Origin of the sequence: Comamonas denitrificans (assembly GCF_017368815.1) — a bacterium.
GTDB classification, from domain to species: Bacteria; Pseudomonadota; Gammaproteobacteria; order Burkholderiales; family Burkholderiaceae_C; genus Comamonas; species Comamonas denitrificans.
This window is the reverse complement of the sequence record NZ_JAFNME010000013.1, coordinates 24,092-79,250: the sequence shown is the minus strand read 5'-3', so window position 1 is coordinate 79,250 and position 55,159 is coordinate 24,092. Positions and strand designations below refer to the sequence as shown.

Below are 55,159 nucleotides of genomic sequence, written 5' to 3'. Positions count from 1 at the left end.
GGTTCAAAGGGGGCGGCAGCGGTCATAGTCAATGGGCAAGAGAGGCGTATTGTGCCGCCGCTGCCCGTGGCGGAGCAGGGTTTCCCGGCACAATTGCGGATTACGCTTTTGAATTGCCTTTTTTATTACCCAGGAGATTGTCCCCATGCAAAAACGCACCCTTCTTGCCTCGGTCGCTTTGGCCGCTTTGTTGGCCGCTTGCGGTAAAACCGAACCTGCGGCCAGCACAGCCCCGGCCGCGGCGCCCGCCCCCGCCCCGGCTGCGGTGGTGAAACTGGTGGTAGGACTGGACGATAACTTCCCGCCCATGGGTTTTCGCGACGAGAAAAACGAGCTGGTCGGCTTTGACATCGACATGGCCCGTGAGGCCGCCAAGCGCGCGGGCCTGGAAGTGGAATTCAAGCCCATCGACTGGAGCGCCAAAGAGGCCGAACTGTCGGGCAAGCGCGTTGATGCCCTGTGGAATGGTCTGACCATCACCGAAGAGCGCAAGCAAAACATTGCCTTTACCGCGCCCTACATGGAAAACCACCAAATCATCGTGGTGCCGGCCAATTCTGAAATCAAAACCAAGGCCGATCTGGCGGGCAAAGTGGTGGGCGCCCAAGAAGGCTCCAGCGCGGTGGATGCCATCAAGAAAGAAGAAGCTGTTTTCAATTCGTTCAAAGAGCTCAAAACCTTTGGCGACAACGTGGCGGCCCTGATGGACCTGACCACCGGCCGCTTGGAGGCCGTGGTGGTCGATGAAGTGGTCGGCCGCTACTACGTGGCCAAAAAGCCCGAGCTGTACGCCGTGCTGGACGAGAACTTTGGCACCGAAGAGTACGGTGTGGGCCTGCGCAAGGAAGATACTGAGCTGTTGGCCAAAATCGACGGGGCCATGAACGCCATGAAGCAAGATGGCACGGCCGCCAAAATTGCCCAGCAGTGGTTTGGCAAAGACATCATCAAGTAAGGCACGCCCCAGGGTTTTCCCCGCCGCGTTGTAGAATCTGCGGCTACGCCCCTACAGCCGGCAAGGCTTGGCCTTGTCGGCTTTTTCTTTGCCCGCGCCGATCATTCTGGGGCGAGCCAAGACCTTTATGGAATATGTAATTTCTTTGCTGGGCCCCATGTGGAGTGGGGCGCAGGTCACGCTCAAGCTGTTTGTGATCACCATGGCGCTGTCCATCCCGCTGGGGTTGGTGCTGGCCTTGGTGCGCATCTCGCGCCTGCGCAGTTTGAGCGCTGCGGTGGGGGCCTACATCTGGCTGATGCGTGGCACGCCGCTGATGCTGCAGCTGCTGTTTATCTACTTTGCCCTGCCGTTTGTGCCGGTGATTGGCGTGCGCTTGCCCGATTTTCCGTCGGCCGTGGTGGCGTTTGCGCTCAATTACGCGGCGTACTTTGCCGAGATTTTCCGCGCCGGGATCCAGTCGATTGACCGGGGGCAGTATGAGGGGGCCAAGGTGCTGGGCCTGACCTATGGCCAGACCATGCGCCGCATCATCCTGCCGCAAATGTGGACGCGCATTTTGCCGCCCGTGAGCAACGAGACGATCACCCTGGTCAAAGACACCAGCTTGATTTATGTGCTGGCCTTGAACGACCTGCTGCGCGTGGCCCGTGGCATGGTGCAGCGCGACTTTACCTTCACGCCCTTCATTGTGGCGGGCTGTTTCTACCTGGGGATGACCTTGATTCTGACCTGGGTCTTCCAATACCTGGAGCGCCGCCATGCCCGCTTTGACGCTTGACACCCCACACGCCGCCCCCGAGGTCATGATCAGCGCTCAGCAGATTCACAAAAGCTTTGGCGCGACCAATGTGCTGCGCGGCATCTCGCTGCAGCTGCAGCGCGGCGAGGTGGTGGCCATCATTGGCCCCTCTGGCTCGGGCAAAAGCACCTTTCTGCGTTGTTTGAACCATCTGGAAACAATTGATAGCGGCACCATCACGGTCGAAGGCGATGTGCTGGTACAAAACGATGCCAATGGCCGTGCAGCGTACGCAAGCGACTCTCAAATTCGGAGCATTGGCCGCAAAATGGGCATGGTGTTCCAGTCGTTCAACCTGTTTCCGCATTTGACCGTGCTGGAAAACATCATCGAAGCGCCCATGCTGGTGAAGAAAATGGCCCGCGCCGCCATCGTGCCCCAGGCTGAGCAGCTGCTGCAAAAAGTGGGCCTGTTGGACAAGCGCGATGCCTACCCCAACCGCCTCTCGGGCGGGCAAAAACAGCGCGTGGCCATTGCCCGGGCGCTGGCCATGGGGCCGGATATTTTGCTGTTTGACGAGCCGACCTCGGCCCTGGACCCCGAGCTGACCGGCGAAGTGCTGCGCACCATGCGCGAACTGGCGCAGGAGCACATGACCATGCTGGTGGTCACCCACGAAATGGGCTTTGCCCGTGATGTGGCCAACCGGGTGATCTTCATGGACAAGGGCGAAATTGTCGAAGAAGCCCCGGCGAAAGAATTTTTTAGCGCCCCTAAGCAAGAGCGCACCAAAGCCTTTTTGTGCAACACCTTGTAGAGAAGGGTGAACACAGGATGTCCGACGCATTGAATTTGGTTGAGCTGCACAACGTGACCTTTGGCTATGGCGAGCGGGTGGTGCTGCGCGACCTGTCGCTGACCGTGCCCCGGGGCAAGGTGACGGCGCTGATGGGCGCTTCAGGCGGCGGCAAAACCACCGTGCTGCGCCTGATTGGCGGGCAAAACCGGGCGCAGCAGGGCCAGGTGCTGTTCGATGGGCAGGACGTGGGCCAGATGGACACGGCCGCGCTGTACACCATGCGCCGGCGCATGGGCATGCTGTTTCAGTTTGGGGCGCTGTTTACCGACATGGATGTGTTCGACAACGTGGCGTTTCCCTTGCGCGAGCATACCGATTTGCCCGAGGCATTGATCCGCGACATCGTGCTGATGAAGCTGCACGCCGTTGGCTTGCGTGGGGCCCGCGCGCTGCAGCCCAGCGAAGTCTCGGGCGGCATGGCACGGCGCGTGGCCTTGGCGCGGGCCATTGCCCTGGACCCGGAGCTCATCATGTACGACGAGCCGTTTGCCGGGCTGGATCCGATTTCTTTGGGCACGGCGGCCCGCTTGATTCGCACCCTGAACGATGCCCTGGGGCTGACCAGCATCGTGGTGTCGCACGACCTGGAAGAAACCTTTCGCGTGGCCGACCAGGTGATTATTTTGGGTGCGGGCGGTGTCGCCGCCCAGGGCACGCCAGCCGAGGTGATGGCCAACCCCGATCCGCTGGTGCAGCAATTTGTCCATGCCCAGCCCATCGGGCCGGTACCGTTTCACTACCCCGCGCCCAGTTTGGCGCAGGATTTTGGGGGGCAGCCATGAACTTCTTGGCACGGCTGGGCCACAGCACCCGGGCGCAACTGGCCGCCCTGGGGCAGGCCACGCGTTTGTTCGGACAATTGCTGGGGCTGCTGCCCGCCACCTTGGCGCGGTTTCGGCTGGTGGGCGAGCAAATCCATTTTTTAGGCAACTACTCGTTGGCCATCATTGGTGTCTCGGGGCTGTTTGTGGGGTTTGTGCTGGGCTTGCAGGGCTACTACACCTTGCAGCGCTATGGCTCGGCCGAGGCGCTGGGCTTGCTGGTGGCGCTATCGCTGCTGCGCGAGCTGGGGCCGGTGGTCACGGCCTTGCTGTTTGCCGGCCGCGCCGGTACGGCTTTGACCGCCGAAATCGGTTTAATGAAGGCCGGTGAACAGCTGGCTGCGATGGAAATGATGGCCGTCAGCCCCGTGCGCCGCATTCTGGCCCCGCGCTTTTGGGCCGGGGTCATCACCATGCCGCTGCTGGCCGCCGTGTTCAGCGCTGTGGGCGTGATCGGCGGCTGGGTTGTGGGCGTGCTGTTGATTGGCGTGGATGGCGGCGCGTTCTGGGGGCAGATGCAAGGCGGCGTGGATTGGTGGTACGACCTGGCCAATGGGGTGCTCAAAAGCCTGGTGTTTGGCTTTGCGGTCAGTTTTATTGCGCTGTACCAAGGCTACACCGCCAAGCCCACGCCCGAGGGCGTGTCCCGCGCGACGACGCGCACCGTGGTGGTGGCCTCGCTGGCAGTGTTGGGGCTGGACTTTTTGCTCACCGCGTCCATGTTCAGTATTTAAAGAAAATAGCTCAAGAGGTATCCATGCCAAGTTCAAAAAATGATGTTTGGGTCGGCTTGTTTGTGTTGATCGGCGGCTTGGCCCTGGCCTTTTTGGCGCTGCAGTCGGCCAATTTGCTGAGTTTGAGCTTTCAGCCCACCTACCAGGTGACGGCCCGCTTTGACAATATCGGTGGGCTCAAGCCCAAGGCGGCCGTCAAAAGCGCCGGGGTGGTGGTGGGCCGGGTCGAGGACATCACCTTTGACGACCAAACCTTCCAGGCCACGGTGCATTTGTCCATGGAAAAGCGCTATGCCTTTCCGAAAGACAGCTCATTAAAAATCCTAACCAGCGGATTATTGGGCGACCAGTATGTGGGGATTGAGGCCGGGGCCGATGAGCACAACCTGGCCCAGGGTGATCGCATTGTGGCCACGCAGTCGGCGGTAGTGTTGGAAAATCTGATTGGCCAATTTCTTTATGGCAAGGCGCAAGAAGGCGGCACAACCGAATAAGCCCAGGCGTTCCGTACCAAGGTGACTTTTATGTTGAAAAAAATAATTTCGTTTGTCCGGCTGAAAACGGCCCCTGCCTGCGTGATAGGGGCCTGCGTGGTCTTGGCCGGTTGTGCGGCGGTGCCCGAGGGCCAGGCCCGCCATCCCCAAGACCCGTGGGAGGGCTACAACCGCTCGATGATGGCGTTTAACGATACGGTTGATGATGCGGTGTTCAAACCCGTGGCGACGGCCTATAAAACCGTCACACCCCAGCCGATGCGCACCGGAGTGACCAACTTTTTCGGCAACGTCGGTGACCTGTGGTCAATGGTGAACTACGTGCTGCAAGGCCGGGGCGAGCAGGCCTACAACCACATGGTGCGCTTTACCACCAACACCGTGTTTGGCCTGGGTGGGGTGTTGGACATTGCCACCGAAGCACAAATTGCCCGTGAAAAGCAAGACTTTGGCTTGACCCTGGCGCACTGGGGGATGAAGCCTGGGCCCTACCTGGTGCTGCCTTTCTTTGGCCCATCGACTGTGCGCGATACCGTGGCCTTGCCCGTGGATTGGCGCGGCTATGTCCTGGATGACATCTACCCCGTCTCTGTGCGCAACAGCTTGGCCGCGCTGCGCTGGACCGACAAACGGGCCAATGTGCTCGATGCCTCGGACACGCTGGATGCCGTTGCCCTGGACCGTTACAGCTTGGTGCGTGATTTTTACCTGCAGCGGCGCGACCCCCGGGCGCAGGATGAAAACGCTGGCCAAGTGGAAGACTTTGACAATTAAGCAAGAAGAAAATATTTATGCAACGAAGGACTCTGATCACCCTGCTGGCCGCTTTGACCGGGGGCGCAGTTTTGCCCACGTGGGCCCAAACGGGGAGCAAGGATGAAGCGCCCGATGCGCTGATCAAGCGCTTATCCACCGATTTGCTGGAGCTGGTTAAAAAAGACCCAGCGCTGAAAAAAGGCGACCTGGCCCGCATCTCCGAGGTGGTCGATCGCGAAGTCATCCCCTACGTGAACTTTCGCAAAATGACCTCGGCGGCGGTTGGCCCGCAATGGCGCCAAGCCAGTGAAGCCCAGCGCGAGCAGCTGCAGCAGGCCTTCAAGGGCATGCTGATTCGCACCTATGCCGGGGCGCTGGCCCAGGTGAGCGACCAAAAAGTGGTGGTTAAGCCGCTGCGGGCCGCGCCGGGCGATACCGATGTGCTGGTGCGCACCGAAGTGCGCGGCAAGGGCGAGCCCGTGGCGCTGGACTTTCGGCTGGAGAAAAAGCCTGGCGAGGGCTGGAAAATCTACAACCTCAACGTATTGGGCATCTGGATGGTGGAGACCTACCGCACCCAGTTCGCGCAAGAGTTGAACCAGGGCGGGATTGACGGCTTGATTCAGGCCCTGTCGTCCCGCAGCTTTGATGCCACCGCTGCCGCCAAACCCTAAGCCCGCGCAGGCGTACACGGCCCCCATGACCACGGTGGATTTACCCCCCCAGTTGGATGCCAGCGTTGCCAAGGCGCAGCTGGCCGCACTGTGCCGCGCCTTGGATGCCTTGCCCAGGGGCAGTGTGTGCCGCTTGAACGCGGCCGGGGTGCAGCGCTTTGACTCCGCCGGTTTGGCGCTGCTGCTGGCCTGCCGCCGCCATGCCCAGGCCCATGGAAAAACCTTGCACGTGGTGCAGTGGCCGGCCAAGCTGCAGTCCTTGGCCCAGGTGTATGGGGTGTTGGAGTGGCTCAGCACCCCCCAAGACAAGTCCGTCGCTCACGCCGCTGCCAGCGCGGTTTGACATTCCCCCTTGCGGCCATTGCTGCGCTGCAGCATCTGCAAACAGGGTCCGCCGTAGAATTGCGCCCTCTATGACCGCTGTTTCTTTTCAATCCATCTCCAAGACCTACACCACCCCTCGGGGCGATTTCCATGCGCTGCAAGATGTCAGCCTGGACATTGAAGTGGGTGAATTTTTTGGCCTGCTCGGCCCCAATGGGGCGGGTAAAACCACGCTGATCAGCATCTTGGCGGGCCTGGCGCGTGCCAGCAGTGGCCGCGTCTCGGTGCTGGGGCACGATGTGCACAGCGACTTTGCCGCCGCCCGCCAGCGCCTGGGCATCGTGCCGCAGGAGCTGGTGTTTGACCCGTTTTTCAATGTGCGCGAAACCTTGCAGCTGCAATCGGGCTACTTTGGCCTGAAGCACAACAACGCCTGGATCGACGAGCTGCTAGAAAGCCTGGGCCTGGCCGACAAGGCCACGGCCAATATGCGCCAGCTCTCGGGCGGCATGAAGCGGCGCGTGATGGTGGCCCAAGCCTTGGTCCACAAGCCGCCGGTGATCGTGCTGGACGAGCCCACCGCCGGGGTCGATGTGGAGCTGCGCCAAACGCTGTGGCAGTTTGTCGCCCAGCTCAACAAGCAGGGCCACACCGTGCTGCTGACCACGCACTACCTGGAAGAGGCCGAGGCGCTGTGCAGTCGCGTGGCCATGCTCAAGCGCGGCAAGATCGTCACCCTCTCGCGCATGGACGATCTGCTCAAATCGGCCTCCAGCACCGTGTTGCAGTTCAAAACCGATGATGCTTTGCCAGAAACGATCGCTGCCCGCGCCCGTGTGACGGGACGTATCGTGCAAATTCCGGCCCACGATGCGACCGATGTCGAGCAGCTGCTGGCCACCCTGCGCCAAGGCGGCGTGCACCCGCAAGAGGTGGAAATCCGCCGTGCGGACTTGGAAGATGTCTTCCTCCACGTCATGCAGCAACAACAGCAACAACAAGTGTCAGGAGTTCGCCCATGACCCCGCCCGTGAATACCGCCTCGCTGTCGGCCAGCGCCGGCTGGCGCACCTTGCTGCACAAAGAAGTGCAGCGGTTTTGGAAAGTCGCGTTCCAAACCATTGCCGCGCCGGTGCTCACCGCCGTGCTCTACCTGCTGGTGTTTGGCCACGTGCTCGAAGGGCGCGTGCTGGTGTACGACCGCCTGAGCTACACCGCCTTTCTCATCCCCGGCTTGGTGATGATGAGCATGTTGCAAAACGCCTTTGCCAACAGCGCCTCCAGCCTGGTGCAAAGCAAAATCATGGGCTCGCTGGTGTTTTTGCTGCTCACCCCGCTATCGCACTGGGCCTGGTTTGGCGCTTACGTGGGGGCGGCCATCTTGCGCGGGCTGCTGGTGGGCTGCGGGGTGTTTATCGTCACCTTGTTTTACGCCACACCTGAATTTGCCGCGCCGCTGTGGATTGGGGTGTTCGCCCTGCTGGGCTGCGCCATGATGGGCACGCTGGGCCTGATTGCCGGGCTGTGGGCCGACAAGTTTGACCAAATGGCCACCTTTCAAAACTTTTTGATCATGCCCATGACGTTCTTGTCCGGCGTGTTCTATTCCATCCATTCGCTGCCTGCGTTTTGGCAGCAGGTGAGCCACTTCAACCCGTTTTTCTACATGATTGACGGTTTTCGCTACGGCTTTTTCGGCCAAAGCGATGTCTCGCCGTGGCTCAGCTTGGCCATTGCCGGGAGCGCGTGGCTGCTGGTCAGCGCGTTGGCCTTGCAGTTATTGCGCACGGGATACAAAATTCGTAGCTAGAGTCGCTTATTTATAAACATTTATTAGAGGTTTTACATGAATTCTGAAGATATCCAAGCGCTAATTGCTGCAAACTTGCAGTGCGAACACGTGGCCGTCGAGGGCGATGGCCGCCATTGGTTTGCCGTGATTGTCTCCAGCACCTTCGAGGGGCAAAACCGCGTGCAGCGCCAGCGGGCCATCAACGCCATCGTGAATGACAAAATCGCCTCGGGCGAACTGCACGCCTTGTCGATGAAAACCCTCACCCCGGCCGAGTGGGCCCAGCAGCAGGCCTAAGAACATGAATACGTTCTAAAAGAACGCTGAAATCCATAAACTAATAGCTGCTATCGCTTACTGGTTAAGGGCTAGCAGTCTTTTTATCTCTTAAAAATGGACAAACTCCTCATCCGTGGTGGGCAAAGCCTGCAGGGCGAAGTCTTGATCTCTGGCGCCAAAAACGCCGCCTTGCCGCAAATGTGTGCCACCTTGCTCACCGCGCAGCCGCTGCACCTGGTGAACGTGCCGCGCTTGCACGACGTGGCCACCATGCGCCGCCTGCTCGACCACATGGGCGTGGCCACCGAAACCCACGGCGAGCGCGGCGGCATGAGCTTTACCGCCCCCGATACGCTGAACCCCGAAGCGCCGTATGAGCTGGTGAAAACCATGCGCGCCTCGGTGCTGGTGCTGGGGCCGCTGCTGGCCCGCTTTGGCCGCGCCAAGGTGTCGCTGCCCGGCGGCTGCGCCATTGGCTCGCGCCCGGTCGATCAGCACATCAAAGGCCTGCAGGCCATGGGTGCGGAAATCACCGTCGATCACGGCTACATGCTGGCCAGCTTGCCGCTGGGGCAAAAGCGCCTGCGCGGGGCGCACATCAGCACCGACATGGTGACGGTGACCGGCACCGAAAATTTCCTCATGGCCGCCTGCCTGGCCGAAGGGCGCACGGTGCTGGAAAACGCCGCCATGGAGCCCGAAATCACCGATCTGGCGGAAATGCTCATCCGCATGGGCGCAAAAATCACTGGCCATGGCACCAGCCGCATCGTCATCGACGGGGTGGAGCAACTGCACGGCTGCGAACACCAGGTGGTGGCCGACCGCATTGAGGCGGGCACCTTTTTGTGCGCCGTGGCCGCCACGGGGGGCGAGGCCTTTTTGCGCAATGCCCGCGCCGACCACTTGGGGGCCGTGATCGACAAGCTGCAAGAGGCCGGGGCCCAGGTGCTGGCCGAGGAGGGCGGCGTGCGCATTCGCAGCGAAGGCCCCCTGAAGGCGCAAAGCTTTCGCACCACCGAATACCCCGGTTTTCCCACCGACATGCAAGCGCAGTTCATGGCGCTCAATTTGGTGGCCGAAGGCCCCAGCACGGTGACGGAAACGATTTTTGAAAACCGCTTCATGCACGTCAATGAAATGCGCCGCCTGGGGGCGCAAATCAGCACCGACGGGCGCGTGGCCAGCGTCACCGGCGGGCAGCGCCTGACGGGGGCCACCGTCATGGCCACCGACCTGCGGGCCTCGGCCAGCTTGGTGATTGCCGCCTTGGTGGCCAAGGGCGAAACCACCGTCGAGCGCATCTACCACCTTGACCGGGGCTACGACCGCATGGAAGACAAGCTGCGCGCCCTGGGGGCAGACATCAAGCGCCTTGCCTGATGCCCCTTTGCCCTGTGCCCTGTGCATTTCCCTTCACCCGCTAATCAGATTGCTGCCCCTATGAGCATCACCATCGCCCTGTCCAAGGGCCGCATTTACGAAGAAACCCTGCCGCTGCTGGCCGCCGCCGGTATCACCGTGGCCGAAGACCCGGAAAAATCGCGCAAGCTGATTTTCCCCACCAACCAGCCCGATGTGCGCGTGGTGCTGGTGCGCGCCTCGGACGTGCCGGTGTACGTGCAATACGGCGGGGCGGACTTGGGGGTGTCGGGCCTGGATTCGCTCATCGAACACGGTGGCCAAGGCCTGTATCAGCCGCTGGACTTGCAGATTGCCCAATGCCGCGTCAGCGTGGCGGTGCGTGCCGACTTTGATTACGAAGCGGCGGTGCAGCAAGGTGGCCGGCTGAAAATCGCCACCAAATACACCACCATCGCGCGCGAGTTCTTCGCCCAAAAAGGCGTACACGTCGATATGGTCAAGCTCTACGGCAGCATGGAGCTGGCCCCGCTGACCGGCATGGCGGATGCCATCGTCGATCTGGTCTCGACGGGTAGCACCTTAAAGGCCAACAACTTGGTCGAAGTCGAGCGCATCATGGACATCAGCTCGCGCCTGGTCGTCAATCAGGCCGCGCTCAAACTCAAGCAGCAACGCCTGCGCCCCATCATTGATGCCTTTGCCGGGGCCATTGGCAAAGACTAAGCCCGCGCAGCCTCCATCCCGCCAGGAAGAATCATGAATTTAGTAGCTACTCCCGCCCACCTATCAACGGTTTCAAGTACTTTTGAGCAAGATTTTTCGCAGCGTCTGCACTGGTCGATGGAGCAAGACGCAGCCATTGAAGAGCGCGTGGCCGCCATCCTGGCCGATGTGCAGCAGCGCGGCGATGCCGCCGTGCTGGAGTACACCGCCCGCTTTGATGGCCTGAATGCGCCCGATTTGGCGGCGCTGGAGCTGACCCAGGCCGAACTCCAAGCCGCCTTTGACAGCCTGCCCGAGGGGCAAAAAACCGCCCTCACCGAAGCGGCCGCCCGCGTGCGCAGCTACCACGAAGCGCAAAAGCAAGCCACCGGCCAAAGCTGGAGCTACCGCGATGCGGACGGCACCCTGCTGGGCCAAAAAGTCACCCCGCTGGACCGCGTGGGCATCTACGTGCCCGGCGGCAAAGCCGCCTACCCCAGCAGCGTGCTCATGAACGCCATCCCCGCCCAGGTGGCCGGAGTGGCAGAAATCATCATGGTTGTGCCCACCCCCAAAGGCGAGAAAAACCCGCTGGTGCTGGCCGCTGCCTACATCGCTGGCGTGACGCGCGGCTTCACCATTGGCGGAGCCCAGGCCGTGGCCGCGCTGGCCTACGGTACCGCCACCGTGCCCAAGGTGGACAAAATCACCGGCCCCGGCAATGCCTACGTGGCCAGCGCCAAAAAGCGCGTGTTTGGGCATGTGGGCATCGACATGATTGCCGGCCCGTCTGAAATTTTGGTGCTGGCCGACGGCACCACCCCCGCTGAATGGGTGGCCATGGATTTGTTCAGCCAGGCCGAGCACGACGAGCTGGCCCAATCCATCCTGCTGTGCCCCGATGCCGACTACATCGCCGCCGTACAGCGCGCAATCGACCGCCTGCTGCCCGAAATGCCCCGCGCGGCCATCATCGCCAAATCGCTCAGCGACCGTGGGGCCTTGATCCACACGCGCAGCATGGAAGAGGCCTGCGCCATCTCTAACCGCATCGCCCCCGAGCACCTGGAGGTCAGCAGCCGCGACCCGCACCGCTGGGAGCCGCTCTTAAAACACGCCGGGGCCATCTTTTTGGGGGCCTACACCAGCGAGAGCCTGGGCGACTACTGCGCCGGCCCCAACCACGTCCTTCCCACCAGCGGCACGGCGCGTTTTAGCTCCCCGCTGGGCGTGTACGACTTCCAAAAACGCAGCAGCCTCATCGAAGTGAGCGAGCAAGGGGCCCAAACCCTGGGCCGCATCGCCAGCGTGCTGGCCCACGGCGAGGGTCTGCAAGGGCACGCGTGGGCGGCAGAAATGCGCTTGAAGGGCTAAGAACGTGTTCACAATCTCCTCGCGGGTGTGCAGTCGCGGCCTCGGGCGGTCTGCGGCGTTGCAAATCCTCGCCATAGCTAGCGCTATGTCTGTGGTTTGCGCCTTGCAGCCCATCCCGATCCGCATCCCGCACCCCTTCGCGCGCAGATCGTGAACACGTTCTTAGCGCAGGCGCGTTGGCCGCACCCGCACCCGCCCCCGCCCCGCGCACGCCATGGCCGTGCGCGATGGTGGTCATTCTTGGCGGCGCTGCTTTTTGCAGGACTCAAAAGGATATAATTTGCAGTTCAATTGAGTGGTGTGGCCGTTTTGCGGCCCGCGAATTTTGCGCGATTGTCTTGCAACGTGTTGATGTTTCGCGACATTCGCTGCGCGCTCCCGCGCACCATATAAAGACTTTGTTGATGCCGGTGCAGGCCACAGCCTGCAGCCGGCATGGTTTTATTCCTCCCAGATTTAGGAACCACCATGGCCGTAACTGTTGAAACCCTGGAAAAGCTGGAACGCAAAATCACGCTGAGCGTGCCGTTGCAGAGCATCCAAGCTGAAGTCGATGCCCGTCTGAAAAAAGTGGCCCGCACTGTGAAGATGGACGGTTTCCGTCCTGGCAAAGTGCCCATGAACGTGGTCGCCCAGCGCTACGGCTACTCGGTGCAATACGAAGTGCTGAACGACAAAGTCAGCGAAGCCTTTGCCCAGGCCGTCCAAGAGGCTGGCCTGCGCGTGGCCGGTCAGCCGCGCATTGCCGAAAAAGAAGGCGCTGCAACCGAAGGCCAGGCCGAGTTTGAAGCAATTTTTGAAGTGTTCCCCGAAGTCAAGCTGGGCGATTTGGCCGCTGCCGAGGTGGAAAAGCTGACTGCCGAAGTGGACGATGCTGCGATTGACAAGACGCTGGACATCCTGCGCAAGCAACGCCGCACATTTGCCCAACGCGCCGCAGACGAAGCCGCTGTCGATGGCGACCGCGTCACGGTTGATTTTGAAGGCAAGATTGACGGCGAACCCTTTGCCGGTGGCAAAGCCGATGACTTCCAATTCCTGGTGGGCGAAGGCCAGATGCTCAAGGAGTTTGAAGATGCCGTGCGCGGCATGAAAGTGGGCGAGTCCAAGACCTTCCCCTTGGCCTTCCCTGAGGATTACCACGGCAAAGACGTGGCCGGCAAAACCGCTGACTTTTTGGTGACGGTCAAAAAAATCGAAGCCGCCAACCTGCCCGAAGTGGACGAAGCCTTGGTCAAGTCCTTGGGCATTGAGGCCGGTACCGTCGAAGCTTTGCGTGCCGATATCTGCAAAAATCTGGAGCGCGAAGTGAAATTCCGCCTGCAAGCACGCAACAAACAAGCCGTGATGGATGCCCTGGTGTCGGTGGCGGAGCTGGACCTGCCCAACGCCGTGGTGCAGTCCGAAGTGCAGCGCCTGCTCGAAGGTGCGCGTGCCGACCTGAAACAGCGCGGCATCAAGGATGCAGAAACTGCAGAAATCCCCCACGACATTTTCTTGCCCCAGGCCGAGCGCCGGGTGCGTTTGGGCTTGGTGGTCGCTGAGCTGGTGAAAGCCAACAATCTGGAAGCCACCCCCGAGCAGCTCAAAACCCACGTGGATGAACTGGCCGCCTCGTACGAAAAGCCCGAAGAAGTGGTGCGTTGGTATTTTGGCAACCGCCAGCGTTTGGCCGATGTCGAGGCCATCGTCATCGAAAACAACGTGACCGAGTTTGTGCTGGGTAAAGCCAAAGTGGCCGACAAGCAAGTCTCTTTTGAGGAACTGATGGGCCAAGCCTAAAGCGTGGTCTTGGCTTTGTACCAAGCGGTTTCCGTCTAAATTTGGGGGCTTGTGCTTTGCGGCACAGCCCCCATTTCATTTATTAGCAAAAAATTTGGAGTAGCTATGAACGCATTGGATACGCAGGGTTTGGGCATGATTCCCATGGTGATCGAACAGTCGGGCCGTGGTGAGCGCTCCTACGATATTTATTCGCGTTTGCTCAAAGAGCGGGTCATTTTTCTGGTGGGCCCGGTCAATGACCAAACTGCCAACTTGGTGGTGGCCCAGCTGCTGTTCCTGGAAAGCGAAAATCCTGAAAAAGATATTTCCTTCTACATCAATAGCCCCGGCGGCTCGGTGAGCGCCGGGATGGCCATTTTTGACACCATGAATTTCATCAAGCCCGATGTCTCCACGCTGTGCTGCGGCATGGCTGCCAGCATGGGGGCCTTTTTGCTGGCGGCGGGTGCCAAAGGCAAGCGCTTTGCCCTGCCCAATTCGCAGGTGATGATTCACCAGCCTCTGGGCGGTACCCAAGGCCAGGCGACCGAGATTGAAATCCACGCCCGCGAAATTTTGAAAACCCGCGAGCGTTTGAATACGATCTTGGCCGAGCGCACCGGCCAGTCGCTGGAAAAAATCCAGCACGATACCGAGCGCGATTACTTCCTCTCGGCCCTGGAGGCCAAGGAGTACGGCCTGGTGGATCAGGTGCTTGACAAGCGTCCGTAAATACTGATAGGCACAACTGCGGCGTTGTCCCTAAGGGGAAGCGCCGCTTTTTCTATTGCTATCATTCTTCCCTTTTGAGTTTTAAGGCATCGAAGACCTATGGCCGAGAAAAAAGGCTCCTCTAATGAGAAAAATTTGTATTGCTCCTTTTGCGGCAAGAGCCAGCATGAGGTGAAAAAGTTGGTCTCTGGCCCATCGGTTTTCATTTGTGATGAATGCATTGCGCAGTGCAACGACATCATCCATGAGCAAGCCCCCTTGCTGGGCGGGCATGATGGCGAGAAGGCCGGGCTGCCAACACCGGCACAGATTAAAGACAACCTGGACAACTACGTGATTGGCCAGGAGCAAGCCAAGCGCACTTTGGCGGTGGCGGTGTACAACCACTACAAACGCCTCAATCACCAACAAGCGGCGGACAAAGACGAGGTCGAGCTGGCCAAAAGCAATATCTTGCTGATTGGCCCGACCGGCTCGGGCAAGACGCTGCTGGCGCAAACCTTGGCACGCCAGCTCGATGTGCCCTTTGTGATGGCCGATGCCACCACCCTGACCGAAGCCGGTTACGTGGGCGAGGATGTCGAGAACATCATCAGCAAGCTGCTGCAAAGTTGTGAATACAACATTGAGCGGGCCCAGCGCGGGATTATTTACATCGACGAGATCGACAAAATCTCGCGCAAATCGGACAACCCCAGCATCACGCGCGATGTCTCTGGCGAGGGTGTGCAGCAGGCCTTGCTCAAGCTGATTGAGGGCACGATGGCCAGCATTCCGCCCCAAGGTGGGCGCAAGCACCCCAACCAAGATTTTTTGCAGGTGGACACCACGAATATTTTGTTTATTTGTGGCGGCGCTTTCCAGGGCTTGGAAAAAGTCATCGAAGGGCGTACCGAGGCCTCGGGGATTGGCTTTGGCGCGGCCGTGCGCAGCAAGCAAAACCGCTCGCTCTCCGAGGCTTTCCAAGAAATTGAGCCGGAAGACCTGATCAAATTTGGCTTGATTCCTGAGCTGGTCGGGCGTTTGCCCGTGGTCACGGCCTTGGCGGAACTGGAAGAGTCGGCCTTGGTGAAAATTTTGACCGAGCCGAAAAATGCCTTGATCAAGCAATACAGCAAGCTGTTAGCGATGGAGGGCGTTGAATTAGAGGTGCGTCCTGCCGCCCTTATGGCCATCGCTAAAAAGGCTCTAGCTCGCAAAACAGGAGCACGGGGGCTGCGCTCGATTCTGGAGCAGTCCTTGCTCAGCGTCATGTTTGATTTGCCCACCATGGACAACGTGGCCAAGGTGGTGGTGGAAGAAGCCACCATTACCGAGGGCAAAGCACCGCTGTTGGTCTACCACGAGGTGGCCAAGCAGGCTTAATAGGCTTTCAAATAGGCTTTGGTTTACCAAGCCTGGAGCAGGTCAGGCCACGAGGGGGCCACCGCTCATGGGCTGCTGGGTTAGTCTGGCGGCCTCTCTCAATTAGTCACTGCTGCAGCCCATGCTTGCGGCGGTTGGATGGAGGATTTTCATGTCTCAAACCGATACGGGCTCTGCGGGCAGCCTGAACATCCCTTTACTGCCCTTGCGCGATGTGGTGGTCTTCCCCCACATGGTGATCCCGCTGTTTGTCGGGCGGGCCAAAAGCATCAAGGCCCTGGAGTTGGCCATGGAGGCCGATCGCCGCATCTTGTTGGTGGCACAAAAAACGGCTGCCAAAGATGAGCCGGAAATTGCCGACCTGTTCGACATTGGCTGTCTGGCCACGATTTTGCAAATGCTCAAACTGCCCGATGGCACCGTCAAAGTGCTGGTTGAAGGCCAGCAGCGGGCCGTGCTGACCGAGGTGGTGGAGCAAGAAGAGTGCTTTCAGGCCCACTGCCAAGTGATTGAAGTGCTGGCAGATAAAAAGATGGCCAGCGAAGTCGAAGCCCTGCGCCGCGCGGTGACGCAACTGTTTGACCAGTATGTGAAGCTGAACAAAAAGATTCCTTCAGAAATTTTGACTTCCATTGCCAGCATCGACGATGCCGGGCGGTTGGCCGACACGATTACCGCCCACCTGCCGTTCAAGCTGGAGCACAAGCAGGCCGTTTTGGGGCTGGCCGATGTGCGCGAGCGCTTGGAAAATCTGCTGCACCAAATTGAGCGCGAGGTGGAAATCCTCAACGTGGATAAAAAAATCCGGGGCCGGGTCAAGCGCCAAATTGAGAAAAATCAGCGTGATTTTTATTTGAATGAGCAGGTCAAGGCCATTCAAAAAGAGCTGGGGGAGGGCGAAGACGGGGCCGACCTGGAAGAGCTTGAGAAAAAAATCGTTGCGGCCAAAATGTCCGCCGAAGCGCGCAAGAAAGCCGAAAGTGAGCTGAAAAAACTCAAGCTCATGTCCCCCATGTCCGCCGAAGCGGCAGTGGTGCGCAACTACATTGACGTGTTGATTGGCCTGCCTTGGAGCAAAAAAACCAAGGTGAAAAAAGACTTGGCCGTGGCAGAAGAGGTGCTCAACGCCGACCACTTTGGCCTGGAGCGGGTGAAAGACCGCATCTTGGAATACCTTGCCGTGCAGCAGCGCGTGGACAAGGTGAAAGCCCCCATCTTGTGCCTGGTCGGGCCACCGGGGGTGGGTAAAACCTCGCTGGGGCAGTCCATTGCCAAAGCCACGGGGCGCAAATACGTGCGCATGGCCTTGGGCGGTGTGCGTGATGAGGCCGAAATTCGCGGCCACCGCCGTACCTACATCGGCGCCATGCCGGGCAAAGTGCTGCAAAGCCTGGAGAAAGTTGGCACGCGCAATCCTTTGTTTTTGCTCGATGAAATTGACAAGCTGGGCATGGATTTTCGGGGCGACCCGTCCAGCGCTTTGCTGGAAGTGCTCGATCCAGAGCAAAACCACACCTTCTCGGACCACTACGTGGAGGTCGATTTTGATTTGAGCGATGTGATGTTTGTCGCTACGTCGAACTCACTCAATATTCCTTCGGCGCTGCTCGATCGCATGGAGGTCATTCGCCTTGCGGGCTACACCGAAGACGAAAAAATCAACATCGCCAAACGCTATTTGCTGCCCAAGCAAATGGAAAACAATGGGGTGAAAGAGGCTGAGCTGGCTGTGCAAGACGATGCCATCCGTGACATCGTGCGCTACTACACCCGCGAGGCTGGGGTGCGTGCGCTGGAGCGCGAACTGTCCAAAATCTGCCGCAAAGTGGTCAAAGGTTTGCAGCTGAACAAGCTCAAACCCAAGGTGACAGTCACAGCGGCCAATCTGAACGACTACCTGGGCGTGCAGAAATTTACCTTTGGCCACGCGGAAAAAGAAAACCACGTGGGCCAAGTGGTGGGCTTGGCCTGGACCGAAGTCGGGGGTGATTTGCTCACCATCGAAGCGGCCACCATGCCGGGCAAGGGCACCATTTTGCGCACCGGTTCACTGGGCGATGTGATGAAGGAATCGGTGGAAGCGGCCCGCACCGTGGTGCGCAGCCGCGCCCATTCGCTGGGCATTGCCGACAGCGTCTTTGAAAAGAAAGACATTCACATTCACGTGCCCGATGGCGCTACCCCCAAAGACGGGCCCAGTGCGGGCGCGGCCATGGCGACGGCGTTTGTCTCAGCGCTGACCGGCATCCCTGTGCGTGCTGATGTGGCCATGACCGGAGAGATCACCTTGCGTGGTGAGGTTACCGCCATTGGTGGCTTAAAAGAAAAGCTCTTGGCTGCTTTGCGGGGCGGGATTAAAACCGTGCTCATTCCGCAAGAGAACGTCAAGGACTTGCAAGACATTCCAGACAATGTGAAACAAGGTTTGGAAATTACCCCGGTGCGTTGGATCGATGAGGTATTAAAGATTGCACTAGAGCATTTGCCAGCGCCGATTACTGTTGATGAATTGCCTAAAGTACCTGTATCTGAAGCGGTTGCAGCTACTGAAAAAGTAGCGGCTAAAAAGCCTCGGGCAGTCAAACACTAAAAAATTTGCAAAAAATGGCAGCGTGAAGGTGAAGTCATAAAATTTTCACGCTACAATTTAGCCATGCTGAGTTTTCAGATGTACAATCACAAACTTCAGTAAATAAGCGGGAATAGCTCAGTTGGTAGAGCGCAACCTTGCCAAGGTTGAGGTCGACGGTTCGAGACCGTTTTCCCGCTCCAGATAGTGATCTACAGACTTCTACTGACGTCTGTAAGTCGTTGAAAAGAGGGGCTTTGGCCCCTTTTTTCATTCCAGCGAGCGCCACGGAAATCCACCCACAGCTACCGTTTTTGAGTGACCAATTGAGGCACAAGAATACGGTTGGGACGGCTACCGGATAGTTGCTGGGGCTGAGCGGGAACCATGACGAGCATTAGGCCTAAGTCATAACTTAGGAGCCTCGAAATGGCACTCTCTGATCTGACAGTCCGGCAGGCAAGAACCACCGGCAAGCGCTACACCCTCTCCGATAACGACTGCCTGGGCCTGATGGTCTCTGCCGCAGGCGGCAAGTCGTGGATCTTCCGATACTACTGGCTGGGCAAGCAAAAGCGCATGTCCCTGGGTGGCTATCCCGCCCTCAGTCTGCGCGAGGCCCGCGCCGAGCGGGACAAGGCTCAGGTTCTGCTCGCCAAGGGCATTGATCCCCAAATCGAACGCGACCAGCGCCGGCACGCGGCCAAGCTGGCGGGCGAATACACCTTCAAGAACGTCTTCGATGCTTGGGTCGAGCATCGCCGCAAGGAACTCAAGGAAGGCCGTCAGAGCACGCTTTCGCAGATCCTGCGCATCTTCAACAAGGACGTGCTGCCTACCCTGGGGAAGATGTCGATCTACGACATTCGACGGCCCCAGCTCGTGGGCGTCGTGGCGGCGATCGAGAAACGCAAGGCGTTCACCACCGCCGAGAAGGTCCGCACCTGGTTCAACCAGATGTTCCGCTATGCCCTGGTCATCGCCGAAGGGCTGGAAGTCAATCCGGCCGCGGACCTGGACGTGGTGGCCGAGCCCAAGCCCCCGGTGGCCCACAACCCCTATCTGCACCTGCCCGAGCTGCCCGAGTTCCTTCAGAAGCTCCGGCGCTACAACCCCCGGGGCTGGCAGACCCAGCTTGGCGTCCGGCTGCTGTTCCTGACGGGGGTGCGCACGGGCGAGTTGCGCCTGGCCGAGCCTGAGCAATTCGACCTCGACCGCGGCTTGTGGATCATCCCGCCGCAGGTCGTCAAGCAACTCCAGGACGAAATGCGCAAGGCCGGCAAGCGGCCGCAGGACGTGCCGCCCTACATCGTGCCCCTGTCCCTGCAGGCCATCGAGATCGTGCGCTATCTCCTGGGCGTGATGCGTCCAGCGCAGAAGTACCTGCTGTCGCATCGCAGCGAACTCAAGAAGCGCATCAGCGAGAACACCCTCAACAAGGCCGTGCAGCTCATGGGCTACGAGGGGCGCCTGACCGGCCACGGCATCCGCGGCACCATCTCGACCGCGCTCAACGAGATCGGATACCCGAAGATTTGGGTGGACGCTCAGCTTTCGCACTCCGACCCCAACAAGGTGAGTTCGGCCTACAACCACGCCAAGTACGTGGAGCCTCGGCGTCGCATGATGCAGGACTGGGCAGACCGTCTTGACCTGCTCGAACAGGGTGAAGTCGAAGCCGCGAGCGCGCATCTGACCATCCGTATCGACGGGGTGCCGGCAATGGCGGAAGTGGAGGAAGTGGTGGGCGCGGTCTCCACGACTGCTGAGCCTGTTGTCCCCGGCGTGCCGCCCGTGGTGGCCACGCCTATCGTCGTGACCCCCAACAGCGGCGGAATCATGTTCCAGCGGCTGTCGCAGGTGCCGCCGCCTCCGGTGCATGCCCCGGAGCCGGAAGTCTCCGCGATCCAGCGCGAGCGCGAGGAAATGCTGGCCATCTACGAGTCGCCGAACAATCTGCCGGTCCCGCTGTTCGGCAAGCTGGCCGGGAAGTCCAAGGACCAGATCAACCGCGAGCTGAAGGCGGGCAAGCTGCTGTCGATCAGCCTGGGCAACCGGGGGCAGCGGGTTCCCGACTGGCAACTGGTGCCGCTCAAGCACAAGCTGGCCCAAGTGCTCATGAACCAATGCCCGCACGCCGATTCGTGGGACCTGTACCGCATGCTGACCCAGCCTCACCCCGACCTGGGTGATCGTGCGGCCATTGATGCGGTCACGCCAACGAACGTGCCCGCAATCATCCGGGTTCTCATGGGCGACTACCAGCACCATGCGGATGTGCCCGAGGCCGTTGCCCCGCGGCCCATCCCCGAGGACGTGCGGCAGAGCGTCCGCCGACTGGTGGACAGCGCAGCGGTGCTTGAAGGGGTCTAGTCCGGTCTAGTCCCATGCTGCAACCTATGGCCGGGATGAGACGGCTCCGGCCTATAGGAGTGCCTGCTACAGGGCGCCTGCCTCGGCGATCTGCAGCGCCCTGCGCTCGAAACGCTTGGCAGCAGAATCTGCTTGCGCGTGGGGCCGTTGGAGGTACGTCACGATCTCATAGGGGCCATCGGCGAGCGGTCGCATGCTTACCCCCCATTGATGGGCACGCTCGATGCGCGATTGCGCGCATACGCCGATGCCGTAGCCGGCTGAAACCCACAGCGCCATCATCTCGAATGAAGTTGCAGGCAGGATGTTCTCTTGGTCCACTGGCATCAGGGAGGCCAACCTCTCGTCCAGCAAGGGACAAGCCTCCGCCTGCCAGCGATAGATTGGATAGTCCTGAAGATCGGAGATGGTGAGCTTCGCCTGATCAACCAAACGGAACCGCGGTGGTATCGCGACGGCCATGCTTTCGCACCACAGCCTCCGGCTACTCGTCAGGTGATCCCCCGCACTGCTAAGAGATAGCCCCGCGTCGTAGCGGCCCTCATGCAGGCCCGTTACCAGCTCTTGATCCGAAACTTCACGCACGGCGATCGCGACACCCGGCTCGTGCGCTCGCTGCAGTGCAAGCAGCGCCGACAGCCGTGAAGACGGCACACCTGGCGCTATGGCGAGTGTGAAATTCGGGGACGGTCTGATGGCGTTGTGCATGGATGCCCCCAAGAGGCAACGGGATCGAAAAGAGCAGCCGACATCATACTCAAGAGATATCTTTAACGTGGTTAAAGATCAGTGATTCCATGACGCTTCTGCGAATGCAGAAGCGCACTATTCGGCCTGGACGGCCCGCCGGAGTAACCACCTATGAGTCCGCACCGGCGTTGGCGTTCGGGCAAGCGGTGCGAGCCGCTCGCCTGGCTCAGGGGATTGCTCAGGATGAGTTCGCGGGCTTGGCGGGGATCGCGCGCTCGCACATGGGCAAGATTGAGCGCGGCGAGCACATGCCGACACTCGCTCTCATTCTAAAAATTTCCCTGGCTCTCAAGATCAGCTCGGCCGAACTGATGACGGCCACGGAGCGCAACCTCTACCTTCAGGGCGATGCGTGACGCCGGATGTGGCGCAGGCGTCGTAGCTAATCGCTCTTTGGCGAACGCAAACGCTCGATGAAGCGCTCTACGGGTGCGGATAGTCCGCTACCGCCTTCGGGCCGAAGCAGGTAGGTGATGATGACGGCCGAATCGAGCGCCAACGGCCGGATCACCACGTCGGGACGTTGACACGCCGCGATTCGGGTCGCCGTTGCGAAGCCGATGCCGTAACCAGCTCCGACCAATGTGAGCATCATGTCCAGCGACGAGACATGCTCAACGATGGTGGACTCGCGCTCCAGGGGATGTAGCAGCCGGGTCAATTCGCGGCAGTAGCCCTCGCAAAGCTGCGGATCGCACATCACCAGCGGGTAACTCACGAGTTCACGTAGCGACACTTCCTTGTGGGCCAGCAACGGGTGCCGGATCGGCACGGTCACCACCAGCGGGTCCTGCCAGATGGGCTCCGTCACCAGTCCGTCGCCGACGTCCGCGGTGTGTGCGAAACCGATCGCGAAGTCGCCGGATCGCAGTCCCCGCAACTGTTCCGCCAGGGTGACCTCGGAGAGCCGTATTTCGATCTCCGGCTCCTCCTGGCGGCACAGGGCAAGAAGTGCAGACAGCCGCGGGTCGATGGCGCCATCGGAGATGGCGATGCGCACGCTGCCTCTTAGGCCTGCGGCGATCGCCCTGACGTTTTCTCGTGCCTGCTCCAGGTTGGTGAACAGCCTGCGAATGTCCTGAAGGAAGGTGGTGCCCGCTGGCGTCAACCGCGTTCCCCGCCGATCGCGGTCAAAGAGCAGCACCCCCAGTTCGTCTTCCAATTCCTTGATCGTGCGGGACAGCGGCGGCTGCTCGATGTGCAAGCGCTCCGCAGCACGGGTGAAATGCAGCTCTTCGGCGAGAGCCACGAAGCAGCGCAAATGACGAAGTTCCATGGGCACGTCCTTCAGCAATCCTGGTCATTGGGTTGGCCACGGCGCATTGCTGCCGAAGTGCGCTTAGAGGGGGCGACGTAGTGCTGGGTCCCTCTTCAGGGCGAGGAAAAAGGCCATCGGTGTATCTGAATAAGAATACATATGTTCATGTATTAACTCAAGTCAAGGGCGGTAGCAACTGTTTCGGAACGTGACGCCGAAGCCAACCCGCTCAATGCTTGAGCGGCTAAGGCAGTACTGACGCCAAAGTAGCGCGAGCCCACAGAGGGGCTCGCGAGATGTAGGACTGAAGGCGCTCTGCCTTCATGGAAAGGCCCAAATCAGGCCGGGTTGATTTCCAACGAGCCACGGTTGATCTGGTCGCGTTCCATCGACTCGAACAAGGCACCGAAGTTTCCTTCGCCGAAGCCCTCGCGGTAGTTGCCCTTGCGCTCGATGAACTCGAAGAACACCGGGCCAAGCAGCGGCTCGGAGAATATCTGCAGCAGCAGGCGGGGCTGGCCGCCTTCGGTCGTGCCGTCGAGCAGAATGCCGCGCGCCTGCAACTCGGGTACGGGCTGGCCATGGCCGGGCAGGCGCTTTTCCAAGTTTGCGTAATAGATGTCGTTGGGGGCGGTCAGCAGCGGGATACCGGCCATCTGCACGCGGTCGAGCGCATCGAGTAGGTTGTCGCACAGCAGGGCGATGTGCTGGATGCCCTCGCCGCTGAACTGCATCAAGAATTCCTCAATCTGGCCGCCGCCCTGGCGTGCTTCCTCGTTCAGCGGGATGCGGATCAGGCCGTCCGGCGCGCTCATCGCCTTGGAGGCTAGGCCGGTGTACTCGCCGTTGATGTCGAAGTAGCGGATCTCTTGGAAGTTGAAGAACTTCGTGTAGAAGTCGGCCCAGTACTCCGACTCGCACAAGCGCAATCCCATGGACGTGTTCCGCGCGTCTGTCCAGAACTGGCCAGAGGTTGTGGAGTGCCATGCGCTGACCGGCGACATGGACTATCTGCTGCGGGTGGTCGTCATGGACATGGCTCACTACTCCCGCTTCGTGCTCGACACGCTGCTCAAGCACCCCAGCGTGCAGGACTGCAAGACCAGCTTCGTGCTGGATCGCGTAAAGAGCACCACGGCCTTGCCCCTATGAGCATTCGGCCGGTTGGTGTGGCGGGGATGCAAATAGCGATTGACCTTCCAACGGTGGCAAGGAGCACACTTCAAACACCCCAACCCGAAAGGAGTTTTCCATGCAATTCCATCTCGAAGACATGACCTGCGGCGGCTGCGCCCGCACTGTGACGAAAACGATCCAAATGATCGACCCCAACGCCAAGATCGTCACGGACCCGCCGACCCGCCGTGTCGAGGTCCAGACCTCGGCCTCGCAAGAGCAGATCGCCGCGGCCCTGAGCGAAGCTGGCTTCCCGCCGCGCGCGCAGTAACACCGCATCGTGGCCGGCATGCACACAGGACGGCCGATGCGAGCACGTGCGCTGCGCCGTACCTGGCGCGGCGCTCAGTGCATCCCAAGGTAGGCCGACCTTGGCCACAGGGCCATCGCCACCATCATCAGGTTCTCGGTCAGGGACACGAAGCCCAGCGGCACGTTGCTGTCCCCGCCCACGCAGGCGCACTTGAGTTCCCGGCGATCGACATAGACCGCCTTGAAAACCGACACGGCCCCGACGGTCCCGATGAACAGCGCCAACGGAATCGACACCCACATCCCCACGCCCGCGACCATCTGGACGCCTGCGATGGCCTCCGCGAACGGGTAGAAATAGGCATACCGAACCCAGCGCTTGGCCAGCAGGTCGTCGCGAAGCCGTCCACGTCCTTGAGCTTCTGCAGCGCCAGGAGGCACATGGCAAAGGCCACGAACCACTCTGCCGCCTGAATGCTCTAGACTTGGCCGAAGGCCGCCCAGCTCGCCGCCAGCGCCATTGCGGCCGCCGTGGCGAACAGCGCGATCACAGGGGTCTAGGTCACGGCGTTCTTGTCCTTCACGGACATGCCGAAGAATTTGCGTAGGTCGTCGTAGCCGCCCACGCGCCGCCCGTTTATGAAGACCTGGGGCGTGGTCTCGATGCCATGCTCCTTCTTGAACGCATCCGTCTGCTCGCGGCTTGCCAAGTGTTTGTCCTCGACCTCGTAGCCCTTGCGGTTGAGCAGATCGAGCGACTTCAGCCCGTAGGGGCAGGTATGGCCGGGCATGACCATTCGGTAGAGCGTGGCTAGCTTGGGCGCAGACATGCAGGACTTCTCCTGTGGGACTTTCCATGGGCCGGCCGTCACGGATTTAAGGACGTTGATGACCTTTCCAGCCTAACCGACGACCGTGCAAAGGGAGTGTAGACACCTGGCTCGCGGGTTGGTCTGGCCCACGGGTTGGTTATCTGGCGGCAATGCCGTCAGTCCTCCATCTGCCAGAGCAACCCTGCCGCAGGCCGGTGCGCCTGAGGCAGCACGCAGGCTCCTAGTGGTTCTCCTTGGCATGGTTGATCGTGTACTTGGGGATCTCGACGGTCAGGTCTTCGGTCGCAACGATGGCCTGGCAGCTCAGCCGCGACTGCGCCTCCAGTCCCCAGGCCCGGTCGAGCAGATCGTCCTCGCATTCCTCGACTTCGTTTAGAGAATCGAACCCCTTGCGCACGATGCAGTGACAGGTCGTGCAGGCACAGCTCATGTCGCAGGCATGCTCGATCTCGATGCCGTTGTCCAGCAGGGCCTCGCAGATCGAAGTGCCTGCTGGCACGTTCAGTTCGGCTCCCTCAGGCGCCAGTTCAGGATGGGGCAAGACGGTGATTTTGGGCATATCTCTCCTGGCTGCTCAGTGCGCACACGGCTTTTTTCCTGCTGCGTTGGCTCGCGCGCGGCGCGGCACTGCGCCAGTGCGCGCTTCGGGCTTGTTGTCACTGATATCGGGCTGCTCCAGCGTGTGCAGGATCGGGCAGTCGGGCCGTTCGTCGCCGGCGCAACACCGGATCAGCGCCTTGAGCGTCGCGGCCATCTCCAGCATGCTCTCGATGCGCCGGTCCAACTCGTCGATGTGTTGCTGGGCCAGACGCTTTACATCAGCACTCTGGCGCGACTTGTCATTCCACAGTCCCAGCAAGTCCGTGATCTCGGCCACCGAGAAGCCGAGGTCGCGCGAACGCCGGATGAAATGCAACCGGTGAACGTCGTCCTGGGTATAGGCGCGGTAGCCCGAATCGGTGCGGTCAGCCGGAGGGATCAGACCGATTTGCTCGTAGTAGCGGATCATTTTGGCCGAGACCTTCGAGGCCTTGGATGCTTCACCGATGTTCATGGTGTTCCTCCTTTCTCAATGAGCGGTATCCGCCGCCAGCGGCGGCTGGAAGCGGCGCAGGCGCAGCGCGTTGCCGAGCACGAACACGCTGGACAGCGCCATCGCGCCAGCCGCGAAGATCGGCGACAACAGCACACCGTATGCGGGGTACAGGACGCCAGCGGCCACCGGGATCAGGGCCGTGTTGTAGCCAAACGCCCAGAACAGGTTCTGGCGGATGTTGCCGATGGTCGCCTTGGACAGCGCGATGGCGTTGGGCACGCCCTGCAGGTTGCCCGACATCAGCACTACGTCGGCCGACTCCACCGCCACGTCGGTGCCGGTGCCGATGGCCAGGCCCACGTCGGCCTCGGCCAGCGCCGGGGCGTCGTTGATGCCGTCGCCCACGTAGGCGATCTGGCCGTGGCTGGCTTTCAGCCGGCGCACGGCTTCGACCTTGCCCTCGGGCAGCACTTCGGCCACCACCTCGTCGATGCCCAGTTGCTTGGCGATGGCCTGCGCGGTACGCGCGTTGTCGCCGGTGATCATCGCCACCTTCAGGCCGAGCTGGTGCAACGCGGCAATGGCCGCGGGCGTGCTGGACTTGATCGGATCGGCCACCGCGATGATGGCGGCCAGCCGGCCGTCGATCGCGGCGTACAGCGGTGACTTGCCCTCGTTGCCCAGGCGCTCGGCCGTGCGAGCGAAGCTGCCCACGTCCAACCCCAGCTCACGCATGAAGCGATCGGCACCGACCTCGACACGCGCGCCGTCCACGGTGGCGCGCACGCCCATGCCCGTGACCGAATCGAAGTCTGTCATCGTCGGCAGCGCGATGCCACCTTCCACGGCCGACTCGACGATGGCGCGTGCGATCGGATGCTCCGAGCGCGATTCGACAGCGGCGACCTTCGCCAGCACCTGGTTGCGGTCAAAGCCGTCGGCAATCTCCAGGTCGGTCAGGACCGGGCGGCCCTCGGTCAGCGTGCCGGTCTTGTCCACGGCCACCACCTTGGCGTCCTTGAGCAGTTGCAGGGCTTCACCCTTGCGGAACAGCACGCCCATCTCGGCGCCCCGGCCCGTGCCGACCATGATGGAGGTCGGCGTCGCCAAACCCATGGCGCAAGGGCAGGCAATGATCAGCACCGCCACGGCATTGACCAGCGCGAAGGACAGCGCGGGCGACGGGCCGAACACCAGCCAGACCAGGAAGGTCAGCACCGCGGCCAGCATGACGGCGGGCACGAACCACAGCGTCACCTTGTCCACCACGGCCTGGATCGGCAGCTTGGAACCTTGCGCCTGCTCGACCATGCGGATGATCTGCGCCAGCATGGTCTGACCGCCCACGGCGGTGGCACGCAGCGTCAGCGCACCCTTCTGGTTGACGGTGCCGCCGACCACGGTGCTGCCTTCCGCCTTTTCGACGGGAATCGGCTCGCCGGTGATCATCGACTCGTCCACGAAGCTGCGGCCCTCGGTCACTTCACCATCGACCGGCACGCGCTCGCCGGGGCGCACTTCCACGATGTCGCCCTGCGCCACGTCGTTGATCGGGATGTCCACGATGCGGCCGTCGCGCAGCACGTGCGCCTCCTTGGCCTGCAGGCCGATCAGGCGCTTGATGGCCTCGGAGGTGCGGCCCTTGGCCCGTGCCTCAAGAAAGCGGCCCAGCAGGATCAGCGCCACGATGACGGCTGCCGCCTCGTAGTACACGTTCACCGTGCCGGCCGGCAGCAGACTGGGCGCGAACGTGGCGACCATCGAATAACCGAAGGCCGCGGCCGTGCCGACCGCGACCAGCGAGTTCATGTCGGGACCCAGGCGGAACAGCGCCGGGAAGCCCTTCTCATAGAAGCGCCAGCCCGGAATGGCGAGCACCAGCAGGGTCAGCACGAACTGCAGATACCAGCTCTGCTGGATGCCAATGGTGGAAGCCACCCACTCGTGCATGCCGGGAATCATGTGCGAGCCCATTTCGAGCACGAACACAGGCAGCGCCAGCACGGCGGCCAGGGTCAGGTCGCGCTTGAGTTCGGCGCGCTCGGCGTCCTTTTTCTCGGCAGCTTCCTCGTCGGCCTGCATGCCTGTATCGACCGGGCTGGCCTCGTAGCCGACCTTATCGACAGCAGCAATCAGATCCTGCACGGATGCTACGCCACGCACGGTAGCGCGCTCGGTCGCCAGATTGACCACAGCCTCAGTGACGCCCGGCACCGCCTTGAGCGCCTTCTCGACGCGGCCCACGCACGAAGCGCAGGTCATGCCTCCGATCGCCAGCTCGATGGTGCCCTGAGGCACGTCGTACCCTACCTTCTCGATCGCCTGGATCAGCGCCATGCGATCGACAGGACGGTTCAGGCGAATGTCCGCTCGCTCGGTGGCGAGATTGACAGACACGCTTGCCACGCCCTCGACCTTGGCAAGGGCGGCCTCGACTCGGCCGACACAGCTTGCGCAGGTCATGCCCTCGATGGGCAGGCTGATTGCCGCTGCTTGGGCGCCAGCACTACTCGTTGTTGCCATGCTCATGGTGTGCTTCCCATAGTTGAAATTCGACATGGAGGGAGCTTAGGGTTTACCATCGTGGGAAGGTCAAGCGCTTTTTCGGATGCTGTCAGGTTTCAGAAATGACCCGGTGCACGGGGAACGGAGGCCTTGCCTGCCAGGCTCGCACTGGTTCTTTGCTGCGCGCGCCTAAGCGGCCGCTGCCTTGTTAATTCTGAAGGGCGAAAACAGCCATTCGAGGTTAGGAAATATTTTAAAAATGAATACAAGTAAGCCATTCAGTACCCCACCGAAGGGTCCCAGCGCCGATTTGGAATCGCTGTCACAGAATGACGTGACCATCTTGGCTGAGACATTCCGCCTCCTGGGTGACCCGTCCCGGCTGAGAATCATGCTGTGCTGCATGAAAGGCTCTTCCTCGGTCGGGGACATCGCTGAAACCCTCGAACTCTCGCAGTCGCTGGTGAGCCACCACCTGCGGCTGCTGCGCGGTGCTCGCCTGGTCAAGGGCGTGCGCCAAGCCAAACAGATCTTCTATGAGGTGGCGGACAAGCACGTGAACCAGGTGCTGCTGGATATGGCCACCCACATCGCGGAAGACCACAACGACGAGTAACTGTTGGGCATAGCATGCCGTTGCGGCGTGGCCTACGTTCCATGGCGATATGCGCCCCACCGCCCGCAGCTGCGTTCGGTGAGGTGGTTTGGATGCCGCTTCCGATCAATCAGAAGTTGAGCGCGCGCTTGTCCACGGCCAGCGAGGCCTCTTTGAACGTCTCGGAGAGGGTCGGATGGGCAAAGCAGATGCGGGCGATGTCTTCGCTGCTGGCCTTGAACGCCATGGCGATCACGGCCTCGGCCACCAGTTCACTGGCCTGCGGGCCGACCACATGCACGCCGAGTATCTCATCAGTGGCAGGATCGGCGATCACCTTGACGAGGCCCGGCGTGTCGCCCAGCGCACGCGCGCGGCCATTGGCCATGAACGGGAAGGAACCGATTCGATAGGCGGTGCCCTGCTCTTTGAGCTGCTGCTCGGTGCGGCCTACCCAGGCAATCTCTGGGCTGGTGTAGATGACGTTGGGGATCGTATTGAAATCGACGTGACCGTGCTGGCCGGCAATGCGCTCGGCCACTGCGACACCTTCCTCTTCCGCCTTGTGCGCCAACATCGGGCCACGCACCACGTCACCGATGGCCCAGATGCCGGGCACACTGGTGCGGCATTCATCGTCCACCAGCACGGCGCCGCGCTCATCCAGTTGGAGTCCCACGGCGGCCGGATTCAGGCCTTCGGTGTTGGGCACACGGCCGATAGCCACGATCACTTTGTCTGCCTGCAAGGACTGCGTCTGGCCCTGGCTGTCGGTGTAGTGAATAGTCACGCCAGCCTCGGTTGCATTGACTTCGCGAACCTTCGCACCTAGTTCGATCTTCAGGCCTTGCTTGTCGAACGCCTTCTTCGCCTCCTTGGCGATGGCTTGGTCGACGATTGGCAGGAAGCTGGGCAAGCCTTCGAGGATCGTGACATCCGCCCCCAGGCGGCGCCAAACGGAGCCCAGCTCCAGGCCGATCACGCCGGCACCGATGACGGCCAACCGATCGGGCACGGCCGCGATGTCCAGCGCGCCGTCGTTGGAGAGCACGACCCGCTCATCGAACGGTAGGTTGGGGAGTGGCCGCACGTTGGAGCCTGTGGCAACGATGATCTGCTTGCCCACCAAGGTAACAGCCTCATCGGCGGCGACGCTCACCTCGAAGCCACCATCGACAGTCCTGGTGAAAGACGCCAGGCCGTTGAAAAACTGGACCTTGTTTTTGCGGAACAGATAAAGGATGCCTTCGTTGCTGGACTTCACGACCTGATTCTTACGTTCCAACATCGTGGTCACATCCATGCGCAGATCACCCGTGGAGATGCCGTGCGTGCCAAAGTGGTGCTTGGCTTGTTCAAAGTTCTCTGACGACTGCAGTAGCGCTTTCGAAGGGATACAACCGATGTTGTTGCAGGTGCCGCCAGGTGCTGGCTTTCCGTCCTTGTTCTTCCAGGCATCTACACAAGCGACCTTCATGCCTAATTGGGCAGCGCGAATGGCCGCGATGTATCCGCCTGGGCCGGCACCGATAACAATGACGTCGAAATGCATTTCCATGATTTACATCTCCAAAGTTTTTGAGGAAATAGTGAGCGCCTATGTCGCGCCTTTTGTCAGGTGGTCGCCAGATTACAGCTCGTTCCCTGACGATCACGTTGAACACTACGGCAGAACGAACCGGGCGCTCGCGGTATTGCCCCCACGTTCGACTTGGACGACGGCCTTCGTGCCCTTGGCTGCGGCGAAGGTCCCGCTGCCTTCGAGGCGGCTTCCGTCCGCGGCAGGCGTGAGTTGCACCTCCTGCTTTTGTGAGCCGGTCAACAGTGTGAGCTTGGCTTTGGTGTTGCTTACATTGACCTGCTTGCCGTGGTCGCGCAGGTAGAGTTGCGCTGCTGCGGGCTGAACGACCAACTCGTAGTCCACGTCCCGGACTTCGGTCACGACGCCACCATGCAGCGGCTTGTGGTCATGCGCGTGGTCATGGTCGCCTGCGGCGAAGGCGGTGACGGATGCCAGGGCGAGGGCGGTGCCGGCCGTGAGGGAACGAAATCGAACAGACATGAAAGCTCCTATAGGGTTACGGTGGTTGAAATCGGGTGACAGAAGGCGTTGCATCAGAATGCCTCCGCGTCGCGGTCGTCCAGCAGGCGTTCGGCAGGCTTGCGGCCGAACAGCCAGAACATGGCGGGTGTAAGGAAGGTGTCTAGCAGCGTGGAGCTGACCAGCCCCGAGAAGATCACCACCGCGACGGGGTGCAGGATCTCAGTACCGGGTCGGGACGCCTCGAACAGCAGCGGGGCCAGCGCGAAGGCCGTGACCAGCGCGGTCATCAGAACCGGGGAAAGCCGTTCGAGCGAGCCACGCACGATCATCTTCTGGTCGAAGTCCTCGCCCTCCATGCGCATGAGGTTGAGGTAGTGGCTCACCTTCAGGATGCCGTTGCGCACAGAAATACCCGCGAGCGTGATGAAGCCGACCAGGGCGGCCACGGACAACGGCTGGCCAGACAGCCACAGCCCCAACACGGCGCCGACCAGGGCCAATGGAATGTTCACCATGATGAGCGCTGATAGGACGACCGACTTGTAGCGCGTGTACAACACCACGAACATGAGCGTCAGGGAGACGATGGACAGCAGGCCCACCAGTCGCGAGGCTTCCTCTTGTGCCTGGAACTGGCCGCCCAGCGTGATGAAGTAGCCTTCGGGCAAGCGCACTTCTTGGACGACGCTGCGTATGTCGGCCACTACTTCGGACAGCGGCCGTCCCTGAGCGTTGGCCGACAAAACTATGCGTCGACGGCCATCGTCGCGGCTGACCTGGTTGGGGCCGTCGCTGTCTTCGATGGTGGCAAGGCGCGACAACGGGACCCGACCCATGGGCGTGTCGATGAGGATGCGGCTCAAGCCCTCAATCGACCGCGCCTGCTCGGGCAGGCGAACCACCAGCGCGAAGCGGCGGTTGCCCTCGATGACCTCGGTGATCTTTTCGCCTTCGACCAGGCTTTGCAGCGTGGACAGAATTTGCGGTGCGGCCACGCCGTAGCGTCCCGCCGCCGCATAATCCACGCGGATTTTGATCTGCGGCGCTAGGACCTGCTTTTCGATCTCCAGGTCAGCAAGCCCCGGAATTCCGGCCAGCTTGGCGCGCAGCAGATCCGCCTGCCCGCGCAGGACGTCCAGGTCCTCGCCGAACACCTTGATGGCGATCTGCGAGCGCACCCCCGACAACATGTGGTCGATGCGGTGCGAGATCGGCTGGCCAATGCCGATGGAGCCGGGCAAGTGAGCCAGACGCGAACGGATGTCGGCGGTGATCTCCTCCATGGAGCGCTTTAGCTCCGAGGCGGGCAGCAGGCCCACGTCCAGCTCGCTGACATGCACGCCTTCGGCATGCTCGTCCAGCTCGGCCCGTCCGCTGCGCCGGCCCACGTGCTGCACCTCTGGCACCTGCGCGACCAGCAGCTCGGCTTGCTGGGCAAGCGCCGAAGATTCGGCCAGCGTCACACCGGGATTCAGGCGCAGGCCCACCAGCAACGTTCCTTCATTGAACGGGGGCAGGAACGTGGTCGGGAAGAATGGCACCGCGGCGACAGCCAGTGTGACAGCCACAGCGGCCATGCCAAGGGCGGCACGCGGCCGCTGCAAGACCCGCTGCAGGCCGCCCTGATAGCGCGTCTTCAACCAGGCTAGAAGCCGAGTGTCGCCATGGTCCAGCGTCCTCATCTTGGGCAGCAGGTAGTACGAAAGCACCGGAGTGACCGTCACAGAGACCAGCAGCGAGGCCAGCGTGGAGACGATGAAGGCGATGCCCAGCGGCACGAACAAGCGCCCCTCCATCCCCGGCAGCGCGAACAGGGGCAGGAACACCAGCACAATGATCATCGTGGCGTAGAGAATCGCCGAGCGAACCTCCATCGAGGCCCTGGCAACGATGACCAGGGGCGTCAGCCGGTTCTCAGGGTGGCGGGTGCGGTCCTCCTTGAGCCGCCGCATGATGTTCTCCACATCGACCACAGCATCGTCCACGAGACCGCCGATGGCGATCGCCAGCCCACCGAGCGTCATGGTGTTGATTGATAGGCCGAAATAGTGGAACACCAGCCCGGTCACGAAGATCGAGGCAGGAATCGCGGTCAACGCGATCACCAGGGGGCGCAAAGTGCCCAGGAAGAAGAACAGGATCACCGCCACGAAGACCGATGCGCCGATGAGCTTGCCTTGCAGCGTGCTGATGGACGCCTCGATGAAGTTGGCTTGTCGGAAGGTCACCTGTGGCTCGGCCATGCCAGCCGGCAGTGAGCCCTTCATGTCCGCCAACGCTGACTCGATCGAGCGGGTCAGTGCAATCGTATCGGCCGTGGGCTGCTTTTGGATGCCCAGGATCACGGCTGGCAGGCCCTCGAAGCCCGCATCGCCGCGCTTGATGGCTGGCGCAAACTGAACATCGGCGACCTGGTGGAGCAGGATGGGTTGGCCCGCACGCACCGCGAGAGGCAGGTTACGCAGGTCGTCGAGTCGGGACGTGCGGCCCAGGTTGCGGATCAGGTACTCGCGGCCATTGATCTCCAGGAAGCCGCCGGAAGTGTTCGCGGAGAAGCCCTTGAGAGCCGCATCCAGATCGGACGCAGTCACGCCCAGCTCTGACATTCGCGTGGTGTTGGGCTGGACCTGGAACTGACGGACCTCGCCTCCGATCGGGATGACTTGGGCAACACCAGGTATGGCCATCAGCCGGGGGCGTAGCACCCAGTCCGCGTACTCGCGAGTGTCCATGGCCGACAGCGGCGGGGCTGCGTTCTTCTGCCCTGAGGGCTTGGCACCGATGGGGATTGCAATCTGCATGATCTCGCCCATCACTGAGCTGATTGGCCCCATAGTGGGCGTCACGCCCGGGGCTAGCCCTTCCTCCATGGACGTCAGGCGTTCGGAGACCATCTGGCGCGCCCGGAAGATGTCGGTCTTCCAGTCAAATGTCACGTAGATGAAGGAAAGCCCGGCGCTGGAGACCGAGCGCACGCTTTCGACGCTGGGCAGGCCGTTCATGGCCGTTTCGAGCGGGAACGTGATGAGTTGCTCGACTTCTTCGGCAGCCATGCCGCCAGCCTCCGTCATGAGAGTGACGGTCGGCTTGTTGAGATCGGGAAAGACATCTACCGGCGTGCGCGTCAGGGTGAACGCGCCATACGCCATCAGCACCAGCGCCCCGATGATGACCAGGAGCCGGTTTCGTAAGCTATTTTCGAGAAGCCACTTGAACATGGAATGGTGCCCCTCAACGAACTTGATTGATCAGGGACGCGCCCTCGACAACCACGCGGTCGCCGTCCGCCAGGCCCGAAGTGACAGCGATGGATGCACCATCCAAAGGAGTGATGTTCACGACACGCGGCTCGAAGCGCTCGGCCTGGTCTTTGACCCAGACGATGTTCTGGTTGGCAGGGTTCTTCATCAGCGCACCGGAAGGCACGCGGTAGCCAGGTACCGTCGTCGCCTCTTGCACGAAGACCACCACCGGCATACCGACCGCCAAGCGCGAGAGGCTTTCGCTGGTGCCCTTGAACAGCATGGGCAGGGCCTGCTCGCGCAGGCTGCTGGCGGCACCGACGAAGCTCAGCGGCACCTTCTGACCGCCTACTGCGAGTGCAGCACCGGCCAGGTTCTGTGCCATTGCCGGATCGTAGGCAAGCGCCTCGATGCGCAGTTGGGTCGGATCGACCACCTCAAACACCAGTTCGCGCGCATCCACGACCTGCCCGGCAACTGCGGGGCTGGATGCGATGACGCCGCTGACTGGGGCCTTCAGTACGTCCCTGCCGGCGAGGCCCCCGCTCAAGGCGCGGGCGCGTTCGGTCAGGCTGTTCACTTCGCTTTCGGCTGCTTCGATCTCCTTGCGGGGCACGGTCTCCGACAGCTCGCGCAGCCGGGCCAAGCGCTTCTGCGCGAGCGCTTGGCCCGCACGCAGCTCGGCAACCTGGGCCATCTGGCCTGAGCGCTCCAGCACACCGCTGGCCGGTTCGATGTAAGCCAGCACCTGGCCCTTGCGCACGGATTGGCCGATCTGCGGCAGACCATCCGGCCCGGGCACCAGCCGGCCCATTACCATTGCCTGGACCTTGCCGCCTGTCGTCGGGTCCATGATTACTTTGCCAGCCAGTTCATGGCTGCGGGCCAAGGGCTCCTGCTTGATCAGCTGGGTGCGTACACCGATCTGACGTTGCGACGGTTTCGGAAGAAACACGCTGCCATCAGGCTGGCGCTGGGGGCCATTGGAAGACGCAGCCGGCGCTTCGTCGCCGTGGTCATGGCCGTCGTGAGCGAACGCGGGAGCAGCCAGAGCCAATGCAGCCGCCATGGCCGTCGTCATTAGGAAACGGAAGTTGCGCTTCATGCTGCACCTCGCAGTGCACCGTTGGTGCGTGTACGTCTGCGCAGCGCCCACGCTAGGACACCGACGCCGAGGACTGCGGCACCGCCACCTAGTACGACCACACGGCCGGATGCGACGGCATGCTCGTGTTCGGCGTCTTCGCTATGAACATCGAGAACGCCCGTCAACAGGTCCGATTGGCCCTGCGCAGTAATAGTGGCCATGATTGAGGTCTCGCCATCGGATAGCGGCTCAGTCAGATCGGCCTCGAACTCTCCAACCCCGTGTGAGCTGACCTTTACCTGTTGACCACCCAGCTCGAGGGTCAGCTCGCCATCGGTCACCGGCCGGTTGTCGGCAGCATGGTCGAGGTAGAGTGTGAGACGCTGGCCGTTCAGCACACCCACCAGTTCGAAGTCATCGGAAACTGCGGCAAAGCGCGGAAGCGCGGCCGCTGCGGGGGCAGGAGCGGCTTCGCCATGGTCATGGCCGTCGCCGGCCCACGTTGCGCTACTGCCAAGCAGGAGGCTGGACAAGGCAGCTGCACGCCAGAAAGAGGATTGCGACATTTCTAAGGTTCCAGGATGGTTGAGCGCGCGCCGATCAGCGCGTGCCGGAGATGTCAGTGAAAGTCTCGGTCGGCTGCGGCAGCGTGCCTTGTGCCTGCAACAGGGACGAGATGGCCGCGGCATGCTCCACCTTGGCGAGCAGCGCCGCGCGCTCGGCCTCGGTGGCCTCCTGCTCGATGCGAAGGCGTGTCGGCATGTCCGTCTCGCCCATCGCGAACGACTTTTGGTAGAAGGTGCGCGTTTGTTGGGCTAGTCGCTGGCGCTCCGAAGCGGCCTGCATCTGGGTGCTGGTTGCCAGTTCGCGCGATTGGGCAGTTCGAATTTCCGAGAGTAGCCGGGTGCGCTGGGCCGCGAGTGCCGACTCAGCCTCCAGTGCCTGCGCATTGGCGCTGGACAATTGCTCGGTATGACGGCTACCCGTACCGAAGGGAATGCGCACACCCACCGTGATCGTCTGGTTGTAGCGTTCGCCGTAGCCGCCCCGATCCCGCGTGGTCGCCAGGGTCAGTTCGGGGTTGGCGTACTTCTGATGGGACACCAGTTCCGCAGAGCGGCGGGCCGCCAGCGCCTTGTGCTGCAGTTCCAGCAGCGCAGGGTGGTTACCCAACAACGCGCCGGACGGCTGTGCCGATGCCGGTTGAACTCGGACACCTGACTGCTCCGGCTGCGCGGAATCGGCCTGCGACGGGATACTCTCGATGCCGGTCAGTGCCAACAACGCCTCGCGCTGCGTGATTTCTTCGGCCTGAGCAATGGCCAGGGCACTACGAGCCGACGCCAAGGCGCCATCGGCCTGGTTTCTGTCGGCTTGCGCCAGGTCGCCCGCGCGAACCCGGCGAGCCACATCTTGCGCCAACTCGTCCGCGCTGCGGGTGCGATCCTGCGCCGCCACCAATTCGGCCTGGGCACGCTGCCATGCCCACCATGCCTGGCGAACCTGTCCGGCCGTGCGTAGCTTGGCGGCCAGCATCCGGCTGGATAGCGCGAGGCTTTCCGCGTCCGCCCAGCGTGCCGACGAGGCGCGCTCACCAGGCATCCAAAGGGGAATAGCCACCCCGACTTCATATTCGCGCTGTCCGTTGCGGTTGTTGAACCGATCAGTTTTGGTGGAGGCTTCCAGCGCCATCGGACCTGCCACCCAACTGCCGGCCGTCTCTTGGCGTGCTTGGGCGGCCTGCTGCCAGGCGCCTTCTCCAGCGGCTTCTGGCTGCCGCTGCCAAGCTGACTCCCACAATTGGGCGACCATGTGGCTGTCTGGTCTGGATGGGACGTGAGGGGCGGCTACTGGCTGGGCTAGCACGGTGCCGGCCCAAAGCGTGGATACCGCCCATATCCATCCCTTGCGTATGTCTTTGCGAAGCATTCAATTCTCCATCGGTGTTGCATCAGTACTTACCCCCGGCTGGGTGTTCTCTTTCCGAGCAAGTGCTTGTCGTTGAAAAGCCACTGTTCACTGGCTTAGATATGAACAATTGTATATCTATTCATATGAATGGGAAAGAAAACCTTACATCCTTTGAGCACCAATCGCCTTAGAGAGGGCGTCGGGCGCAAGACATCGAGAGGCGAGGTGGGGCTAATCCACTGCGCAAACAGCTATGCAGACTCCTTGAGCATATCCCCCGGGGGGGGGATATGATTGCTGCATGAAAGAGATGCACAAGCACACCAGCCACCCAGATCTCGTGAAACGGCTCAAGCGCGCCGAGGGTCATCTGCGACACGTCATCGGGATGATCGAAGGAGAAGAAACCTGCCTGGACATCGCTCGCCAGCTCGCTGCGGTGGAGAGCGCCGTCACAGCGGCCAAGCGCGTCCTGATCCATGACCACATCGACCACTGCCTATCTCATGATGAGGACTCCGTTCTAGCCGAAATGAAGGCGCTAACCAGACTGCTCTGAGGTCTCTCGATGCTCTCCGTCCTAAAGAACCGCACCTACCGCCACCTGTTCACCGCGCAGGTGATCGCACTCGTCGGCACAGGCCTGATGACGGTAGCGCTCGGCCTACTTGCCTACGAGCTGGCCGGGGCCGATGCAGGTGCGGTGCTCGGGTCGGCGCTGGCTATCAAGATGCTGGCCTATGTGGGAGTCGCTCCAGTCGCACAGGCCTTCGCCGACCAGTTCCCGCGACGGTCATTGCTCGTAGCGCTGGACCTGGTACGAGCGGTTGTCGCGATCTGTTTGCCCTTTGTCACCGAGGTCTGGCAGATCTATCTGCTGATCTTTGTCCTGCAAGCGGCATCCGCCGGCTTCACGCCGACTTTCCAAGCCACTATCCCGGACATCCTTCCCGATGAAGAGGACTACACGAAGGCGCTGTCGCTGTCCCGGCTGGCCTATGACCTGGAAAGCCTGATTTCCCCGATGCTGGCTGCTGCGCTGCTGACCGTCATCAGCTTTCACAACCTGTTCGCGGGAACAGTGCTCGGTTTCCTCGTTTCAGCCGCGCTCGTGGTCAGCGTGCGGTTGCCCACAACTATTCCCGGACCGCGCCGCGGCATTTGGGATCGCACGACCCGCGGCACACGCATCTATCTCGCTACGCCACGCCTGCGGGGCCTGCTGGCGATCAGCTTGGCCGTCTCGGCGGCGGGCGCCATGGTGATCGTGAACACGGTGGTTCTCGTGAAGGCGCGCTTTGGCCTAGGCGAGGTCGAAGTGGCGTCGGCACTGGCGGCATTCGGAGGCGGTTCGATGGTGGCAGCCTTCGTTCTGCCATCCTTACTGGAAAAGGTGGCCGACCGAACCGCGATGCTCACCGGCGCTACCGTACTGGTCGTGGGCACGGGGATCGGCGCACTGCTGCCGAGCTATGCATTGTTGCTGCCGCTGTGGTTGATCATCGGCTTTGGCTACAGCGTGGCGCAAACGCCATCCGGCCGTCTTCTGCGCCGCTCGGCCCATGCCGAGGACCGTCCTGCGATCTTCGCGGCACACTTCGCGCTGTCGCACGCCTGTTGGCTCATCTGCTACCCACTTGCCGGCCGCTTCGGCGCGGTCATGGGCTTGCCATCGACCTTCATTGTCATGTCCCTGGTCGGCTTGGCCGGCGTGGCGCTGACGCTCTGGCTGTGGCCGGCCAGCGACCCTTCTGACGTGGCGCATGACCACCCCAGCTTGCCGCCGGATCACCCTCATTTACGCACACACGCAGACCAAGGCAGGCACCATCACCAGCTGATTCTGGATGACCTGCACCGTATCTGGCCGAAAGGATAGGCACATTTTCTCGTTGCGGCATCACAACGCATGGCTTCGGAGGCTGAGAAGGGTGAGCGAAAATATATCACATGAACACATATTCATGTGTTATATTTCGCCATAGTCAAACACTCAACCAGCAGAGGCGCCCATGTCCCAATCCAATGCACATGACCATGGTCACGACCATGATCACGACCACACCCCCACAGTGACGAGCGCCAACGAGCGCAAGGTTCTGGTTTCCTTCTTCCTGATCTTCGGCTTCATGCTCGTGGAAGCTGTCGGCGGCGTGCTGTCGGGCTCGCTAGCCCTACTTGCCGATGCTGGCCACATGCTGACCGACGCCGTGGCACTTGCCCTGGCTTACGCTGCCTTCCGATTCGGTCGCCGCGCAGCCGACAGCAAACGCACATTCGGTTACCTGCGCTTCGAGGTCATCGCCGGCTTCCTGAACGCCGTGACCCTGTTCGCGATCGTCGCATGGATCGCCTACGAGGCGTGGGAGCGGCTGCAGGCGCCGCCCGTCATCCTCGCCGGCCCGATGATGATCGTCGCCGTGCTCGGCTTACTGATCAACGTCCTCGTGCTGTGGATCATGACCCGCGGCGAAACCGATCACGTCAATGTGAAAGGTGCCATCCTCCACGTGATGGGTGACCTGCTCGGCTCTGTCGGCGCCATCGTTGCAGCGATCGTCATCTACTTCACCGGCTGGACTCCGATCGACCCCATCCTGTCGGTTCTAGTAGCGGCGTTGATTCTGCGCAGCGCCTGGAAGCTCCTGGCCAAGTCGATCCATATCCTGTTGGAGGGTGCGCCAGAGGACGCTTCGCCGGAAAAGGTGGAACAAGGCCTGATGAGCACTGTGCCCGGCCTGGCGGCTGTCAGCCATGTTCACGTGTGGCAACTCACTTCCGGTCGCACGATGGCCACGCTACACGTTCGACCCAACGTGGACGAGGAGGCGCGAGCTGTGGTCAAGCGCGTCGAGGCGGTGCTGCGAGAGCAGTTCAGCATCGAACACGCCACAGTCGGAATCGACTGGAACTCGGAGGCTGACGAGAACATCTGCAGCCTGCAACCCACGACAGGCCGTCAGGACCACAGCGGCCACGACCACAGTGAGCACAATCATGACCATGACCACTCCGCTCCCGGTCACAAGCATTGAGGCCGTGCTAGACGGTTCGCAGTTCACTTGAGGGTTTGAATCCATGACATCCCGCAAAACCACCAGCGCCGCTATTGTGCAATGTTCGACCTCTAACCACGGCACGACCACTGATGTCCTCGCACTATCGCAAAGTGACGTCGCTGTTCTGGCAGAGACCTTCCGCCTGCTGGGCGACCAATCGCGATTGAAAATCCTGTTGCAGTGCATGCGCGGATCGGTCGCAGTGGGCGACATTGCTGGCTCGCTAGACCTGTCGCAGTCCTTGGTCAGCCATCACCTGCGCCTGTTGCGCGGCGCGCGCCTCGTGCGCGGCGAGCGCCAAGCCAAGCACATCTTCTACGGCATTGCCGACCAGCACGTCAGCCAGGTACTCCAGGACATGGCGGTTCACATTTCGGAGGACGGACACGACGATTGACTGAACATGTGAGTGCGCGCCGGCCTACGCCTTCAAGGGGTAGGCTTTTTTTGGCTATTAATCTAGAGAGACACCGGCGCGCCTTGCTGAATGCCTAGAAGACCCCAAGCAAAAAGCACTCTAAAAATAAACACTTGAACATATCTTCATGTGTGTTATTATTTGTCTACGGGGTATCCGAAAGGCGTAAGGACCACGCCATTATTTTTAACGTCAAGGAGTATTGACCATGTCCAAGAAAATTCGCTTTGCTGTTCTGCTTTCCGCACTTTTTGCTGCTGGAGTAAACGCTCAACCGTTCGCCGCAGATATGACACGGCAACAGGTCCAGGAGGATCTGGCTGCTTGGAGGCAATCTGGGTTGGAAGCGTTGTCTCGCGGCGAAAGCGGCCCGGATACGTTCAGCCCTCAATACCAGGCTGCCTTTCAGCGCTACTTGCAATTGACCCAAGGTGATATGTATCAGGCGCCCTCAGCAGGAAAGACTCGTGCTGAAGTGATGGCTGATTTGGAACTGTGGAAAATCTCCGGCATGCACGCGTTCACCTCGCGCGGAATCACCACCGCTTCGCACACCCAAGCCTACCAACAAGCCTACGAGAGCTATCTCCAGCTCAAGCTGGGTGCGGCTTACAAGGCTCCGGTGGCATTGACTCGTGCTCAAGTAAAGAGTGATTTGGCAGATTGGCAGGTTGCGGGAATGGCTGGATTCTGGGCTGGTGAGCAGACGCCTGATACCTATAGTGATGCCTACCGCACCGCATTTGAAACCTACCAGATGCTGCGCAACAAAAAATGACTTAATGGCAGCTGCATAAAGCAGCGGTCGGATGGTTCAGCCAGAAAGAGATTCTTTCTTTTTTTTGAATAAACATACAAACAAGTGTTCATTTGTTTGCATAACATTCCGATCGCTGATTTGTGCGTCCTGCCACGGCGATTACTCAGAGAACCAGGAGATTGATATGTCTTTGGAAACATTGGACGGCACAGGAGCGCAGGACGAACAACTGGGCTTTCGGGTCGAAGGTATGGATTGCGCCAGTTGCGTCGGCAAGATTGAAACAGCGCTTGGTCGAATTGATGGCGTATCAAATGTACAGGTTAATTTTACAAATGAGACGCTGACGTTGACGCGCAGCACAAGTAGCCGAAATACTGCACGCGACATTGCCAAGAAAATCCGGTCCCTGGGCTTCGACGTGCAGGCACTGCCCGCGTCCGAAATGTCCGCAGCACCTGCACCGTGCCATGCGGCCCACGCGCATGACCACGCCGGCTGCGGCGGCCACCATGACCATGGGCATGCCCACGACCACGGGCACGATCATTCGCACGGCAAAGCGTGCGGTGATGACCATGGGCATGGCCATGCTCACGGCCATGCCCATGCCCATGACCACGGTCACGATCACGGGGCCTGCAGCGGGCATGACCATGCGCCGGCCTCTGCCTCCCGTGGAGCACCCAGCACGCCCCCCAACGTGTCCATGCGCGTCGAGGGCATGGACTGCGCCAGTTGCGTCGGCAAGATCGAAACGGCGCTCGCTCGCATGGATGGCGTGTCCGATGCCCGCATAAACTTCACCGCAGAAACGCTGGAATTGACGCTCGCGTCTGGCGGCCCCACGCAGCTCGGCCACATCGAGAAGACCATCAAGAGCCTGGGCTTCGGCGTCTCCGACGTGCGCCGCCATGATGGCTCAGCACCCGCGGCCCCAGCAGCAGCATCGACGGCGCGCCATCAGCGCTGGTGGCAGACGAAGAAAGGCAAGCACGTGCTGGGCCTGGGCGGCCTGATGGGCTCGGCCTACGCGATCGCGCAGTTCGTTCCTGGCTACGCTGAATGGATCTTCGCCGCTGCGGTGATCGCGGGCGTGCTGCCGTTCGCTCGCAAAGCCTTCGCGCTGGCTGTGTCAGGCTCGCCGTTCTCTATCGAAACGCTGATGGTCGTCGCCTCGCTGGGCGCGCTCGTGATAGGCGAGGCCGAGGAAGCTGCTGCCGTGGTGTTCCTGTTCGCGATCGGCGAGCTGCTGGAAAGCGTGGCCGCCGGCCGCGCGCGCGCCGGCATCAAGGCGCTGGCCTCCCTGGTGCCTAAGACGGCGGTACTGCTCGATGCCGCGGGCGGGCAGCGCGAAGTGCCCGCCGCTTCCCTGCGCGTGAGCGACCGCGTGCTGGTGCGCCCTGGTGACCGGGTGCCTGCGGACGGCAAGATCCTCCGCGGTGAAAGCAGCCTGGACGAGTCGCCTATCACCGGCGAGTCCGTACCGCGTCAAAAGGCTATCGGTGCCGACGTGTTCGCCGGCTCCATCAACGTCGATGGCGTGCTCGAAGTACAAGTCGAGAAGACGGCATCGGACAACACCATTTCTCGCATCATCCAACTGGTGGAGCAGGCGCAGTCCTCCAAGGCGCCCACGGCTCGCTTCATCGAAAAGTTCAGCCGCTACTACACCCCTGCCGTCATGGCCATCGCGGCGTTGATCGTGGTGGTTCCGCCACTTGCCATGGGTGGCGACTGGGGTACCTGGCTGTACCGCGGCCTCGCACTGCTGTTGATTGCCTGCCCATGTGCGCTGGTGCTCTCCACACCGGCGGCCATCGCCTCGGGCCTTGCGGTGGCCACGCGACGGGGCCTGCTGATCAAGGGTGGCAACGCGTTGGAAACCATCGGCCGCGTGCGCGCCATTGCCTTCGACAAGACTGGCACGCTGACCGAGGGCAAGCCGCGCATCACCGAGGTCCTGCCCTTCGGGCTGTTCAAGCATCAACAGGTCCTTGCGCTTGCCGCCGCTGTCGAGTCCGGCTCAAACCATCCCTTGGCGAAGGCCATTGTCGCCCATGCCAAGAGCCTGGACGTGGCGATTCCCCAGGCCACGGGCGCATCGGCCATTGCCGGCAAGGCGGTGCGCGCCACCGTGAACGGCAGTGCGCTCGCTGTCGGATCGCCCGCCCATGCGGAACAGACGGCCACGCTGACAGCCGCGCACCGCAGGGAAATCGACAAGCTGGAGGATGGCGGCAAGACCGTGGTGGTCCTGTTCGACGAAGCCAGCAAGAACGTTCTGGGCCTGCTGGCCCTGCGCGACGAGCCCCGCCGCGACGCGCGCGAAGGCGTGGCCCAGCTCAACGCCATGGGCGTGCGCTCGGTCATGCTGACCGGCGACAACCGCCGCACCGCGCAGGCGATCGCCGGCAAGCTGGGCATCGAGTGGGAGGCCGAGCTGCTGCCGCAGGACAAGCTGCGCTTGGTCAACGAGATGAAGCGTGATGCCAAGGTGGCGATGGTCGGCGACGGCATCAACGACGCGCCGGCCCTGGCGACCGCCGACGTGGGTATCGCCATGGGCGGCGGCACGGACGTGGCGCTGGAAACCGCCGATGCCGCGCTGCTCAAGAGCCGCGTCACGGACGTGGCCCACCTGGTGGCCCTGTCGCGGGCGACGATGGCCAACATTCACCAAAACGTCGTATTCGCCATTGGCCTCAAGGGCTTGTTCCTGGTCACCACCGTGTTGGGTATCACCGGCTTGTGGGTTGCCGTGCTGGCCGACACCGGCGCCACGGCCCTGGTCACGCTGAACGCACTGCGCCTGCTGCGCTTCAAGGGCGCGCCGGAGGCCAACCACGGCGACGACGCCGGGCGTCCCACCACCTTGTCCGTGCCGTCTGCCCGCTGAGGCAACAAGAGGGCTTGACCTTGCCGTCGTTGTAACGCCTAGCCTCCACACAAATGTCTGCAGAGCGCTTCGGAAGGGCCGGAGTCCTGCATCCAAGAAAGGGTCACTTCCATGCGTAAAAAAATCAGAATCATTGTGGTGGCAGGCGTCATCGCAGCCGTCGGGGGGGATAGCGATCGCTGCCCGCGACGCCAAGGACGAGGGCAAGGCCGCGGCGCCCCCGGCGGGCGCGCCGATGGCGCCGCAGGTGCCCGTGGCCGAGGTCATTACCCGCACGGTCGCGCCATCGGCCGAGTACACCGGCTTCCTGGCCGCGCCCAAGACCGTCGAGCTGCGCTCGCGGGTCGGCGGCGCCGTCGATGCGGTGAGCGTTCCCGAAGGTAGCCTCGTGCGCAAGGGCCAACTGCTGTTCCAGATCGACCCGAGGCCGTTCCAGGTTGCGCTCGACACGGCCGTGGCGCAACTGCGTCAGGCCGAGGTGCTGGCCAGCCAGGCCCAGGCCGACTTTGACCGCGCCGAGCGCCTGGTGGCGACCGGCGCCGTCGCGCGCAAGACCTATGACGATGCCGCCTCCGCACGCAACGCGCGCCAGGCTCAGGTGCAGGCGGCTAAGGCCGCCGTTGCTGCGGCTCAGCTGGACCTGTCCTACGCCCGCGTCACTGCGCCCATCGCCGGGCGCGTCGACCGCGTGCTCGTGACCGAGGGCAACTTGGTCAGCGGTGGCGGCGCCGGCGCGGCCACGCTGCTGACCACGATCGTATCCATCGACCCGTTGCACGTGTACTTCGACATTGATGAGGCCACCTATCTCAACGTCGTCAGCCGCTCGCGGCCCGCTGCGGGCGCCGGTAGCAAGGCTTCGCTGCCCGTGCAGGTCGGGCTGACCACGGACAAGGGTTTCCCGCACAGGGGCGCGCTCGACTTCGTGGGCAACACCATTGACCGAAGCACCGGCACGATCCGCGCGCGCGCCGTTGTGCCCAACCCGGATGGGCGCATGGCACCCGGCATGTTCGCCCGGGCCAAGCTGTCCACCGGCGCGGCGCGCGAGGCCGTCCTGATCGACGATCAGGCCGTGGGCACCGACCAAGGGCGCAACTACGTGCTGGTCGTGGGCGAGAACAACCAGGCCCAGTACCGGCCCATCGAACTGGGGCCGGTGGTGGACGGGCTGCGCGTCATCAACGGCGGCCTGCAGGCCGGTGAGAAGATCATCATCAAGGGCCTCGTGCGCCCCGGCATGGCGGTCACGCCGCGCATGGTGCCCATGCAGGCGCCCGCGGCACCGGCCGCCGGCGCGACCGGCGCGACCAAGGCTGCGGCAAACGCTCCGGCTCCCGCTGCGGCGCCTGCCAAGGCCGGTGGCGCGGACCCCGCCAAGGCTGACGGCGCGGCCGGCTCGGCGGAGGCCCGCAAATGAATTTCCCCCGCTTCTTCATCAACCGGCCGATCTTCGCCATCGTCCTGTCGGTGCTGATGCTGATCGCGGGCGCGATCAGCTATTTCCAGCTCCCCCTGAGCGAGTACCCCCAGGTCACGCCGCCGACGGTGCAGGTCACCGCCAGCTATCCCGGCGCCAACCCGCAGGTGATCGCCGACACCGTGGCATCGCCGCTGGAGCAGGCGGTCAACGGCGTGGAAGGCATGATGTACATGCAGTCCCAGATGTCCACGGACGGGCGGATGGTGCTGACCATCTCGTTCGAGCAGCACATCGACCCCGACGTCGCGCAGATCCAGGTGCAGAACCGCGTCTCACGCGCGCTGCCCCGGTTGCCGCCCGAGGTCCAGCGCATCGGCGTGGTCACCGACAAGACCGCGCCCGATATTCTCATGGTGGTGCATATGCTCTCGCCGGGGGACCGCTACGACCCGCTGTACGTGTCCAACTACGCGATGCTCAACGTGCGCGACGAACTGGCGCGCCTGCCGGGCATCGCCAACGTGATCATCGGCGGTGAAGGCGAGTACGCAATGCGCGTCTGGCTCGACCCCGAGAAGGTCGCATCGCGGGGCATGACCGCCAGCGATGTGGTCGCCGCCATCCGCGAGCAGAACGTGCAGGTCGCAGCCGGCTCGATCGGCCAGCAGCCGAATGCGTCGGCCGCCTTCCAGGTCAGCGTCAATGCGCTGGGGCGCCTGACCACCGAAGAGCAGTTCGGCGACATCGTGATCAAGGCCGGCGCCAACGGCCAGGTGACCCGCCTGCGCGACGTCGCACGCCTGGAACTGGGCTCGGACAACTACACCATGCGCGGCCAGCTCGACGGCGAGAACGCGGTCGGCCTGCAAATCCTGATGACGCCCGGCTCCAATGCCCTGGACACGTCCAGCGCGGTGCGCGCGACGATGGAGCGGCTGCAGGCCAAGTTCCCCGAAGGCATCGAGTACAAGATCGCCTACGACCCCACAGTCTTCGTGCGCGCCTCGCTCCAGTCCGTCGCCGTCACGCTGCTGGAGGCCATCCTCCTGGTGGTGATCGTGGTGGTGCTGTTCCTGCAATCTTGGCGCGCGTCGATCATTCCACTGATCGCCGTGCCGGTCTCGCTGGTCGGCACGTTCGCGGTGATGCACATGTTCGGCTTCTCGCTGAACACGCTGTCGCTGTTTGGCCTCGTGCTCTCCATCGGCATCGTGGTGGATGACGCCATCGTGGTGGTGGAGAACGTGGAGCGCCACATGGCGCTGGGCGAATCGCCCAAGGATGCGGCGCGCAAGGCGATGGATGAAGTGACTGGCCCGATCCTGGCCATCACCTCGGTGCTGGCAGCGGTCTTCATCCCCTCGGCGTTCCTGTCGGGGCTGCAGGGCGAGTTCTATCGCCAGTTCGCGCTGACCATCGCGTTCTCGACCATCCTGTCGGCGATCAACTCGCTTACGCTGTCGCCAGCGCTGGCCGCCATCCTGCTCAAGCCGCACCACGGCGCGGCCAAGCCCGATCGTCTCACGCGCATCATCGACGGCGTGTTCGGCGGCTTCTTCCGCCGCTTCAACCGCTTCTTCGATCGCGCCTCGAATTCCTACGTCGGGGGCGTGCGCCGCGCGGTGCGCGGCAGCGCCATCGTGCTGCTGCTCTACGTCGGCTTCCTGGGCCTGACCTGGCTGGGCTTCCACAAGGTGCCTGCGGGCTTCGTGCCGGCCCAGGACAAGTACTATCTCGTGGGCATCGCCCAGCTTCCGACCGGCGCCTCGCTGGATCGCACCGAGGCGGTCGTCAAGGAGATGACCAAGATCGCACTGGCTGAGCCGGGCGTCGAGAGCGTGGTGGCCTTCCCGGGCCTGTCGGTCAATGGACCGGTGAACCAGCCGAACACCGCGCTGATGTTCGCCATGCTCAAGCCCTTCGATGAGCGCAAGGACCCGTCGCTGTCGGCCTTCGCCATCCAGGGCAAGCTCATGGGCAAGTTCAGCCAGATCCCGGACGGCTTCGTTGGCATCTTCCCGCCGCCGCCGGTGCCGGGCCTGGGTTCGATGGGCGGCTTCAAGCTGCAGATCGAGGACCGGGCGGGCCTGGGTCCCGAGGCGCTTGCGCAGGCACAGGGCCAGATCATGGGCAAGGCCATGCAGGCGCCCGAGCTGGCGAACATGCTCGCCAGCTTCCAGACCAATGCGCCGCAGTTGCAGGTGGACATCGACCGGGTGAAGGCCAAGTCGCAGGGCGTATCGCTGACCGAGGTGTTCGACACCCTGCAGGTCAACCTTGGCTCGCTCTACGTCAACGACTTCAACCGCTTCGGTCGCACCTACCGGGTCATGGCCCAGGCCGATGCGCAGTTCCGCATGCAGGCTGAGGACATAGGCATGCTCAAGGTGCGCAATGCAGCGGGCGACATGATCCCGCTGAGCGCGATCGCGACCATCGAGCGCAGTTCCGGCCCCGACCGGGTGATGCATTACAACGGCTTTCCCTCGGCCGACATCAGCGGCGGGCCAGCGCCGGGCTACTCGTCCGGCCAGGCCACCGCCGCGATTGAGAAGATCGTGAGCGAATCGCTGCCGGACGGTATGACCTACGAATGGACGGACCTGACTTTCCAGGAAAAACGGGTTGGCAACACGGCGATCTACATCTTCGCGCTGGCGGTGCTGCTCGCCTTCCTGTTCCTGGCGGCCCAGTACAACAGTTGGTCGCTGCCGTTCGCTGTGCTGCTGATTGCACCCATGGCGCTGCTCTCGGCGATCGCCGGCGTCTGGCTCTCTGGGGGCGACAACAACATCTTCACGCAGATCGGTTTCGTGGTGCTGGTCGGCCTGGCTGCCAAGAACGCGATCCTGATCGTGGAGTTCGCCCGCGCGAAGGAAAGCGAAGGGGCCGATCCGCTGGCAGCCGTGCTCGAAGCCGCGCGCTTGCGGCTGCGCCCGATCTTGATGACGTCGTTCGCCTTCATCGCTGGCGTGGTGCCGCTGGTGCTGGCCAGCGGTGCGGGCGCCGAGATGCGCCACGCCATGGGCATCGCGGTGTTCGCCGGCATGCTGGGCGTGACGGTATTCGGCCTGGTGCTGACGCCGGTGTTCTACGTTGTGGTGCGCAAGCTGGCGCTGCGCCGCGAAGCGCGCCATGCCCGTGGCGGCATGACCGACCAGCACGCATGACGGCCAGGAGGACATACGACATGAAAACATCTTTCGCATTCACACGACCCGCCAGGACGCTGGCGCCGCTCGCCCTCGCGGCGGCGCTGGCTGGCTGCTCCATGGCACCGAAGTATGACCGGCCCGCAGCGCCGATCGACACGGCCTATCCCTCGGGCGCGGCCTATGTGGAACTGGCGGCCGCGACGCCCGACGACGCGATCACGGCCGAGATCGGTTGGCGGGACTTCTTCCGCGACCCGCTGCTGCAGCAGTTGATCGGCATTTCGCTGGAGAACAACCGCGACATGCACAAAGCCGCGCTCAACGTGGAGGCGGCTCAGGCGCTGTACCGTATCCAGCGTGCCGAGATGCTGCCGAACCTGGGCGTTTCCGCCCGCGGCGCGTCAGAGCGCGTACCGGCCGACCTCAGTACCACGGGGCAAAGCGACGTGCTCCGGCGCTACGACGTGGCCGGGGTGACGGCCGCCTGGGAGCTGGACCTGTGGGGCCGCATCCGCAGCCTCAACGACCGGGCGCTGGCGTCCTACCTGGCCCTCGACGAGACCCGCATCGCCACGCAGATGAGCCTGGTGTCCGAGGTGGCCAGCGCCTACCTCACGCTGCGCGCCGACCAGGAACTGCTGCGCCTGACGAGCGACACCCTCGCCACACAGAAGCGCTCCTATGACCTGACCACCCAACTGGTGGAAGCGGGAAATTCCACGCAGCTCGACCTGCGCCGCGCGGAGATCGCGCTGCGCACCGCCGAGGCCAACCGCGCCGCCTACACGCGGCAGGCGGCCAAGGACCGCAACGCGCTGGTGCTGCTGCTGGGCCAGCCGCTGACGCCGGAGCTGTCCCGGCAGCTTGACGAGGCCGTGGCGCTGCCGGACGACATCGTGCCGACCGACCTGCCGAGCGGCCTGCCGTCCGAACTGCTCGCGCGTCGGCCGGACATCCGCGCCGCCGAGCAGATGCTGATCGGCGCCAACGCCAACATCGGCGCGGCGCGGGCCGCGTTCTTCCCGACGATTAGCCTCACGGGCTCGGCGGGCACGGCCAGCGCTTCGCTGGACGGCCTGTTCGATTCGGGCTCGCGGGCCTGGAGCTTCCTGCCGCAGATCACGCTGCCCATCTTCCGCGGCGGCGCGTTGCGAGCCAATCTGGACGTGGCACAGGTACAAAAGAGGATCGAAATCGCCAACTACGAGAAGTCTATCCAGGCGGCCTTTGCTGAGGTGGCTGACGGCTTGGCGGGCAAGCGCACGCTTGATGAGCAGATCCGCTCGGAGCAGCTCCTGGTAGCGGCTAGCCAGAAAGCCTACCAACTAGCCGAGCAACGCTTCCAGGAAGGCGTGGACGACAACCTCACCTTGCTCGATGCGCAACGCACACAGTACGGTGCGCAGCAGACCCTGGTGCGCACGCGCCTGACGCGGCTGAACAACCTCATCCACCTCTACAAGGCGCTGGGTGGCGGCTGGACTGAGCACACGGTGCAATCGGGCGCCACCGGGCAACCATCCGCCCGGTCGCCGGGATAAGGGCTATGCGCAACGGCGGCGTTCCCCATCGTTGCGCACGGAGAACCGGATGAGGATCGGTGAACTTGCGCGCTTGACGGGCACCCCCCCGGAGAACATTCGGTTCTACGAGCGGGAGGGCCTGTTGCAAGCCCCGGAGCGGTCACGCAACAACTATCGGCGCTATGGCCCGGCCCATGTCGAACGGCTTCACCTGATTCGCAACTACCGTGCCTCGGGAATCGGCCTGGATGACGTGCGCCGCCTACTGGGTTGGGCACATGAGGGGTTCCTGGAACCTGAGCTGCTAAGGCAGGCTGTCCAAGGCCATCTCGCCTGTGTTGAGGAACGCATGGAGCAACTGATCCAGGTGAAAGAGCACCTGCTCGCATTGGCCCTGCACGGTGCTGCTTCCGCCGGGGCTTCCGAGGATGGACCGGCTCGCGATGGTTCGTGAGCATCGCATGTCCATATAACTGAATATATATTCATGCGTGTAATATTTCCGGCCAGACAAACGAATAAGAAAGACGCCCATGACCGACCAGAGCATCACGCGCCGAAACATCGGCGTTCTCACCGCCGCGCAGGCGCTCGGCGGCGCCAGCGCGCCCATCGTGATGTCGCTGGGTGGGCTGGTCGGCCAGCAGCTTGCCAAGAATTCGGCCTGGATCACCTTGCCCGTGAGTCTGTTCGGCCTGGGTCTTGCCATCGGCACCTTGCCTGCCGCCTTCATCATGCGGCACCATGGCCGCCGCAACGGATACGTGGTGGGGGTCGGCTTCGGCGTGGCCTCGGGCCTGATCGCCGCGTTGGGCATCATGCTGGCCTCGTTCTGGATCTTCTGCGCCGGCACCTTCCTGGCGGGCTTCTACGGCGCGTATGTGCAGAGCTACCGCTTCGCAGCCGCCGACACCGCCGAGGACGCGCTTAAGGCCAAGGCCATTTCCTGGGTCATGGTGGGCGGTCTCGCGGGCGCCATCATCGGGCCGCAGTTGGTGATCTTCACGCGCGATGCGGTAGCGGGCACGCCCTACGTTGGCAGCTTCCTCAGCCAGGCGCTGCTGCCGCTGATCGCCTTGCCGATCCTGCTGATGCTGCGCACGCCGAGCCAGACCCAGGCCGAAGCAGTCGCCGATAGCGGTCGGACGGTGCTGCAGCTCTTGGCGATGCCGCGCTATCTGCTGGCCGTGGCTGCGGGCGTGGTGTCCTATGGGGTGATGGCGTTCGTGATGACGGCCGCGCCGGTGGCGATGGTCAACCACGGGCATTCGGTGGACAACGCCGCCCTAGGAATACAGTGGCACCTGCTGGCGATGTTCGGGCCGAGCTTCTTCACCGGGCGACTGATGGTGCGCTACGGCAAGGAGCGCGTGACCGCCGTCGGCATGGTGCTGCTCGCCGCCTCCGGGGTGGTGGCCCTGGGCGGGCTCGGCCTGTCCCACTTCTGGGGCTCGCTGGCGCTGTTGGGCATCGGCTGGAATTTGAGTTTCATCGGCGCCACGGCGATGGTCACCGACTGCCACACCCCGGCCGAGCGGGGCAAGGCGCAGGGCATGAACGACTTCTTCGTCTTCGCCGCCACGGCGGCCGTGTCGTTCCTCGCGGGGTCGATCCTGCACAGCTCGGGCTGGCAAGCGGTCAACTGGATGATCTTCCCGGCCTTGGCGCTGATCTTGGTGCCGCTGCTGTGGCAGGGGCGGTACGGTTGCAACTGACTTGACTTGGGGCATTGATCGAGGACTGGAAGCCGATAAGTGGCCCGTTCCGGCACTACACGACTTGTCTCCACTGCTGAAACTTCGGAAAGCTACTTTGCCGTTCCACCTTTATTGATGGTCAAAGAGTTGTATGGACAGATGAATTTAGTTAGTTAGTTAGTTAGTTAGATTTATCAAGAAGCAGTTTAACCACGGCTTTGGCTTTGCGAGCAGCGTGCAGATCTCCAAGAACGTGAGCCTGAATAATCGCCCCTTCAAGCAACATAGCAATTGTTTCAGAGATTTGAACTATCGATTCTCTGGACGTTATGACAAGTGAAGTGTGGTGTGTGATCCATCGCAGCATAGCCTCTTTGTTTCGGGCGCAAAGCTTATGTATATCATGATCCGGATTGCTGAATTCGGCGCTGACATTAATGAAATAACAACCCAAGAAAAGTGGCTTGGATTGATCGAGACCCTGAAACAGATCGTCAAAAGCATCAAGCATGGCATACAAGGCGTCCCTACCTGGCGTCGCTTCGTGCAAACGCAAATCGAGCCAAGAGAAATACTGCTGATCACAATATTCGACGGTCGCAGCAATTAGATCTTCCTTGCTGGAGAAATGGTTATATAGCGTTTTCTTGGCAATGCCGGACTCTTCAAGTACCCGATTGATGCCAACAGCATGAATGCCGTACTTATAAAAAAGGTTAAAGGCAGTTGCGACTAACTGTTCTTTTTTGTCCATGATGTTATTCATCGTTGTGAGGATTCATACGCGACATGTTGACACAAGGAGACAGGGTTGTCTACAATCCCTCAAGGAGACCGATCTGTCTCTTTCTTTGCAATTTCCTTGAGGCTTCTTTTATGAACACGACAACAGCGGCTTCCGCACAACAGCCCTCCGTCATCTATGATCTAGTCACGATAGGTTCCGGTTCGGCGGCTAGAGCCGCAGCGAACGAAGCACGTAGGCTCGACAAAACAGTCGCCATGATCGAACAGGGGTTGGCAGGAGGGACCTGTCTCAATGTAGGATGCGTTCCTTCAAAGACGTTGCTTGCGGCGGCTTCTGCTCGCATGTCTGCTGCGCATGGGAAGTTCCCAGGTATAGCGACCTCGGCCGGGCCTGTCGACTTGTCTTTGCTTGTCAGAGATAAAGATCAAATGATCGGGCACTTCCGGCAGTCTTTCCATGTACAAGCACCCAAGGATGCAGGTATTGCGGTATTTCGCGGCAAGGCGACCTTTGTAGCGTCAGATGAGCCAGATATCGTAGCGCTCGTCGTCGCGGACTCAGACGGAAACACAAACCTGGTGTACGCCAAGCAGGTACTGATCGCCAGTGGGGCAGCGCCATTCATTCCTTCCATTCCTGGCCTCAGTGAGGTGGACTTTCTCACTTCCGGCTCGGCCATGTCCCTTGAGCAGGTGCCTGAGTCCATGCTGGTCGTCGGCGGCAATGCGATCGGTCTGGAGCAAGGTCAATTGTTCGCTCGACTGGGCAGCAAGGTTGAAGTGGTCGAGATAGCTCCTCGAATTGCACCGTTCGAGGATCCCGCGATTTCTGCGGCACTGGAGCAGGCGCTGTCAGCGGAGGGCATCATGTTCCATACTGGCGCCAATCTGACAAACGTCGTACCACACGAGAGCGGGGTGCTTGCAACTGTCGTCGCCGAAGGACGTACTCAGCAAATTTTCGCCCATAAGATTCTCATAGCGACGGGGCGCCGTCCGGCAACTGAAGGACTCAACTTGGATGCTGTCAATGTGTCCAGGGGCGATCGAGGCGAAATAATTGTGGACGAACATCTGCGAACCTCAAATCCTCGCATCTGGGCAGCGGGCGATGTCACTGGTATGGCTCAATTAGTGTATGTCGCTAGTGCGCAGGGGACCGTGGCCGCGAGCAATGCTCTGGGCAACGAGCCTCGGTCCCTAGACTACACCGCCTTGCCCCGCGTCATTTTCACGTCGCCCGAGATGGCTGCTGTCGGCATGACTCCTATGCAGGCTGAGGCGGCCCAAATTGCCTATGATGTTCGTGAAATTCCGGTTTCCTTTGTTCTACGTGCTATTGTAAGTCGTCACGACAAAGGGATAATCAAGATGATATCCGAGCGTGAGACAGGAAGGATTCTGGGTATTCATATGGTAGGCGAATCTGCTGGAGAGGTTATTGCAGCTGCAACCTATATTATCTCCGCAGGACTTACGGTTGACCAACTTGCAAAACAGTGGTCTCCGTACTTCACTATGGCGGAGTCGCTTAAAAACGTAGCAAGCAGTGCGCCAACTTTGGAAGATTCGGCTAATGGCTAAATCTTATTATTACTATGCGCTTAAATTTCAAGGGATCGTTTCAGGGTAAAGTTTCCTGATGTGAGCATGTTTGAGTTTTTTGCTATGGCGGGATCGCTCAATGGGCTTCCCGCCTTTTTTGTGGTGAATCATTAAAGAATTTGCCGATCTTGAATATATGCATAAAAACTCAGGGGGTGCCGTTCAGTCTGTTGACGAGAAAGATAGGATTCTTTTACTGAGAAATTCCCGTCAGAACTTCAATTTATCTTCTCTAAATTTGAAAGGTTGTCAGGCAATTCATGCGCGATGAGTAGACACGCTGGCCTGCTTCAGTGCCCCCGAGTACTGCGACCAGAAGGAAAGGGGTTATTCGTTTCATAGTTCGATTTCCTGCTGTGGGCTACTGCTTCGCAGCCGCCGTCACCGCCGAGGACGCGCTTAAGGCCAAGGCCATTTCCTGGGTCATGGTGGGCGGTCTCGCGGGCGCCATCATCGGGCCGCAGTTGGTGATCTTCACGCGCGATGCGGTAGCGGGCACGCCCTACGTTG

At 61.7% G+C, this 55,159-nt stretch carries 50 protein-coding genes, 1 tRNA gene and 3 pseudogenes; 38 read left to right on the top strand and 16 right to left on the bottom strand.

All coding sequences use genetic code 11. From position 1 onward, the window contains the following. Positions 1–145 precede the first annotated feature (145 nt). From J1777_RS07665 to J1777_RS07565, 21 genes are all read left to right on the top strand, one after another. Positions 146–955, top strand: a complete 810-nt coding sequence (locus J1777_RS07665) for an amino acid ABC transporter substrate-binding protein (RefSeq protein WP_207575170.1) — start codon at positions 146–148, stop codon at positions 953–955. A gap of 127 nt (positions 956–1,082) precedes the next feature. Further along, positions 1,083–1,736 (top strand): amino acid ABC transporter permease, encoded by a 654-nt coding sequence (locus tag J1777_RS07660; protein ID WP_207575169.1) that lies wholly within the window; start codon positions 1,083–1,085, stop codon positions 1,734–1,736. Between the two features lie 25 nt (positions 1,737–1,761). After that, positions 1,762–2,514 (top strand): amino acid ABC transporter ATP-binding protein, encoded by a 753-nt coding sequence (locus tag J1777_RS07655; RefSeq protein ID WP_207575172.1) that lies wholly within the window; start codon positions 1,762–1,764, stop codon positions 2,512–2,514. A gap of 17 nt (positions 2,515–2,531) precedes the next feature. Further along, a complete protein-coding gene (locus tag J1777_RS07650; RefSeq protein ID WP_207575168.1) occupies positions 2,532–3,338 on the top strand; it encodes an ABC transporter ATP-binding protein in 807 nt (268 codons plus the stop codon). Beyond that, on the top strand, positions 3,335–4,111 hold the full coding sequence (mlaE, locus tag J1777_RS07645; RefSeq protein WP_207575167.1) for a lipid asymmetry maintenance ABC transporter permease subunit MlaE: 777 nt from the start codon (positions 3,335–3,337) through the stop codon (positions 4,109–4,111). The genes J1777_RS07650 and mlaE overlap by 4 nt, the downstream gene beginning before the upstream one ends. Positions 4,112–4,134: 23 nt before the next feature. Continuing rightward, complete coding sequence (gene mlaD, locus J1777_RS07640) at positions 4,135–4,605, top strand: outer membrane lipid asymmetry maintenance protein MlaD (protein WP_207575166.1); 471 nt, start codon at positions 4,135–4,137, stop codon at positions 4,603–4,605. Between the two features lie 30 nt (positions 4,606–4,635). Further along, on the top strand, positions 4,636–5,379 hold the full coding sequence (locus J1777_RS07635) for an MlaA family lipoprotein (RefSeq protein ID WP_207575165.1): 744 nt from the start codon (positions 4,636–4,638) through the stop codon (positions 5,377–5,379). A gap of 17 nt (positions 5,380–5,396) precedes the next feature. After that, positions 5,397–6,035: an MlaC/ttg2D family ABC transporter substrate-binding protein gene (locus J1777_RS07630; protein WP_207575164.1), complete on the top strand. Its 639-nt coding sequence runs from the start codon at positions 5,397–5,399 to the stop codon at positions 6,033–6,035. Positions 6,036–6,060: 25 nt separating this feature from the next. Further along, positions 6,061–6,378, top strand: a complete 318-nt coding sequence (locus J1777_RS07625; protein WP_207575163.1) for an STAS domain-containing protein — start codon at positions 6,061–6,063, stop codon at positions 6,376–6,378. 70 nt (positions 6,379–6,448) lie between these two features. Further along, positions 6,449–7,381 carry an ABC transporter ATP-binding protein gene (locus J1777_RS07620; RefSeq protein ID WP_207575162.1) on the top strand — a complete coding sequence of 311 codons (933 nt, stop codon included), beginning with the start codon at positions 6,449–6,451 and terminating at the stop codon, positions 7,379–7,381. Further along, positions 7,378–8,169 (top strand): ABC transporter permease, encoded by a 792-nt coding sequence (locus J1777_RS07615; protein WP_207575161.1) that lies wholly within the window; start codon positions 7,378–7,380, stop codon positions 8,167–8,169. Before J1777_RS07620 ends, J1777_RS07615 begins: the two co-directional genes overlap by 4 nt. 36 nt (positions 8,170–8,205) lie before the next feature. Beyond that, positions 8,206–8,448 carry a BolA family protein gene (locus J1777_RS07610; protein WP_207575160.1) on the top strand — a complete coding sequence of 81 codons (243 nt, stop codon included), beginning with the start codon at positions 8,206–8,208 and terminating at the stop codon, positions 8,446–8,448. A 96-nt stretch (positions 8,449–8,544) separates the two neighbouring features. Beyond that, positions 8,545–9,813, top strand: a complete 1,269-nt coding sequence (murA, locus tag J1777_RS07605) for a UDP-N-acetylglucosamine 1-carboxyvinyltransferase (protein WP_207575159.1) — start codon at positions 8,545–8,547, stop codon at positions 9,811–9,813. A 60-nt stretch (positions 9,814–9,873) separates the two neighbouring features. After that, positions 9,874–10,518, top strand: a complete 645-nt coding sequence (gene hisG / locus J1777_RS07600; protein WP_207575158.1) for an ATP phosphoribosyltransferase — start codon at positions 9,874–9,876, stop codon at positions 10,516–10,518. Between the two features lie 33 nt (positions 10,519–10,551). Next, positions 10,552–11,871, top strand: a complete 1,320-nt coding sequence (hisD, locus tag J1777_RS07595; protein WP_207575157.1) for a histidinol dehydrogenase — start codon at positions 10,552–10,554, stop codon at positions 11,869–11,871. Between the two features lie 468 nt (positions 11,872–12,339). Beyond that, positions 12,340–13,653 carry a trigger factor gene (gene tig, locus J1777_RS07590; RefSeq protein WP_207575156.1) on the top strand — a complete coding sequence of 438 codons (1,314 nt, stop codon included), beginning with the start codon at positions 12,340–12,342 and terminating at the stop codon, positions 13,651–13,653. A 105-nt stretch (positions 13,654–13,758) separates the two neighbouring features. Next, positions 13,759–14,367 carry an ATP-dependent Clp endopeptidase proteolytic subunit ClpP gene (gene clpP, locus J1777_RS07585; RefSeq protein ID WP_278253509.1) on the top strand — a complete coding sequence of 203 codons (609 nt, stop codon included), beginning with the start codon at positions 13,759–13,761 and terminating at the stop codon, positions 14,365–14,367. Between the two features lie 99 nt (positions 14,368–14,466). Then, the gene (gene clpX / locus J1777_RS07580) at positions 14,467–15,732 is read left to right on the top strand and encodes an ATP-dependent Clp protease ATP-binding subunit ClpX (RefSeq protein ID WP_207575155.1); all 1,266 of its coding nucleotides are present in this window, start codon (positions 14,467–14,469) and stop codon (positions 15,730–15,732) included. Between the two features lie 151 nt (positions 15,733–15,883). Next, entirely contained in the window at positions 15,884–18,322 is a 2,439-nt protein-coding gene (gene lon, locus J1777_RS07575; RefSeq protein ID WP_207575154.1) for an endopeptidase La, read from the top strand. 106 nt (positions 18,323–18,428) lie between these two features. Continuing rightward, positions 18,429–18,504, top strand: a tRNA-Gly gene (locus J1777_RS07570). Positions 18,505–18,730: 226 nt separating this feature from the next. Beyond that, positions 18,731–20,674 (top strand): tyrosine-type recombinase/integrase, encoded by a 1,944-nt coding sequence (locus J1777_RS07565; protein WP_012614046.1) that lies wholly within the window; start codon positions 18,731–18,733, stop codon positions 20,672–20,674. A 66-nt stretch (positions 20,675–20,740) separates the two neighbouring features. On the opposite strand, the gene J1777_RS07560 is transcribed toward J1777_RS07565, so the two are convergent. Continuing rightward, positions 20,741–21,382 carry a substrate-binding domain-containing protein gene (locus tag J1777_RS07560; protein ID WP_012614047.1) on the bottom strand — a complete coding sequence of 214 codons (642 nt, stop codon included), beginning with the start codon at positions 21,380–21,382 and terminating at the stop codon, positions 20,741–20,743. Between the two features lie 89 nt (positions 21,383–21,471). Here J1777_RS07560 and J1777_RS07555 point away from each other — a divergent pair, with 89 nt between their 5' ends. Continuing rightward, complete coding sequence (locus J1777_RS07555; protein ID WP_021205759.1) at positions 21,472–21,780, top strand: helix-turn-helix domain-containing protein; 309 nt, start codon at positions 21,472–21,474, stop codon at positions 21,778–21,780. 26 nt (positions 21,781–21,806) lie between these two features. On the opposite strand, the gene J1777_RS07550 is transcribed toward J1777_RS07555, so the two are convergent. Both J1777_RS07550 and J1777_RS07545 read right to left on the bottom strand, forming a co-directional pair. Further along, a complete protein-coding gene (locus tag J1777_RS07550; RefSeq protein ID WP_012614048.1) occupies positions 21,807–22,700 on the bottom strand; it encodes a LysR family transcriptional regulator in 894 nt (297 codons plus the stop codon). A gap of 320 nt (positions 22,701–23,020) precedes the next feature. After that, a pseudogene (locus J1777_RS07545) lies at positions 23,021–23,590 on the bottom strand (4-hydroxyphenylpyruvate dioxygenase family protein); the annotation flags it as partial. On the opposite strand from J1777_RS07545, the pseudogene J1777_RS07540 reads away from it, so the two are divergent. Together J1777_RS07540 and J1777_RS07535 are read left to right on the top strand one after the other, a co-directional pair. Next, positions 23,586–23,834, top strand: a pseudogene (locus J1777_RS07540) (Lrp/AsnC ligand binding domain-containing protein); the annotation flags it as partial. The pseudogenes J1777_RS07545 and J1777_RS07540 overlap by 5 nt on opposite strands. Before the next feature lie 100 nt (positions 23,835–23,934). Next, positions 23,935–24,129 (top strand): heavy-metal-associated domain-containing protein, encoded by a 195-nt coding sequence (locus tag J1777_RS07535; protein WP_012614049.1) that lies wholly within the window; start codon positions 23,935–23,937, stop codon positions 24,127–24,129. A 74-nt stretch (positions 24,130–24,203) separates the two neighbouring features. On the opposite strand, the gene J1777_RS14630 is transcribed toward J1777_RS07535, so the two are convergent. The 5 genes from J1777_RS14630 to J1777_RS07515 all read right to left on the bottom strand — a co-directional run bounded on the left by J1777_RS14630 (position 24,204) and on the right by J1777_RS07515 (position 28,502). After that, on the bottom strand, positions 24,204–24,572 hold the full coding sequence (locus tag J1777_RS14630) for a MauE/DoxX family redox-associated membrane protein (protein WP_223656233.1): 369 nt from the start codon (positions 24,570–24,572) through the stop codon (positions 24,204–24,206). 95 nt (positions 24,573–24,667) lie between these two features. Further along, positions 24,668–24,940, bottom strand: a complete 273-nt coding sequence (locus J1777_RS14625; RefSeq protein ID WP_012614050.1) for a glutaredoxin domain-containing protein — start codon at positions 24,938–24,940, stop codon at positions 24,668–24,670. 223 nt (positions 24,941–25,163) lie between these two features. Beyond that, complete coding sequence (gene fdx / locus J1777_RS07525) at positions 25,164–25,502, bottom strand: ISC system 2Fe-2S type ferredoxin (RefSeq protein WP_012614051.1); 339 nt, start codon at positions 25,500–25,502, stop codon at positions 25,164–25,166. A 15-nt stretch (positions 25,503–25,517) separates the two neighbouring features. Beyond that, the gene (gene cueR, locus J1777_RS07520) at positions 25,518–25,997 is read right to left on the bottom strand and encodes a Cu(I)-responsive transcriptional regulator (RefSeq protein ID WP_012614052.1); all 480 of its coding nucleotides are present in this window, start codon (positions 25,995–25,997) and stop codon (positions 25,518–25,520) included. Positions 25,998–26,012: 15 nt separating this feature from the next. After that, positions 26,013–28,502, bottom strand: coding sequence for a heavy metal translocating P-type ATPase (locus J1777_RS07515; protein WP_202944282.1), 2,490 nt, complete (start codon positions 28,500–28,502; stop codon positions 26,013–26,015). A 241-nt stretch (positions 28,503–28,743) separates the two neighbouring features. Between J1777_RS07515 and J1777_RS07510 the strand changes: the two genes are divergently transcribed. Further along, entirely contained in the window at positions 28,744–29,100 is a 357-nt protein-coding gene (locus tag J1777_RS07510; protein WP_015912826.1) for an ArsR/SmtB family transcription factor, read from the top strand. 109 nt (positions 29,101–29,209) lie between these two features. Here J1777_RS07510 and lpdA read toward each other — a convergent pair whose 3' ends face one another. The 6 genes from lpdA to J1777_RS07480 form a co-directional block, all read right to left on the bottom strand. Further along, entirely contained in the window at positions 29,210–30,637 is a 1,428-nt protein-coding gene (gene lpdA / locus J1777_RS07505; protein WP_015912827.1) for a dihydrolipoyl dehydrogenase, read from the bottom strand. Positions 30,638–30,742: 105 nt separating this feature from the next. Then, entirely contained in the window at positions 30,743–31,141 is a 399-nt protein-coding gene (locus tag J1777_RS07500) for a hypothetical protein (protein ID WP_015912828.1), read from the bottom strand. A 53-nt stretch (positions 31,142–31,194) separates the two neighbouring features. Beyond that, positions 31,195–34,341 (bottom strand): efflux RND transporter permease subunit, encoded by a 3,147-nt coding sequence (locus J1777_RS07495; RefSeq protein WP_012614056.1) that lies wholly within the window; start codon positions 34,339–34,341, stop codon positions 31,195–31,197. A 13-nt stretch (positions 34,342–34,354) separates the two neighbouring features. After that, positions 34,355–35,470 carry an efflux RND transporter periplasmic adaptor subunit gene (locus J1777_RS07490; protein WP_003821159.1) on the bottom strand — a complete coding sequence of 372 codons (1,116 nt, stop codon included), beginning with the start codon at positions 35,468–35,470 and terminating at the stop codon, positions 34,355–34,357. Further along, the gene (locus tag J1777_RS07485) at positions 35,467–36,018 is read right to left on the bottom strand and encodes a hypothetical protein (RefSeq protein WP_015912829.1); all 552 of its coding nucleotides are present in this window, start codon (positions 36,016–36,018) and stop codon (positions 35,467–35,469) included. The genes J1777_RS07490 and J1777_RS07485 overlap by 4 nt, the downstream gene beginning before the upstream one ends. A gap of 34 nt (positions 36,019–36,052) precedes the next feature. Next, a complete protein-coding gene (locus tag J1777_RS07480; RefSeq protein WP_223656232.1) occupies positions 36,053–37,264 on the bottom strand; it encodes a TolC family protein in 1,212 nt (403 codons plus the stop codon). Positions 37,265–37,664: 400 nt separating this feature from the next. On the opposite strand from J1777_RS07480, the gene J1777_RS07475 reads away from it, so the two are divergent. The 6 genes and pseudogenes from J1777_RS07475 to J1777_RS14620 form a co-directional block, all read left to right on the top strand. Further along, the gene (locus J1777_RS07475) at positions 37,665–37,922 is read left to right on the top strand and encodes a metal-sensing transcriptional repressor (protein ID WP_003821156.1); all 258 of its coding nucleotides are present in this window, start codon (positions 37,665–37,667) and stop codon (positions 37,920–37,922) included. A gap of 9 nt (positions 37,923–37,931) precedes the next feature. Beyond that, positions 37,932–39,242: an MFS transporter gene (locus J1777_RS07470; protein ID WP_003821155.1), complete on the top strand. Its 1,311-nt coding sequence runs from the start codon at positions 37,932–37,934 to the stop codon at positions 39,240–39,242. Positions 39,243–39,375: 133 nt separating this feature from the next. Continuing rightward, positions 39,376–40,398, top strand: a complete 1,023-nt coding sequence (locus J1777_RS07465) for a cation diffusion facilitator family transporter (RefSeq protein ID WP_003821153.1) — start codon at positions 39,376–39,378, stop codon at positions 40,396–40,398. Positions 40,399–40,441: 43 nt separating this feature from the next. Continuing rightward, a complete protein-coding gene (locus tag J1777_RS07460) occupies positions 40,442–40,819 on the top strand; it encodes an ArsR/SmtB family transcription factor (RefSeq protein ID WP_063935807.1) in 378 nt (125 codons plus the stop codon). Between the two features lie 229 nt (positions 40,820–41,048). Continuing rightward, positions 41,049–41,618 (top strand): DUF4148 domain-containing protein, encoded by a 570-nt coding sequence (locus tag J1777_RS07455; RefSeq protein WP_003821150.1) that lies wholly within the window; start codon positions 41,049–41,051, stop codon positions 41,616–41,618. A 31-nt stretch (positions 41,619–41,649) separates the two neighbouring features. Then, positions 41,650–41,964: pseudogene (locus tag J1777_RS14620) on the top strand (cation transporter); the annotation flags it as partial. Here J1777_RS14620 and J1777_RS14615 read toward each other — a convergent pair. Then, positions 41,911–42,252: a hypothetical protein gene (locus J1777_RS14615; protein ID WP_041838806.1), complete on the bottom strand. Its 342-nt coding sequence runs from the start codon at positions 42,250–42,252 to the stop codon at positions 41,911–41,913. The pseudogene J1777_RS14620 and the gene J1777_RS14615 overlap by 54 nt on opposite strands. 57 nt (positions 42,253–42,309) lie before the next feature. Between J1777_RS14615 and J1777_RS07450 the strand changes: the two genes are divergently transcribed. The 6 genes from J1777_RS07450 to J1777_RS07425 all read left to right on the top strand — a co-directional run bounded on the left by J1777_RS07450 (position 42,310) and on the right by J1777_RS07425 (position 52,315). Next, complete coding sequence (locus J1777_RS07450; protein ID WP_017513344.1) at positions 42,310–44,499, top strand: heavy metal translocating P-type ATPase; 2,190 nt, start codon at positions 42,310–42,312, stop codon at positions 44,497–44,499. 253 nt (positions 44,500–44,752) lie between these two features. Beyond that, on the top strand, positions 44,753–45,919 hold the full coding sequence (locus J1777_RS07445; protein WP_338404869.1) for an efflux RND transporter periplasmic adaptor subunit: 1,167 nt from the start codon (positions 44,753–44,755) through the stop codon (positions 45,917–45,919). Then, on the top strand, positions 45,916–49,092 hold the full coding sequence (locus J1777_RS07440; protein WP_012614062.1) for an efflux RND transporter permease subunit: 3,177 nt from the start codon (positions 45,916–45,918) through the stop codon (positions 49,090–49,092). The genes J1777_RS07445 and J1777_RS07440 overlap by 4 nt, the downstream gene beginning before the upstream one ends. A 20-nt stretch (positions 49,093–49,112) precedes the next feature. Beyond that, positions 49,113–50,618, top strand: a complete 1,506-nt coding sequence (locus J1777_RS07435; RefSeq protein ID WP_003821143.1) for an efflux transporter outer membrane subunit — start codon at positions 49,113–49,115, stop codon at positions 50,616–50,618. Between the two features lie 49 nt (positions 50,619–50,667). After that, positions 50,668–51,054, top strand: a complete 387-nt coding sequence (locus J1777_RS07430; RefSeq protein WP_015912830.1) for a MerR family transcriptional regulator — start codon at positions 50,668–50,670, stop codon at positions 51,052–51,054. Positions 51,055–51,133: 79 nt separating this feature from the next. After that, entirely contained in the window at positions 51,134–52,315 is a 1,182-nt protein-coding gene (locus J1777_RS07425; protein ID WP_012614063.1) for an MFS transporter, read from the top strand. 163 nt (positions 52,316–52,478) lie between these two features. On the opposite strand, the gene J1777_RS07420 is transcribed toward J1777_RS07425, so the two are convergent. After that, a complete protein-coding gene (locus J1777_RS07420) occupies positions 52,479–53,051 on the bottom strand; it encodes a TetR/AcrR family transcriptional regulator (RefSeq protein WP_017638772.1) in 573 nt (190 codons plus the stop codon). A 122-nt stretch (positions 53,052–53,173) separates the two neighbouring features. On the opposite strand from J1777_RS07420, the gene merA reads away from it, so the two are divergent. Then, positions 53,174–54,628: a mercury(II) reductase gene (gene merA, locus J1777_RS07415; RefSeq protein WP_003821139.1), complete on the top strand. Its 1,455-nt coding sequence runs from the start codon at positions 53,174–53,176 to the stop codon at positions 54,626–54,628. Positions 54,629–55,159: the final 531 nt, after the last annotated feature.

Coding starts and splice junctions, on each gene's coding strand:
- J1777_RS07665 (WP_207575170.1), top strand. CDS start 146: ATGCAAAAACGCACCCTTCTTGCCTCGGTCGCTTTGGCCGCTTTGTTG.
- J1777_RS07660 (WP_207575169.1), top strand. CDS start 1,083: ATGGAATATGTAATTTCTTTGCTGGGCCCCATGTGGAGTGGGGCGCAG.
- J1777_RS07655 (WP_207575172.1), top strand. CDS start 1,762: ATGATCAGCGCTCAGCAGATTCACAAAAGCTTTGGCGCGACCAATGTG.
- J1777_RS07650 (WP_207575168.1), top strand. CDS start 2,532: ATGTCCGACGCATTGAATTTGGTTGAGCTGCACAACGTGACCTTTGGC.
- mlaE (WP_207575167.1), top strand. CDS start 3,335: ATGAACTTCTTGGCACGGCTGGGCCACAGCACCCGGGCGCAACTGGCC.
- mlaD (WP_207575166.1), top strand. CDS start 4,135: ATGCCAAGTTCAAAAAATGATGTTTGGGTCGGCTTGTTTGTGTTGATC.
- J1777_RS07635 (WP_207575165.1), top strand. CDS start 4,636: ATGTTGAAAAAAATAATTTCGTTTGTCCGGCTGAAAACGGCCCCTGCC.
- J1777_RS07630 (WP_207575164.1), top strand. CDS start 5,397: ATGCAACGAAGGACTCTGATCACCCTGCTGGCCGCTTTGACCGGGGGC.
- J1777_RS07625 (WP_207575163.1), top strand. CDS start 6,061: ATGACCACGGTGGATTTACCCCCCCAGTTGGATGCCAGCGTTGCCAAG.
- J1777_RS07620 (WP_207575162.1), top strand. CDS start 6,449: ATGACCGCTGTTTCTTTTCAATCCATCTCCAAGACCTACACCACCCCT.
- J1777_RS07615 (WP_207575161.1), top strand. CDS start 7,378: ATGACCCCGCCCGTGAATACCGCCTCGCTGTCGGCCAGCGCCGGCTGG.
- J1777_RS07610 (WP_207575160.1), top strand. CDS start 8,206: ATGAATTCTGAAGATATCCAAGCGCTAATTGCTGCAAACTTGCAGTGC.
- murA (WP_207575159.1), top strand. CDS start 8,545: ATGGACAAACTCCTCATCCGTGGTGGGCAAAGCCTGCAGGGCGAAGTC.
- hisG (WP_207575158.1), top strand. CDS start 9,874: ATGAGCATCACCATCGCCCTGTCCAAGGGCCGCATTTACGAAGAAACC.
- hisD (WP_207575157.1), top strand. CDS start 10,552: ATGAATTTAGTAGCTACTCCCGCCCACCTATCAACGGTTTCAAGTACT.
- tig (WP_207575156.1), top strand. CDS start 12,340: ATGGCCGTAACTGTTGAAACCCTGGAAAAGCTGGAACGCAAAATCACG.
- clpP (WP_278253509.1), top strand. CDS start 13,759: ATGAACGCATTGGATACGCAGGGTTTGGGCATGATTCCCATGGTGATC.
- clpX (WP_207575155.1), top strand. CDS start 14,467: ATGGCCGAGAAAAAAGGCTCCTCTAATGAGAAAAATTTGTATTGCTCC.
- lon (WP_207575154.1), top strand. CDS start 15,884: ATGTCTCAAACCGATACGGGCTCTGCGGGCAGCCTGAACATCCCTTTA.
- J1777_RS07565 (WP_012614046.1), top strand. CDS start 18,731: ATGGCACTCTCTGATCTGACAGTCCGGCAGGCAAGAACCACCGGCAAG.
- J1777_RS07560 (WP_012614047.1), bottom strand. CDS start 21,382: ATGCACAACGCCATCAGACCGTCCCCGAATTTCACACTCGCCATAGCG.
- J1777_RS07555 (WP_021205759.1), top strand. CDS start 21,472: ATGACGCTTCTGCGAATGCAGAAGCGCACTATTCGGCCTGGACGGCCC.
- J1777_RS07550 (WP_012614048.1), bottom strand. CDS start 22,700: ATGGAACTTCGTCATTTGCGCTGCTTCGTGGCTCTCGCCGAAGAGCTG.
- J1777_RS07535 (WP_012614049.1), top strand. CDS start 23,935: ATGCAATTCCATCTCGAAGACATGACCTGCGGCGGCTGCGCCCGCACT.
- J1777_RS14625 (WP_012614050.1), bottom strand. CDS start 24,940: ATGTCTGCGCCCAAGCTAGCCACGCTCTACCGAATGGTCATGCCCGGC.
- fdx (WP_012614051.1), bottom strand. CDS start 25,502: ATGCCCAAAATCACCGTCTTGCCCCATCCTGAACTGGCGCCTGAGGGA.
- cueR (WP_012614052.1), bottom strand. CDS start 25,997: ATGAACATCGGTGAAGCATCCAAGGCCTCGAAGGTCTCGGCCAAAATG.
- J1777_RS07515 (WP_202944282.1), bottom strand. CDS start 28,502: ATGGCAACAACGAGTAGTGCTGGCGCCCAAGCAGCGGCAATCAGCCTG.
- J1777_RS07510 (WP_015912826.1), top strand. CDS start 28,744: ATGAATACAAGTAAGCCATTCAGTACCCCACCGAAGGGTCCCAGCGCC.
- lpdA (WP_015912827.1), bottom strand. CDS start 30,637: ATGGAAATGCATTTCGACGTCATTGTTATCGGTGCCGGCCCAGGCGGA.
- J1777_RS07500 (WP_015912828.1), bottom strand. CDS start 31,141: ATGTCTGTTCGATTTCGTTCCCTCACGGCCGGCACCGCCCTCGCCCTG.
- J1777_RS07495 (WP_012614056.1), bottom strand. CDS start 34,341: ATGTTCAAGTGGCTTCTCGAAAATAGCTTACGAAACCGGCTCCTGGTC.
- J1777_RS07490 (WP_003821159.1), bottom strand. CDS start 35,470: ATGAAGCGCAACTTCCGTTTCCTAATGACGACGGCCATGGCGGCTGCA.
- J1777_RS07485 (WP_015912829.1), bottom strand. CDS start 36,018: ATGTCGCAATCCTCTTTCTGGCGTGCAGCTGCCTTGTCCAGCCTCCTG.
- J1777_RS07480 (WP_223656232.1), bottom strand. CDS start 37,264: ATGGTCGCCCAATTGTGGGAGTCAGCTTGGCAGCGGCAGCCAGAAGCC.
- J1777_RS07475 (WP_003821156.1), top strand. CDS start 37,665: ATGAAAGAGATGCACAAGCACACCAGCCACCCAGATCTCGTGAAACGG.
- J1777_RS07470 (WP_003821155.1), top strand. CDS start 37,932: ATGCTCTCCGTCCTAAAGAACCGCACCTACCGCCACCTGTTCACCGCG.
- J1777_RS07465 (WP_003821153.1), top strand. CDS start 39,376: ATGTCCCAATCCAATGCACATGACCATGGTCACGACCATGATCACGAC.
- J1777_RS07460 (WP_063935807.1), top strand. CDS start 40,442: ATGACATCCCGCAAAACCACCAGCGCCGCTATTGTGCAATGTTCGACC.
- J1777_RS07455 (WP_003821150.1), top strand. CDS start 41,049: ATGTCCAAGAAAATTCGCTTTGCTGTTCTGCTTTCCGCACTTTTTGCT.
- J1777_RS14615 (WP_041838806.1), bottom strand. CDS start 42,252: ATGCCCGCTGCAGGCCCCGTGATCGTGACCGTGGTCATGGGCATGGGC.
- J1777_RS07450 (WP_017513344.1), top strand. CDS start 42,310: ATGCGCGTCGAGGGCATGGACTGCGCCAGTTGCGTCGGCAAGATCGAA.
- J1777_RS07440 (WP_012614062.1), top strand. CDS start 45,916: ATGAATTTCCCCCGCTTCTTCATCAACCGGCCGATCTTCGCCATCGTC.
- J1777_RS07435 (WP_003821143.1), top strand. CDS start 49,113: ATGAAAACATCTTTCGCATTCACACGACCCGCCAGGACGCTGGCGCCG.
- J1777_RS07430 (WP_015912830.1), top strand. CDS start 50,668: ATGAGGATCGGTGAACTTGCGCGCTTGACGGGCACCCCCCCGGAGAAC.
- J1777_RS07425 (WP_012614063.1), top strand. CDS start 51,134: ATGACCGACCAGAGCATCACGCGCCGAAACATCGGCGTTCTCACCGCC.
- J1777_RS07420 (WP_017638772.1), bottom strand. CDS start 53,051: ATGGACAAAAAAGAACAGTTAGTCGCAACTGCCTTTAACCTTTTTTAT.
- merA (WP_003821139.1), top strand. CDS start 53,174: ATGAACACGACAACAGCGGCTTCCGCACAACAGCCCTCCGTCATCTAT.